The sequence below is a fragment of the Methylosinus sp. sav-2 genome (assembly GCF_004366495.1).
In the GTDB taxonomy this organism is placed as follows: domain Bacteria; phylum Pseudomonadota; class Alphaproteobacteria; order Rhizobiales; family Beijerinckiaceae; genus Methylosinus.
Window position 1 is genome coordinate 113,483 of record NZ_SOEJ01000004.1, and the last position, 57,671, is coordinate 171,153.

The 57,671-nt window shown below is 66.6% G+C and carries 41 protein-coding genes (2 of these 41 running past the window's edge); 22 read left to right on the forward strand and 19 right to left on the reverse strand.

The window, feature by feature from the left end; all coding sequences use genetic code 11:
- Nucleotides 1-2,425, reverse strand: the 5' portion of a protein-coding gene (locus EDE12_RS10420; protein WP_051465428.1) for a sensor domain-containing phosphodiesterase. It extends 416 nt beyond the left edge of the window; 2,425 of the gene's 2,841 nt are visible here — the first part of the coding sequence; its start codon is at nucleotides 2,423-2,425; the stop codon falls past the left edge of the window.
- 330 nt (nucleotides 2,426-2,755) lie between these two features.
- Between EDE12_RS10420 and ptsP the strand changes: the two genes are divergently transcribed.
- From ptsP to EDE12_RS10435, 3 genes are all read left to right on the forward strand, one after another.
- The gene (gene ptsP, locus EDE12_RS10425; protein ID WP_024880467.1) at nucleotides 2,756-5,023 is read left to right on the forward strand and encodes a phosphoenolpyruvate--protein phosphotransferase; all 2,268 of its coding nucleotides are present in this window, start codon (nucleotides 2,756-2,758) and stop codon (nucleotides 5,021-5,023) included.
- A 260-nt stretch (nucleotides 5,024-5,283) separates the two neighbouring features.
- Complete coding sequence (gene prfA / locus EDE12_RS10430; RefSeq protein WP_024880468.1) at nucleotides 5,284-6,354, forward strand: peptide chain release factor 1; 1,071 nt, start codon at nucleotides 5,284-5,286, stop codon at nucleotides 6,352-6,354.
- Nucleotides 6,355-6,452: 98 nt separating this feature from the next.
- On the forward strand, nucleotides 6,453-6,725 hold the full coding sequence (locus EDE12_RS10435) for a hypothetical protein (RefSeq protein ID WP_024880469.1): 273 nt from the start codon (nucleotides 6,453-6,455) through the stop codon (nucleotides 6,723-6,725).
- A gap of 80 nt (nucleotides 6,726-6,805) precedes the next feature.
- Here the strand turns inward: EDE12_RS10435 and EDE12_RS10440 are convergent, their stop codons facing one another.
- From EDE12_RS10440 to purH, 3 genes are all read right to left on the reverse strand, one after another.
- Nucleotides 6,806-7,927 carry a helix-turn-helix domain-containing protein gene (locus tag EDE12_RS10440; protein WP_024880470.1) on the reverse strand — a complete coding sequence of 374 codons (1,122 nt, stop codon included), beginning with the start codon at nucleotides 7,925-7,927 and terminating at the stop codon, nucleotides 6,806-6,808.
- 142 nt (nucleotides 7,928-8,069) lie between these two features.
- A complete protein-coding gene (locus EDE12_RS10445) occupies nucleotides 8,070-9,590 on the reverse strand; it encodes a hypothetical protein (RefSeq protein ID WP_051592510.1) in 1,521 nt (506 codons plus the stop codon).
- 600 nt (nucleotides 9,591-10,190) lie between these two features.
- Nucleotides 10,191-11,783, reverse strand: a complete 1,593-nt coding sequence (gene purH, locus EDE12_RS10450) for a bifunctional phosphoribosylaminoimidazolecarboxamide formyltransferase/IMP cyclohydrolase (protein ID WP_026598969.1) — start codon at nucleotides 11,781-11,783, stop codon at nucleotides 10,191-10,193.
- A 563-nt stretch (nucleotides 11,784-12,346) separates the two neighbouring features.
- Between purH and EDE12_RS10455 the strand changes: the two genes are divergently transcribed.
- Nucleotides 12,347-12,646 (forward strand): type II toxin-antitoxin system Phd/YefM family antitoxin, encoded by a 300-nt coding sequence (locus tag EDE12_RS10455; RefSeq protein ID WP_026598970.1) that lies wholly within the window; start codon nucleotides 12,347-12,349, stop codon nucleotides 12,644-12,646.
- Nucleotides 12,643-13,065 (forward strand): type II toxin-antitoxin system VapC family toxin, encoded by a 423-nt coding sequence (locus EDE12_RS10460; RefSeq protein WP_026598971.1) that lies wholly within the window; start codon nucleotides 12,643-12,645, stop codon nucleotides 13,063-13,065. The genes EDE12_RS10455 and EDE12_RS10460 overlap by 4 nt, the downstream gene beginning before the upstream one ends.
- 28 nt (nucleotides 13,066-13,093) lie before the next feature.
- Here the strand turns inward: EDE12_RS10460 and EDE12_RS10465 are convergent, their stop codons facing one another.
- The 3 genes from EDE12_RS10465 to EDE12_RS10475 form a co-directional block, all read right to left on the reverse strand.
- Complete coding sequence (locus tag EDE12_RS10465; protein WP_134188076.1) at nucleotides 13,094-13,786, reverse strand: hypothetical protein; 693 nt, start codon at nucleotides 13,784-13,786, stop codon at nucleotides 13,094-13,096.
- A 227-nt stretch (nucleotides 13,787-14,013) separates the two neighbouring features.
- The gene (locus EDE12_RS10470) at nucleotides 14,014-15,666 is read right to left on the reverse strand and encodes a heparinase II/III family protein (protein WP_245275778.1); all 1,653 of its coding nucleotides are present in this window, start codon (nucleotides 15,664-15,666) and stop codon (nucleotides 14,014-14,016) included.
- 143 nt (nucleotides 15,667-15,809) lie between these two features.
- Nucleotides 15,810-17,210, reverse strand: a complete 1,401-nt coding sequence (locus tag EDE12_RS10475; protein ID WP_026598973.1) for a transcription antitermination factor NusB — start codon at nucleotides 17,208-17,210, stop codon at nucleotides 15,810-15,812.
- Nucleotides 17,211-17,358: 148 nt separating this feature from the next.
- On the opposite strand from EDE12_RS10475, the gene EDE12_RS10480 reads away from it, so the two are divergent.
- The 7 genes from EDE12_RS10480 (at nucleotide 17,359) to EDE12_RS10510 (ending at nucleotide 30,295) form a co-directional block, all read left to right on the forward strand.
- On the forward strand, nucleotides 17,359-17,568 hold the full coding sequence (locus tag EDE12_RS10480; protein WP_024880479.1) for a DUF1674 domain-containing protein: 210 nt from the start codon (nucleotides 17,359-17,361) through the stop codon (nucleotides 17,566-17,568).
- A 78-nt stretch (nucleotides 17,569-17,646) separates the two neighbouring features.
- Nucleotides 17,647-20,343 carry an MMPL family transporter gene (locus tag EDE12_RS10485; RefSeq protein WP_026598974.1) on the forward strand — a complete coding sequence of 899 codons (2,697 nt, stop codon included), beginning with the start codon at nucleotides 17,647-17,649 and terminating at the stop codon, nucleotides 20,341-20,343.
- Nucleotides 20,340-20,792: a DUF2147 domain-containing protein gene (locus EDE12_RS10490; RefSeq protein ID WP_245267336.1), complete on the forward strand. Its 453-nt coding sequence runs from the start codon at nucleotides 20,340-20,342 to the stop codon at nucleotides 20,790-20,792. The genes EDE12_RS10485 and EDE12_RS10490 overlap by 4 nt, the downstream gene beginning before the upstream one ends.
- Nucleotides 20,793-21,042: 250 nt before the next feature.
- Entirely contained in the window at nucleotides 21,043-22,599 is a 1,557-nt protein-coding gene (locus EDE12_RS10495; RefSeq protein ID WP_024880482.1) for an efflux transporter outer membrane subunit, read from the forward strand.
- On the forward strand, nucleotides 22,596-23,897 hold the full coding sequence (locus EDE12_RS10500; protein WP_024880483.1) for an efflux RND transporter periplasmic adaptor subunit: 1,302 nt from the start codon (nucleotides 22,596-22,598) through the stop codon (nucleotides 23,895-23,897). The genes EDE12_RS10495 and EDE12_RS10500 overlap by 4 nt, the downstream gene beginning before the upstream one ends.
- Before the next feature lie 10 nt (nucleotides 23,898-23,907).
- Entirely contained in the window at nucleotides 23,908-27,051 is a 3,144-nt protein-coding gene (locus EDE12_RS10505) for an efflux RND transporter permease subunit (RefSeq protein WP_026598975.1), read from the forward strand.
- Between the two features lie 115 nt (nucleotides 27,052-27,166).
- On the forward strand, nucleotides 27,167-30,295 hold the full coding sequence (locus tag EDE12_RS10510; protein ID WP_026598976.1) for an efflux RND transporter permease subunit: 3,129 nt from the start codon (nucleotides 27,167-27,169) through the stop codon (nucleotides 30,293-30,295).
- 138 nt (nucleotides 30,296-30,433) lie between these two features.
- Here EDE12_RS10510 and EDE12_RS10515 read toward each other — a convergent pair whose 3' ends face one another.
- The 5 genes from EDE12_RS10515 to EDE12_RS10535 form a co-directional block, all read right to left on the reverse strand.
- The gene (locus EDE12_RS10515; protein WP_024880486.1) at nucleotides 30,434-30,721 is read right to left on the reverse strand and encodes a hypothetical protein; all 288 of its coding nucleotides are present in this window, start codon (nucleotides 30,719-30,721) and stop codon (nucleotides 30,434-30,436) included.
- A 191-nt stretch (nucleotides 30,722-30,912) separates the two neighbouring features.
- Entirely contained in the window at nucleotides 30,913-31,614 is a 702-nt protein-coding gene (gene bluB, locus EDE12_RS10520) for a 5,6-dimethylbenzimidazole synthase (RefSeq protein WP_026598977.1), read from the reverse strand.
- Nucleotides 31,604-32,650, reverse strand: a complete 1,047-nt coding sequence (gene cobD / locus EDE12_RS10525; RefSeq protein WP_026598978.1) for a threonine-phosphate decarboxylase CobD — start codon at nucleotides 32,648-32,650, stop codon at nucleotides 31,604-31,606. Before cobD ends, bluB begins: the two co-directional genes overlap by 11 nt.
- The gene (locus tag EDE12_RS10530; RefSeq protein ID WP_026598979.1) at nucleotides 32,647-34,104 is read right to left on the reverse strand and encodes a cobyric acid synthase; all 1,458 of its coding nucleotides are present in this window, start codon (nucleotides 34,102-34,104) and stop codon (nucleotides 32,647-32,649) included. Before EDE12_RS10530 ends, cobD begins: the two co-directional genes overlap by 4 nt.
- Nucleotides 34,105-34,908: a cobalt-precorrin-6A reductase gene (locus tag EDE12_RS10535; protein ID WP_026598980.1), complete on the reverse strand. Its 804-nt coding sequence runs from the start codon at nucleotides 34,906-34,908 to the stop codon at nucleotides 34,105-34,107.
- 48 nt (nucleotides 34,909-34,956) lie between these two features.
- Here EDE12_RS10535 and EDE12_RS10540 point away from each other — a divergent pair, with 48 nt between their 5' ends.
- The gene (locus tag EDE12_RS10540; RefSeq protein WP_024880491.1) at nucleotides 34,957-35,355 is read left to right on the forward strand and encodes a DUF2147 domain-containing protein; all 399 of its coding nucleotides are present in this window, start codon (nucleotides 34,957-34,959) and stop codon (nucleotides 35,353-35,355) included.
- A gap of 119 nt (nucleotides 35,356-35,474) precedes the next feature.
- Here the strand turns inward: EDE12_RS10540 and EDE12_RS10545 are convergent, their stop codons facing one another.
- The 3 genes from EDE12_RS10545 to EDE12_RS10555 all read right to left on the reverse strand — a co-directional run bounded on the left by EDE12_RS10545 (nucleotide 35,475) and on the right by EDE12_RS10555 (nucleotide 39,050).
- Nucleotides 35,475-37,184 carry an AMP-binding protein gene (locus tag EDE12_RS10545; protein WP_026598981.1) on the reverse strand — a complete coding sequence of 570 codons (1,710 nt, stop codon included), beginning with the start codon at nucleotides 37,182-37,184 and terminating at the stop codon, nucleotides 35,475-35,477.
- Between the two features lie 202 nt (nucleotides 37,185-37,386).
- Entirely contained in the window at nucleotides 37,387-38,409 is a 1,023-nt protein-coding gene (locus EDE12_RS10550) for a nickel/cobalt transporter (RefSeq protein ID WP_026598982.1), read from the reverse strand.
- Nucleotides 38,406-39,050 (reverse strand): DUF1007 family protein, encoded by a 645-nt coding sequence (locus EDE12_RS10555; RefSeq protein ID WP_026598983.1) that lies wholly within the window; start codon nucleotides 39,048-39,050, stop codon nucleotides 38,406-38,408. The genes EDE12_RS10550 and EDE12_RS10555 overlap by 4 nt, the downstream gene beginning before the upstream one ends.
- A 473-nt stretch (nucleotides 39,051-39,523) precedes the next feature.
- On the opposite strand from EDE12_RS10555, the gene EDE12_RS10560 reads away from it, so the two are divergent.
- The gene (locus EDE12_RS10560) at nucleotides 39,524-43,033 is read left to right on the forward strand and encodes an indolepyruvate ferredoxin oxidoreductase family protein (RefSeq protein ID WP_026598984.1); all 3,510 of its coding nucleotides are present in this window, start codon (nucleotides 39,524-39,526) and stop codon (nucleotides 43,031-43,033) included.
- Nucleotides 43,034-43,207: 174 nt separating this feature from the next.
- Here EDE12_RS10560 and EDE12_RS10565 read toward each other — a convergent pair whose 3' ends face one another.
- The 3 genes from EDE12_RS10565 to EDE12_RS10575 are packed head-to-tail and all read right to left on the reverse strand — an operon-like array spanning nucleotide 43,208 to nucleotide 46,246.
- Nucleotides 43,208-44,461: an adenosylmethionine--8-amino-7-oxononanoate transaminase gene (locus EDE12_RS10565; RefSeq protein ID WP_026598985.1), complete on the reverse strand. Its 1,254-nt coding sequence runs from the start codon at nucleotides 44,459-44,461 to the stop codon at nucleotides 43,208-43,210.
- Between the two features lie 25 nt (nucleotides 44,462-44,486).
- Nucleotides 44,487-45,119 (reverse strand): dethiobiotin synthase, encoded by a 633-nt coding sequence (gene bioD / locus EDE12_RS10570; RefSeq protein WP_026598986.1) that lies wholly within the window; start codon nucleotides 45,117-45,119, stop codon nucleotides 44,487-44,489.
- A complete protein-coding gene (locus tag EDE12_RS10575) occupies nucleotides 45,116-46,246 on the reverse strand; it encodes an 8-amino-7-oxononanoate synthase (protein ID WP_026598987.1) in 1,131 nt (376 codons plus the stop codon). The genes bioD and EDE12_RS10575 overlap by 4 nt, the downstream gene beginning before the upstream one ends.
- 195 nt (nucleotides 46,247-46,441) lie before the next feature.
- Here EDE12_RS10575 and EDE12_RS10580 point away from each other — a divergent pair, with 195 nt between their 5' ends.
- The 3 genes from EDE12_RS10580 to EDE12_RS10590 are packed head-to-tail and all read left to right on the forward strand — an operon-like array spanning nucleotide 46,442 to nucleotide 50,657.
- Complete coding sequence (locus EDE12_RS10580; protein WP_026598988.1) at nucleotides 46,442-46,927, forward strand: isoprenylcysteine carboxylmethyltransferase family protein; 486 nt, start codon at nucleotides 46,442-46,444, stop codon at nucleotides 46,925-46,927.
- Nucleotides 46,928-46,951: 24 nt separating this feature from the next.
- Nucleotides 46,952-49,780, forward strand: coding sequence for a heavy metal translocating P-type ATPase (locus tag EDE12_RS10585; RefSeq protein WP_026598989.1), 2,829 nt, complete (start codon nucleotides 46,952-46,954; stop codon nucleotides 49,778-49,780).
- A 10-nt stretch (nucleotides 49,781-49,790) separates the two neighbouring features.
- On the forward strand, nucleotides 49,791-50,657 hold the full coding sequence (locus EDE12_RS10590) for an NAD(P)-dependent oxidoreductase (RefSeq protein WP_026598990.1): 867 nt from the start codon (nucleotides 49,791-49,793) through the stop codon (nucleotides 50,655-50,657).
- Nucleotides 50,658-50,665: 8 nt separating this feature from the next.
- Here the strand turns inward: EDE12_RS10590 and EDE12_RS10595 are convergent, their stop codons facing one another.
- Nucleotides 50,666-51,514: a nickel/cobalt efflux transporter gene (locus EDE12_RS10595; RefSeq protein WP_026598991.1), complete on the reverse strand. Its 849-nt coding sequence runs from the start codon at nucleotides 51,512-51,514 to the stop codon at nucleotides 50,666-50,668.
- 207 nt (nucleotides 51,515-51,721) lie between these two features.
- Between EDE12_RS10595 and EDE12_RS10600 the strand changes: the two genes are divergently transcribed.
- The 5 genes from EDE12_RS10600 to EDE12_RS10620 all read left to right on the forward strand — a co-directional run.
- Nucleotides 51,722-53,317: a CHAD domain-containing protein gene (locus EDE12_RS10600; protein ID WP_026598992.1), complete on the forward strand. Its 1,596-nt coding sequence runs from the start codon at nucleotides 51,722-51,724 to the stop codon at nucleotides 53,315-53,317.
- Nucleotides 53,318-53,386: 69 nt separating this feature from the next.
- Entirely contained in the window at nucleotides 53,387-54,574 is a 1,188-nt protein-coding gene (locus tag EDE12_RS10605; protein WP_024880505.1) for a glycosyltransferase family 4 protein, read from the forward strand.
- Nucleotides 54,528-56,831 carry an amylo-alpha-1,6-glucosidase gene (locus tag EDE12_RS10610; protein ID WP_036291021.1) on the forward strand — a complete coding sequence of 768 codons (2,304 nt, stop codon included), beginning with the start codon at nucleotides 54,528-54,530 and terminating at the stop codon, nucleotides 56,829-56,831. Before EDE12_RS10605 ends, EDE12_RS10610 begins: the two co-directional genes overlap by 47 nt.
- Before the next feature lie 69 nt (nucleotides 56,832-56,900).
- Complete coding sequence (locus EDE12_RS10615; protein WP_024880507.1) at nucleotides 56,901-57,308, forward strand: PRC-barrel domain-containing protein; 408 nt, start codon at nucleotides 56,901-56,903, stop codon at nucleotides 57,306-57,308.
- Between the two features lie 132 nt (nucleotides 57,309-57,440).
- On the forward strand, nucleotides 57,441-57,671 hold the 5' portion of the coding sequence (locus EDE12_RS10620) for a hypothetical protein (protein ID WP_026598994.1). Its footprint extends 66 nt past the window's final position; the window shows 231 of its 297 coding nt (coding positions 1-231); the start codon lies at nucleotides 57,441-57,443; its stop codon lies off the right edge, out of view.

Below are 57,671 nucleotides of genomic sequence, written 5' to 3' on the forward strand. Positions count from 1 at the left end.
CGATGTCGTTGCGCATCAGCACGCTCTTCACATCGCGCAAGAGATCGTGCCGCAGCAATTGCCGCGAGCCGATATTGACGCAGGCGAAGATCGGCGGATCGACGGCGAGCGCGCGCTGCCAGGCGGCCAGCTCGCGGGCCGTGCGCTCCAGCGCCAAAAGGCCGAAATCGACGACGAGGCCGGTCTGCTCGGCGACCTGGCCGAACTCGCTCGGATCGAGCTGGCCGAGGCGCGGATGGTCCCAGCGCAGAAGCGCCTCGAAGCCGGCGATGGTGCGATCCTCGAGCCGCACCACGGGCTGGAAGAACACCTTGATCTCGCCGCGCTCCAGCGCGCGGCGCAGATCGGCCTCAAGGGTCAACCGATCGGAGCGTTGCGCGCGCATCGCCGGGCGGAACACCTCTATGCGATTGCCGCCGAGCTTTTTGGCGTGGCGCAGCGCGATCTCGGCGTCCTCCAGCATTTCGTGGCGGTCGGGATGCAATTCCTTGTCGAAGAGCGCCACGCCGATCGACACCGACAGCGAAATCTCGCGATCGGTGAAGCGCACCGGCGTCGCCAGCGTGCGCCGCACCGAATCGGCGAGCGTGATCACATGGTCGACGTCGGTCTCGGAGACGAGGATGATGGCGAAACGATCGCCGTCGAGCCGCGCCAGAGTGTCCTGCTGCTGCAAGAGCCGGGTCAGTCGATGGGCGATGGTGAGCAGGATCGAATCGCCGGTGGCGACGCCCACCTGCTCGTTGATCTGGCGGAAACGGTCGATATCGACGGCGAGCACGGTCGGACGCAGCCCAGCCTCAAGACCGGCGAAGACCAGCGCCACCTCCAGCCGGTCGAAAAACAGCTCGCGATTCGGCAGGCCGGTCAGATTGTCGTGGACGGCGTCATGCAGCAGCCGCTCACGGGCGTTGCGCTCGTCGGTGACGTCGATGAGCGTGCCGACGACGCGGATGACCTCGCCGTCCGGCCCGATGACCGGCCGCGCCCTCAGCCGGTAGCAGAAATAATGGCCGTCGGCGGCGCGCAGCCGGAATTCCTGATTAATGCGCCCGCGCCGCTGCTCGAGCAGCGCGTCCAGGCAGGCGCGATAGCGGTCGTGCTCGAAAGGATGCAGCAGAGCGAGCCAGGAGGAGGCCGCCCCCTCGAGCCCGCCACGGTCGAGGCCGAGCTGCTCCTCCACCTCCGGGCTCACATAGATGTAGTCGGCCGGCACGTCCCAATCGAAGACGATCTCGTTCGCGCCGGTGAGCGCCAGCGCCTTGCGTTCCGTGTCGGAGATCGCGCCATGGGCGAGGCCGCCGCTGGCGAAGGCATTTTGCATAACGGTGAAGCCGATCAGCATCACGATCAGCACCAGGCCGCCGACCAGCGCCGGCGAGACCAGATCATTGGTCAGCCAGCCGGCCACGGTAAAGCCCGCCGCGCAGACCCAGAGCAGCAGCAGAAACCATGTCGGAATCAGCATGATGGCGCGGTCGAAGCCATGCGTCGCCAAATACAGGACCAGCACGAAGCCGACGGCCGAGACGGTTGCCAGCGAGATGCGGGCGACGCCCGCCGCCACTGGCGCGTCGAAAATGGCGAGGCCGACGAGATCGGCGAGAATCAGCAGCCAGAGCGCCGCCACATGCCAGGCGCGCACATGCCAGCGGTTGAGGTTGAGATAGGCGAAGAGAAACACCACCAAGGTCGCCGACAGCACCGTCTCGGCGCCGGCGCGCCAGATGCGGTCGGCGTTGGGGTCGACGCCGAAAATCTTGGCCCAAAAGCCGAAATCGATGCAGACATAGGCCAGAACCGACCAGGCGAGCGCCGCCGCCGCCGGGAAGATCACCGCGCCTTTGACGACGAAGACGATGGTCAGGAACAGCGCCAGCAGGCCGGCGATGCCGATGACGATGCCCTTATAGAGGGTGAGGCTCGTCACCTTGTCCTTGTAGGAGTCCGGCTCCCACAGATAGAGCTGCGGCAGATTGGGCGTGCGCAGCTCGGCGACATAGGTGATCGTCGTGCCGGGATCGAGGGTCAGGCGAAAAACATCGGCGTCCCCGCTTTCCTCATGCTCCGGCGGGAACCCTTGGCTCGCGGTGATCGCCGAAATGCGCGTCGCGCCGAGATCCGGCCAGATCACTCCCGACCCCTGAAGGCGGAAATGCGGGGCAACGATCAGACGCTCCAGCTGCTCGTCCGTATCATTTGTGAGCGCAAAGACGATCCAGCTCGGGCGGGTGCCTGCTTCCTTGGCGCCCACTTCGATGCGTCGGATGATTCCATCGGAGCCGGGGGCGGTCGACACCTGCAGGCGGTCGCCCTCGGAGGAATATTTCTCGACCGCATGGGTGAGGTCGATGGCGGCGGCGTCCTGCGGCACGCGCACGGAATCGATGGCGAGCGCCCGCGACCCGCAAAGGACGAGAAACATTAGGGCGATCAGATATCTGGATAGCGGCACGAATCTCGTCTCTGGCGCGCAGGCCCAAAAAGTCCGATTGTCGCGGGGCGGACCGGTCGGCTTTCGGATTTCTTCTTGTCTGAATTTTGACTGGTACCGGCTAAGTCGTCGCTCTGCAAGCCGGTATGGTCTTTGCGTGTCGCGGGCGGCCGAGCGGCCGCGCTTGCGGAGGCCGGACGGGGCCAATATACGCTGAAACAGGAACAGGGCAGAAATTTAGAAGTTCTCTAGATTTGGGAGATGCGTCCGCGCAGAGCCCTCGTCTGGCGACTACAGCCTGTCGAAAACTAAGGAAACTGGATGCGTAGCGCTCTCGGCGGACCCCGCTTGCTGCTCCGCCGGCTTCGCGAGGTCATGGCGGAGCCGGTGAGCGCGCAGGCGCGGCTCGACAAGATCGTCGTGCTCATCGCGTCCAATATGGTGGCGGAAGTCTGCTCGGTCTATGTGCTGCGCGCCGATCAGCGGCTCGAGCTCTATGCGACCGAAGGCCTCAATCGCGAGGCGGTGCATCTCACCACAATGCACGCCGGCGAGGGCCTCGTCGGCCTCATCGCCAAAAGCGCCGAGCCTCTGAACCTCTCCGAGGCGCAAGAGCACCCCTCCTTCTCCTACAAGCCGGAGACGGGCGAGGAGATCTACCACTCCTTCCTCGGCGTGCCGATATTGCGCGGCGGCAACACGCTCGGCGTGCTCGTCGTGCAGAACCGCGTGCGGCGCATCTATTCCGAGGAGGAGATAGAGGCGCTGCAGACGACGGCGATGCTGGTCGCCGAGATGATCGCCTCGGGCGAGCTGCGCTCCATCGCCAAGACGCCGGAGAGCTTCGCGCTCGACCGCCCGGTGGCGGTGAAGGGCGCGCCCATGTGCGAGGGCGTCGGGCTCGGCTACGCCGTGCTGCACGAGCCCCGCGTCGTGGTGAAGCAGCTCATCGCCGAGGATATCGCCGCGGAGGTCCAGCGCGTCGATGCGGCGATAGAGGCGATGCGCCTCTCCATCGATGAATTGGTCGCCCATGGCGACCGCATGGGCGCCGGCGAGCATCGCGAGGTGCTGGAGGCGGTGCGCATCTTCGCCAATGACCGCGGCTGGGTGCGGCGCCTGCACGAGGCCGTGCTGAGCGGCCTGACGGCCGAGGCCGCGGTGGAGCGCGTGCAGAACGACGCCCGCGCCAAGCTGCAACGCCAGACCGACCCCTATCTGCGCGATCGGCTCCACGATCTCGACGATCTCGCCAATCGGCTGCTGCATCAGCTCACCGGGCAGAGCTATGTCGCCGAGCGCGAATCGATCCCCGAGAACGCCATTCTCATCGCCCGCAACATGGGGCCGGCCGCGCTGCTCGACTACGACCGCTCGCGGCTGCGCGGCCTCGTGCTCGAGGAAGGCGGCCCGGCGAGCCATGTCGGCATCGTCGCCCGCGCGCTCGGCATCGCCACGGTCGGCCTCGCCGCCAATGTGACCGATCTCGTCGAGGCGGGCGACGCCGTCATCGTGGACGGCGTGACCGGCGACGTCCACATCCGCCCGCCGCCGGACGTTCAGACCGCCTATGGCGAGAAGGCGCGGCTGCGCGCCCGCCGTATGGAGCAATACGCCAAGCTGCGCGACGTGCCCGCCGTCACCAAGGACGGCGTCGAGATCGCGCTGCATATGAACGCCGGCCTCATCGTCGACGTGCCGCATCTGCACGAGACCGGCGCGCGCTCCATCGGCCTGTTCCGCACCGAGCTGCAATTCATGCTGGCGCCGCGCTTCCCGCGCATGAACGAGCAGTTCCTGCTCTATAAGGCGGTATTCGACGCCGTGCAGGACCGCCCCGTGACCTTCCGCACGCTCGACATCGGCAGCGATAAAATCCTGCCCTATATGGCGACGATCGAGGAGGAGAATCCCGCGCTCGGCTGGCGCGCCATCCGCATCGGCCTCGATCGGCCGGGCCTGTTGCGGATGCAGATCCGCGCCATGCTGAAAGCGGCCGGCGGACGCGACGTGCGCATCATGTTTCCGATGATCGCCAATGTCGCGGAATTCGAGGCGGCCAAAGCGATCGCGCATCGCGAGCTCGCGCATCTCCAGCGCCACGGCCATATGCCGCCGACCGATGTGCAGCTCGGCGCCATGGTCGAGGTGCCCTCGCTGCTGTGGGAGCTGGACAGCATCGCCGCGCGCGCCGATTTTCTGTCGGTCGGCTCCAATGATCTCGTGCAATATATGTATGCGGCCGATCGCGACAACACGCGCGTCTCCAAGCGCTACGACACGCTCTCCACCCCCGTGCTGCGCGCGTTGGAGCGCATCGCCGCCGCGGGCAAGCGCGCCGGCAAGACGGTGACGCTCTGCGGCGAGATGGGCGGCCGTCCGCTGGAGGCGCTGGCGCTGCTCGCGCTCGGCTATCGCTCGCTGTCCATGTCGCCGTCGTCGATCGGACCGGTGAAGGCGATGATTCTCGCCGTCAATCTCGACGAGGCGGAGGTTTTCCTGGCCTCGCTGCTCGCCAGGGAGGACGGCGCGCCGAGCCTGCGCGAGACTTTGCGCGAATTCGCCGCCGCACGCGATATTCCGGTTTGAGCATGCGCCAAAACGCGAAAGCTGGCCGGGAGAGGCGTTTCCACCTCCCCCTCGAGGGGGGAGGTCGAGCGCCGAAGGCGATCGGGAGGGGGTGTTTCCGCCGAGTCTTTCGCGGGGAACCCCACCCCGGATGGCTTCGCCATCCGACCCTCCCGAGGGTGAACGCGTCGATTTCGGCAATCGCCGCGAAAGACCGGGGCCGCTAGCGACGCTCGCGCCTCGCTCCACGCCATCCCCTACCCTCTCGCTCGGCAAGCCCCATGTTCGCCCAAGACAAGCTCGACCTCATTCTGCGTCGTCACGAGGAGATCGCCGACAGGCTCAGCTCGGGGCCGGACGCGGCGAGCTTCGTCGCGCTGTCTCGCGAGCTCGCCATGCTCGACGATGTCGTCGCCAAGATCAAAATCTATCGCGCGACGCAGGCCGAGATCGCCGGCGCGGGCGAGATGCTCGCCGATCCGGCGATCGATCCCGATATGCGCGCCTTCGTCGAAGGCGAGCTCGATGTCGCGCAGGAAGCGCTGACCAGCGCCGAGCAAGAGCTGAAGCTCGCTTTGCTGCCGAAAGACTCCGCCGACGAGAAGGGCGTCATTCTCGAGGTGCGCGCCGGAACCGGCGGCGACGAGGCCTCGCTCTTCGCCGGCGATCTCTTCCGCGCCTATCAGCGCTACGCCGCCGTCAAGGGCTGGAGCGTCGAGATTCTCTCCGCCAGCGACGGCGCGCTCGGCGGCTATAAGGAGATCGTGGCCGAGATCGCCGGCCGCGGCGTCTATGCGAAATTGAAGTTCGAATCCGGCGTGCATCGCGTGCAGCGCGTGCCGGCGACGGAGACGCAGGGGCGCATTCACACATCCGCAGCGACGGTCGCCGTGCTGCCGCAGGCGGAGGATGTCGATATCGCCATAGACGACAAGGATCTCAACATAGAGACGATGCGCTCGGGCGGCGCCGGCGGCCAGCATGTCAACAAGACCGAATCGGCGATCCGCATCACGCATATTCCATCCGGCATCGTCGTGATGATGCAGGAGGAGCGCTCGCAGCATCGCAACAAGGCCAAGGCGATGGAGGTGCTGCGCTCGCGCCTCTATGACGCCGAGCGCCACCGCCTCGACAGCGCGCGCTCCGCCGATCGCAAGGCGCAGGTCGGCTCGGGCGATCGTTCGGAGCGCATCCGCACCTATAATTTTCCGCAAGGCCGCGTCACCGACCATCGCATCAATCTCACACTCTACAAGCTCGATCGCGTGATGGAAGGCGAGATGGACGAGATTTTCGACGCGCTGACGACGGATCATCAGGCCAAGCTGCTCGCGCAGAGCGAGGAGTGAACCGCTCGGTGCGAAGGCGCACATCCATGGCGCTCGGCGCTTCGTAAGTTCGGGACGTTCACGAGACGCGTGAACGACACCGAGCCACGGAGCGCAAGATGACCAAAAAATTCCTCACCGCCGGCCTGCTGGCCGCCACCATCGCCGCCTCGAACTTCACCGCTTCCACCGCCCAGGCGGACCCCTATTGGCATCACGGTCATCACGGCCACTACTGGGGCGGCGTCGCCGCCGCGGGCGCGCTGACCGCTCTGACGCTCGGCGCCATCGCCGCCTCCGAGGCGCCCAGCAATTGCTACATCGCCCGCCGTCCGGTGACCGATGATTGGGGCAATGTCCTCTATTTTCGCCGCATGCGCGTCTGCGAGTGAGCCAGCGCGGATGAATGAGTCCGAAAAGGCGCGGCCCTTCGATCTCGAAGCGGCTGCGCCTATCGTTCGATCGGAGAGCGCTACCGCGCCCTCTCCCCCGCCCGCTCGTTCAAGCGGCGATAGAGCGTGCTGCGATGCACGCCGAGCACGCGAGCGGCCTTGCTGAAATTGCCGTCGCAGGCGTCGAGCGCCGCGCGCATCGCCGAAAGCTCGGCGTCGCGCAGCCTATGCTCCGCGAGCCGCGCCGAGGGCGGCTCGAAGCAGATGTCCTGCAGCTCCCAGGGACAATCGGTCGGCCGCGCGCGGCAGGCGCCGGGCGTGTTGGCGAGGCCGTAATAGCGCCTTCCGTCGGTCCCGATGATCTCCCCCATTTGCGGCCCGGATCGCAGCGGCTCGAACAGCTCCTCCAATCGCGCCACATCGAGCGCGCACCAATCGCGCTGCACGAAGGAGAGGCCGCGGCGATTGGCGGCGATGAGGCGCTTGTCGTCGTCGAAGGCGAGCAGCCCTTCGCGCGGCGCGCCGACGACGGCCGGGTCGGTGTGGAAGCGCAGCAAGGTGGCCGCCGCGAAAGCGCCGCCGCCGAAGAAGCGATGCTCGATCTGCTCCACGGCGAAGCGCACGAGCCCTAGCGCATGCACGCGATGCACGGCGGCGTGAGCGGCGAGCGCCAGCGCGCCGACGACGACGCCGCGCGGATCGACGATGGGCGCCGCCGCGCCGCTCAAAATATTATGGCTCTCGTAGAAATGCTCGCCGCCATGCACGGCCGTGGCCCGCCGCTCGGCCAGCGCCGCGCCTATGGCGTTGGTGCCGGCGGCGGCCTCGCTCCAATGCGCGCCGGGCTTGAGCGCGATTTGCGCCGCATAGCCGGCGAAGCCGATATCGCCTATGGCGTCGACCACCATGCCCTGCGCATCGGCGAGAATGACGATCGCGCCCGTCTCATGCGCCTCGGCGTTCAGCGCGTCGAGCTCGGGCCGACACAAGCGACGAAGCCGCTCGTGCCGCGCGAGAAACGTCTGCAGCTCGCTCCGCTCGAGCGGCGCGACGCGCGGCGGCCGGGCGGCGTCGAGGCCGAGCTCGGCGCAGCGCAGCCAGGAGCGCAGGATCGGCTGTTTCAGCTCGACTGTCGGCAGCTCGCCGCGGCCGAAGAATTTATCACGCGCCGCCTCCGTCAGGCTGGCGGAATAGAGGGGCATTTGAGACGCCTTTTCACGGCCGCCCGAACACGCGGCGGCGGCAGCCGAACCGTCGCCGGGCCGACCGCCACCCTTTATTATGAGAGCACACTTACTTTGTGCACCGCACAAATTGTCGCAGCCAGATCCGCTATCCCTTCGATCAGAAAGAGAAAATCGTCCCGGCGACGAGCGCGTTGGTCCTCACCCCCTGCCCCAGCAGATTATGCGAGACCGAGCGCACGAACTCGCTCTGGAAGGTGACCCAATCGGTGAAGCGATATTTCACGAAGCCGATCGTCGAGGCGTTGGCGGAGACGAGCGCGCCATCGCCGAGCCGGCCCGGATAATCGGCGAGATTGGCGTCGAGATAGCTGACGCCATAGCTGCCGCCGAAAGTCAGGCGCTCGAAGATCGTATAGCCGGCCTGGGCGTAATAGCCGGAGGATTTGCGCCGCTCGCCATCATAGCCGACGCCATCGAAATAGAGCCCCGTCGTGCCGAGGCCGACGCCCTTATAGCCATAGCCGACCAGAGTCACAGGGCCGACGTCGAGCCGCCCGCCGGCGTCTATCGCCATGGACCGCACGCCCGCGCCGCGCGGCAGCAATATGGCGTCGCCGGATTCGACGCGATGCCGCTGGGTGAGGCCGGAGGTCCACAGTGTGAGCTTCATCCCCGGCGCGAGCTCGCCGATATATTTCACGCGCGCCTGAAAGCCCGGCTGGTCATGCCCGGTGATAACGCCCGAATAGGGAAGGACGCCGGCGGCCGACACATAGGAGCCGGCGTTGTCGAATTGCTGATAGGGCGAGAAGGCGCCGACCGAAACGGTGACGCCGTGGAAATCCGGCGTCGTATAGGTGAGCTGCGGAATCCAATCCGCATAGACATAGCCGAAGCCGATGCGGCCGAGGCTCGTATTGGAGGGGCTGGCGTTGGCGGCGATGGTGCCGGCGCCGAATAGCGTGAAGTCGTTGAGAATGGCGTCTGCGGCGAAGAGGCCGAGATCGCGGCCGACCTTCAGCGAGCCCAAGTCCGGCGAGCTGATTTCGCCGAACACTTGCCGCAGATCGACCCCCGGCGTGCCGAGCGCCACCGAGGCGCCGGAACTATTGCCATTGAGCAGGCCGACGCGAATATTATTGCCGCCGGCGTAGAGGCCGAGCGAGAAGGAGACCTTATAGCCCTCCTGCTCGGTCGAGAGATTGAGCGCCAAAGCGCTCGGCAGCAGGCCGGAGCGAATGGCGGAGGAGTTATTATAGAGGCTGCCGCCGCCGAGCCCGCCGGCGATGCTCGCCGTTCCCGCCTGCTTGAATTGCTCGGTCGCGAAAAAGGCGAGCTGCCCGGACAGACGCACGTCGACCGCGCCGACGCGCGCGCCGATCCCTTTGTCGAGACGCGTGATGTAGCGATCCGAAGGCGTCGCGAGCGGCTGCGCAGCGCGGCTCGCCACAGCCGCGCGGGCCGGCGCGGCGGTCTCGGCCGCGTGGCGCGCCTTGAGCTTGCGATATTCGCCCTTGGTGAGAATTCCCTTGGCCTTCAGCTGGTCGAGCAGCTGGTCGGTGGTGTCTGCGCGCGCCGGTCCGGCGAAAATAGAAATGAAGGCCAGTCCTGCCGCCACCACACTCGCCGCCTCGAGCCGCTGTGGACGCGGGGCGGCCACATCGCCGGTTCCTGTCATTGGCGTTTCCGTCTTTTTTTTTTCGAAAAGTCCCGGCCGCCCTTCGAAGAGACGGCCGGGAAAGTTAGGGAGGATTGAGTGACCGCTCGTCATCGACCCAGCGGCGCGGGCCTCTTTCCCTGGGAAGGAAAGTGAGGTGACGGCGCGACCCAGCGACGCCGCTCGTGAGAGCAGCGCGACGAGATCTGACCGAAATTGCGGGAGAGCTGCGGCATGAGCGCCATTCGAGAAGGAAAGGCGCGTCAAAATACGACAGACGGGCGATCGAAAGACTTTCGATCAGATTATTGTCGTCTCGATATCAAGCACAGCTCCCGATCTATGCTCGTCTCGAAAGAGGAGAGCGTCGTCATTGTCGGGATCATTAGGCGCCGTGCGTCGCACAATGGCAATTAGAACTGCCTGAAATCGCCTCGGAATTGTCACGCCATCGGCTGGTCGGCGGCAAAGACTGGCGCAGGCTGCGACAGTTCCCCGCGTTTCGCCGCAAAATGCGACAGCGCGACAATATGCGCAGCGCGGGGGACGCGGCACGATGTCGCGCACCCCGCGCTAAAACAACAGATTACGGAAACATATTGCGCCGCAGCGCGCGCCGGCTCAGTGCCGGAAATGGCGCACGCCGGTCAGCACCATGGCGAGGCCGGCCTCATCGGCGGCGGCGATCACATCCTTGTCATTGACCGAGCCGCCCGGCTGAATGACCGCCGTCGCGCCGGCCGAGGCCGCCGCCAGCAGCCCGTCCGGGAAGGGAAAGAACGCATCCGAGGCGACCACCGAGCCGACGGCGAAGCTCTCCCGCACGCCGGCCTCGCGCGCCGCCTCCTCCGCCTTGAAAGCCGCCGTGCGCGAAGAATCGACGCGCGACATCTGCCCCGCCCCGACGCCCACCGTCGCGAGATCGCGCGCGTAGACAATGGCGTTGGACTTCACATGCTTGGCGACGCGAAAGGCGAATTTCAAATCCGCCAGCTCCCTCGAAGTCGGCGCGCGCTTCGTCACCACGGTGAGGGTGAGATCGTCGACGACGCTATTGTCGCGCGACTGCGCCAGAAAGCCGCCCGAGACGCTGCGGAAGGTGAGCCCGCCCGCGCGCGGATCGGGCAGGCCGCCGGTGAGCAGCAGACGCAAATTCTTCTTCGCCGCAATAATGCCGATCGCCTCCTCATCCGCCTCCGGCGCGATGATGACCTCGGTGAAAATCTTCACGATCTCGCGCGCCGCCTCGGCGTCGAGCTTGCGATTGAGCGCGACGATGCCGCCAAAAGCCGAGACGGAATCGCAGCGCAGCGCCTTGCGATAGGCCTCGGCGAGGCTCGCGCCTTCGGCGACGCCGCAAGGATTGGAATGCTTGATGATCGCCACCGCCGCCGTGCGCGCGGGATCGAATTCCGCGACCAGCTCGAAGGCCGCGTCGGTGTCGTTGACATTGTTGTAGGAGAGCTGCTTGCCCTGCGCCTGCCTCGCCGTGGCGACGCCGAAGCGCTTCTCTCCCGTCAGATAGAATCCGGCGCTCTGATGCGGATTCTCGCCATAGCGCATGGGCTCGGACAAATGGCCGCCCATCGCGCGCCAGGGCGGGGTCGCCTCGCCGAGCGCGCCGGCCAGCCAATTGGAGATCGCCGCATCATAAGCCGCCGTGCGGGCATAGGCCTTTTGCGCGAGGCGCCGGCGCGTCGCCAGAGTGGCGGCGCCGCCATTGGCGGAAAGCTCGGCGAGAAACCCATCATAATCGGCCGGCTCGACCAGCACGGCGACATCATCGTGATTCTTGGCGGCGGCGCGAATCATCGCCGGCCCGCCAATGTCGATATTCTCGACGCAGGTCTCGAAAGGCGCGCCTTTGGCCAGCGTCGCCTCGAAGGGGTAGAGATTGACGACCAGCAGATCGATCTGCGGAATGTCATGGGCGAGCATGGCCGCCTCATGCTCGGGATTCTCGCGGATCGCCAGCAGGCCGCCATGCACCTTGGGATGCAGCGTCTTCAGCCGCCCGTCCATCATCTCCGGAAAGCCGGTGACATCGGCGATATCGCGCACCGAGAGGCCCGCCTCGGCCAGCGCCTTGCGCGTGCCGCCGGTGGAGATCAGCTCGACGCCATGCGCGGCGAGAGCCTTCGCCAATTCGACGAGTCCGGTCTTGTCGGAGACGGACAGCAGAGCTCTCGTGATACGGCGCAGATCGACCGGCATTCAGGTCCCTCTTTGTGGAGCGAAGACGTCGCGGGGAAAGGATGTCGCCCGGCGCTTAGCATAGATCGCCGGGGGGAGAAACCAATGCGCGCCGACCGCGCCCTCTCAGAGAAGGCGCGCGCTTTCGCGCCCGGCGCCGAAATTCGGCGCGGGAGGATGGGAGGTCCGGGACGCAGCGGCTCCGTTCGGCCGCAGCGTTGAAAAAAGTCGCGCATCGAAGCCGGAAGCATCCCGGACCACGGCCGCCTTTTCTGTTCGCCGCCTGCGGGCTCAGGGTTGTTTTCCCCTTTCGGGTAGTCTATCCCCGCGCGAGCCTCGGAAATTCGGCGCAGCTTTCGCATGTGTTCCCACATGCCTCCGCACGAAGGAGAAGCCGCGCCGGCGGCGTGGCGTCGCTCGAGACGAGAGAGGGTCTGCCCCCGCCCTTGCGAACCGCGCCCCCGCCGACGCTGCCTACCCTTCAAGGCGACGCCCCACCGGCGGAGGCAGGGAGGAAAATAGGAATTTAATCCGCTAGCGTCAAGGGGCTTTCCTTCGCGCCCCCGCGTAATAATCTAGTCAGCATGACCAGATCGGCCCGACCGACGCCACCAAAGCCCCCACGCCCGCCGAGCCATTGGGCGCTGCAGGACGCCAAGGCGCGCTTCAGCGAGCTGGTGCGGCGCGTTCGCAGCGAGGGGCCGCAGCACGTCACCATTCATGGACGCGACGAAGTGGTCGTCGTCGCCGCCGACGAGTTTCGCCGTCTCGAGGGCGAGCGAACCGGCGAGGCCCTGATCGCCGCCATGCAGTCCTCGCCCTACCGCGACATCGATATCGAGCCGAAGCGCGAGCGGGCGCCGGTGCGCGACGTCGAGCTGTGACGGGCTGGCTGCTCGACACGAATATTCTCTCGGAGCTGCGCCGCCCCAGACCCGAAGCGAAGGTCGTCGCCTTCATCGCCGCGCAGCCGCTCGATCTGCTCTATGTCAGCACCGTCACGCTCGCCGAAATTCGCTTTGGCATCGAGCTCGTCGAAGACGCGACACGACGCGCCGAGCTCGGCGACTGGCTGACGCACAGAGTGCGTCCGATGTTCGAGCGGCGCGTGCTGCCTGTGAGCGAGGATGTGATCCTCAAATGGCGGCTGCTCGTCGAGGACGGCAGCAAATCCAGACACACATTCTCGCAACCGGACCTGTTCATCGCGGCGACGGCGCTGCATCACGGCTTGACAGTGGTGACGCGCGACGCCGCCGAATTCGCGCGGGCGCGGGCGCCCGTGCTCGACCCGTGGCGGTGAGGCGGCCTTTTCTGCCGAAAGTTTTGATTTATTCACTAACAAGGTTGGCGATGACAAAACGATTGGTAAAAGTGGGATGCCAGTCATCCTTCAGTTTTAGACTAGAAAGCCTCACACGGACGCTCAGCGCTCCGACCTCATAAAGTCGGCAAAGATAGTCGTACCCCGTTCCGCCGTTGAACGACGCGGCATCGACGACAGAAGCTCCCACCCAATCCTTGCCACGCTGCGCAACGCCGAATGCAAGCCACACGTTAGGGTGTGGCCTTCCGCTCATAATCGCCTGCGAGAGCGTTTCGATCGAGGGGGCAATCGGAATGCTGGATTCGACAATCTCGCATCCAAGCCACTTAACAAAAAACAGATGTACATTCAGCATTTCATCGGATGTCGCATGGCAAAACACTCTGTTCGCCCGTATTATATCTCCTGTTTTTAGAGGCGGATGTCTATTGCGAAGCGCGCCAGATAGTCGTTTCCAAGCAAAGTCATGCGGCTGGGTTCTTGCGCTGTTGCAGCTATTGCAGATCGACGGCTCGAATTTGAGCCGCTTCGCATTGGAGCTTTGTAATTTGAGATTCCGACGCGCATCGGTATGAAAATACAATGGTCCGCTGCTGCCAAGCTGCTCCTTTATATCGGAGCGCTTGCTACGATGCTCGCTGGTCGTCGCTGGCTCTTTATTGCAAATCCAGCATAATGGCGTTTTGCCAAGCCCCACGCGGCCTCTTCCTTATTCCGTGATTTCTGCACAGTCGCCACAAGGCGAATACAACGAACCAATCGGCCTAGAGATCAACCGCCGCCAAGCATTTGGGCCGAAAAGACTGCCCGTCAGTCTATACGCTATTGCTGAAATGCCACGGGATAGTCGCGCGGGGCGAAAGTCGCATAAAGGCCGAGATGGAACCGCCCCCTCCCGCCCTCGCCGCACAGCTGCACTCCCCCTCACCCCTCCTCCACCCGCGAAAACGACCACCGCAAATGCGCGTCCTTCACGCCGCGCCCATCCACCACGATCTGCGCGCTTTTGCGCGCTGTGGCCGGGCCGGCGAGGAAGACGCTCTCCTCCACGCCCACATCGGCGTTGGCCTCGAAGACGAGATCGACGCCGAGGCTGCGCAGCAGCACCTTGCGCTTGCCGGCCGCGCTCGCCTGCACATTGGGATGCAGATGGAAGCGCAGCACGAAATTCTCGGCCCGCGCGCCATGGCGCAGCGCGACGAGCCTGTCGTCGCCGAGCAGCTGCGAGCCGTCATGCGCCAACGCCAGTCTGCGCTCGTGCAATAGGCCGAGCTCGCGCGCATAGCCGTCATGCGAAAGCTCGAGCTCATGGCTCGTGTCGGTGGAGCGGCGCGCCGCCTTCACTTGCACGGGGCCGGCGACGATGCGCTCCTCCGGCCGGCCGCGTCCCGGCCGCGCCTCTATGCGGCAGGAGGAGCGATCCTCGACGACGAGGGTGGAATGCGCCGCCGTCGAGCGCGCGACGCGGCGCAGCGCCTCCGAGCCCGCGGGCGGGGCGCCGCAATTGACGACGATGCGCTCGGCGCCGATCGAAAATTCGAAGGAGAGGCAGCCGGCATGGGCCGCGGAGGAGAAGATCGGCGGGGGCGGCGCGCCGGCGTCGACGACGACCGCGGCCGCGCCCGCCTGCAGGCGCCGATAGCCCGAATGCGGCGCGTCGAGAATGGGCGCGCCGGAGGCGTCGGCATGGGCGAGGATCGTCGCCAGCCGATCCGGCGGCGCGCGGCCCATTCCGTTGAACAAAGCCAGCGAGCCGTCGCCATGCTTCAGCACGCGCAGGAAGGAGATCATCGCGGCGATGGAGGCGGTGAGCCGTTCCGGCGGCCGGCGCCCGCGCGCGGCATAGGCTTGGCGCAGCGGCAATAGATCGAGCAGCAGATCCACCGGCGTCTCGGGATTGCGGCCGATATGGCCGCCGTCCGGCAGGATTTGGCGGAACAGCTCGGCGTCCAGCAGAGCGGTGGCGCGCATCTCGAATTTGCGGCCGGCGTCGGCGCAGACGCCGAAAGCGGCGAGCGCCACGGCGCAGAGCAGCCGGTCCGAGGCGCGCCGCTCCGAGCCCATGGCGCGCAGCAGAAAGCGAATGTTGCGCGCCAGCGCGCGCATGAAGCGCTCGTAGAAATCTTGATCGGCGCCCTCGAGCAGGATCGGCGATTGCGCCAGAAAGGACAGGGTGCGGCGCGCGACGATGCGCGGCTCATAGGCGGGATCGTCGATGAAATCGGTGCGCGTGCGCAGAAATTCGTCGACCAGCGCACGGGCGTTGGCGCGCGCGAGGGCGCGATCGGCGGCGCGCAAATGCCGCAGCCAGGAGAAGCCGGCGAGCGAGCGCCGCCAAGCGACGGATGGCGGCGCGATGGAGAAGGGCGAGCGCCCATTGGTCTCCACCACCTTGCCGTCGAAGGAGAAATAGCCGGCGTAGATTTCATCCGCGACGGTTGGATCGGCTGTGCGAATGTCCTGCGGCGCCACATAGAGCCGCTCCGGCGCGCGAACGCCCATGGCCTGCACGGCGTAATAAGGCCCGCGCACCGCGCGCGCGAAAGAGGCGACGCCACGCGCGGCGGCATTCGCCAATCGCTGTCCGGAGCCTTTGGCCGTCTCGCTCAGAGCGTCCTCCTCGCGCTCCGCGATTTGGCGCGGAGCAAAGCGAATCATGATTGGGATGACACGAATCGCAAAAGCAGGAAAGCGGCGGATGCGCGATCCTGCGCCTTCCGTCAGTCCCGCCGCACGAGCCGCGCGGCGAAGAAGCCATCGAGCCCGGCGAGGCGCGCGTCCTCATTCGGCCAATAGGATGGCAGCGTGCGCAAATCGCCGTCCGGCGTCACGAATTCCGCCGGAACGCGATCGGCGGCGGCGTCGATCGGCGCGCGGCGCATCTCGGGATGACGGCGCAGGAAGCTCGCGATTTGCGCCTCGCCCTCCTCCGGCTCCAGCGAGCAGGTGCAATAGACGAGGCGCCCGCCGGGCCGCAGCAGGGAGGCGGTGCGCTCCAATATGCGCGATTGCAGCGCGACGAGGGAATCGAGATCGCCGGGCTTCTTGATCCAGGGCACGTCGGGATGACGGCGGATCGTCCCCGTCGCCGAGCAGGGCGCATCGAGCAGAATGGCGTCGAAGGGACGCGCGGCGGAATAAGAGGCGGCGTCGCCCACCGCTATGTCGGCGTGCAGGCGGACGCGCTGCAGATTGGCGGCGAGCAGCTTCAGCCGCTCGGCGGATCGATCGAGCGCCGTCACCTGCGCGCGGGCGAGAGCGAGCTGCGCGGTCTTGCCGCCGGGCGCTGCGCACATGTCGAGCACGCGCTCGTCCGGCTCCACGGCGAGCAAGCGCGCCGGCAGAGCGGCGGCGGCGTCCTGCACCCACCATTCGCCCTCCGCATAAGCGTCGAGCTCGACGATCGGCGTGCGCGCGCGCAGCCGCACCGAGCCGGTCGGCAGAACGATTCCATCGAGACGCTGCGCCCAGCCTTCGGCGTCCGATTTCACCGTGAGGTCGATCGGCGGCTCTTGCATATGGATGGCGGCGATGGCGCGCGCCTGCGCCTCGCCATAGGATTTGATCCAGCGCTGCGCGAGCCAGGCGGGCGTGTCGAGATCGAGCGGATCGGCGCCGAGAAACTCCTCGCGGCGGCGGATGAGATTGCGCAGCACGCCATTCACCAGGCCGGCGAAGGGAGTGGTCTTCGGCTCGAGCCGGACCGCGCGCACGGCGAGATCGACGGCGGCGTGATCGGGAACGTCGAGAAAGAGGATTTGCGCCGCCGCGGCGACGAGCGGCCATTCGAGCCGCGCGGCCTGCTTGGGCAGGCCCTTCTCGAGCAGAAGCGCGAGCGCGTGGCGAATGGCGCCGAGACGGCGAACGCCGACATAGGCGATGGAGCGCGCGAGCCCGATGTCGCGCGGCTCCATTCCTGCGAGGCGGTACGGAACCGCCTGCGGAGAAAAACGTTCGTCCAGCCGGTGGCCGCCTTGCGCGACATCCGCGATCACATTGGCCGCGGCGATGCGCGCCTGCAGCCCCGGGACTTGAGCGGCCTCGGCCTCGCGCGCGGCGTCTGCCGGAAGGAAGCCGGCCCGCGCCTTGGCCTTGGCGGAGAAAGGTCTATTGTCGCGCATTCACACCTTCGACGGGGATCGAATCGTCGTTTATATCACATAAGGAGCTGACCCGAGGCGAGCGCCGATCGCGCGCCCGAGAACCAGCTCTTGTCGGGAGAGTTTCCCGGGACAATTTCCCGGGAGCGTCGCGTTCCGAGGAGGATGAATGGACGAAGCGGAGACACGCTCGGAACGAGCCGCGACCGAGCGGACCCTTCCGCCGGAAGCGCAACGCGCGCTGGCGGAAGCCGAGGAGCGCCGCGAGCGACAGAGGCGTGATCGCGTCTCGACGCAGCGCGAGCTCGGCGGCCGCGGAGGGCTCGATCCCGCTCGCTACGGCGATTGGGAGAGCAAAGGAATAGCCAGCGACTTCTGAACGCCCGGCCCGAGCCCATGCTCGAGACGGGCGCGACGAGCGCCGCCCACGGCGCTTTGAACAATTCGAGGACCCTTGATGTTGGAAAAGCTCGTGGCCTGGTGTCTGCGCCGGCCCTGGACGGTCGTCATCGTCACGCTCGCGCTCACCGTCGCCGGCGCCTATGTGACCGCCACGCGTTTCGCCATCGACACGGATACGGCGCATCTCTTCTCGCCCGAGGTTCCCTGGCGCGCCAATGAGACGCGCCTCTACAAAGCCTTTCCGCAGATCGACGACATCATCGTGGCGGTCGTCGACGCCAAGACCAGCGAGCAGGCGGAAAAAAGCGCCAATGAGCTGCGCGACGCGCTGACCGGCAAGCCGCTCATGTCCCGCGTCTGGCGCCCGGACGATAATAAATATTTTCGCGACAATGGCATTCTCTTCCTCGGCGTCGACGAGATTCGCCGCGACATGAATTCGCTCGTCGCGCAGCGCGAGTTTCTGCAGCCGCTGGCGGAAGACCCCAGCCTGCGCGGCCTGTCGGACGCTCTGCTGTTCGGCCTCAAGCAGGTGGCGACGAGCGAGCGCGGCCTCGCCTCCTTCGCCAAGGGGCTCGATAATTTCACCGACGCTTTCGACGCCGTGCTCGCCGGAAAGCCGGCCAAGGTCTCCTGGGAGAAGCTGCTGGCCGGCGGCCGCGAGCCGGAGGCGCCCTCGGTCGGCCCCAGCGCGGACCCGCGCCGCATCGTGCTCATCAAGCCGATCATCGACTATTCGGCGCTGGAGCCCGGCCATGAGGCGGTGCAGATCATTCGAGACACGGCGAAATCGCTCGGCCTCGTTCCCGACAAGGGCGTGACCGTGCGGCTGACCGGGCAAGTGCCGCTGGCGGATGAGGAATTCGCCACCGTCGCCGAGAACACCGGGCTGAATGTCTCGGCCACGCTGGCGGTGGTGACGCTCATTCTCTGGGCGGCGCTGCGCTCCAAGCGGCTCATCTTCGCCGTGCTGCTGACCATCATCGCCGGCCTCGCCATGACCTCGGGCCTCGGCATAGCGCTGATCGGCCGCTTCAACCTCATCTCGGTCGCCTTCGCGGTTCTGTTCATCGGCCTCGGCGTCGATTTCGGCATTCAGTTCGCGACGCGCTATCGCGAGGAGCGCCACAATGTCGACGATCTGCCGCAAGCTCTGCTGGCGGCGACGCGCGGCATAGGCTGGTCGCTGACGCTCGCCGCCGTCTCACTGCTCGCCGGCTTCTTCTGCTTCCTGCCGACGGAGTTTCTCGGCGTGGCCGAGCTCGGCCTCATCGCCGGCCTCGGCATGATCATCGCCTATCTGGCGACGCTCACCTTCCTGCCGGCGCTGATCCGCATTCTCGGCCCCAAGGCGGAAACGGCGCCGGTGGAGACCGCCTCGCTGGCCGCCGTCGATCATTGGATCGCAGGGCATCGCGTGCTGGTGCTCGTCGCGACGGCGATCGTCGTGCTCGCCGGCGCGCCCTTCCTGCTACATCTGCGCTTCGACTCCAATCCGATGAATCTGCGCGATCAGACTGTCGAATCGGTCGCGACCTTCCTCGACCTCTCCAAAAACCCGCAGACGGCGCCCAATAAGATCGAGGCGCTCGCGCCCTCTCTGCCCGCCGCGCGCGAGCTGGCCAAAAAAATCGCGGCGCTGCCGGAGGTCGATCATGTGACGACGATCGACCAGCTGATTCCCGCCGATCAGGACGAGAAGCTGCCGCTGCTCGAAAACGCCGCCAATCAGCTGCGCAAGATTCTCGATCCGACGGTCAAGCCCGCGCCGAGCGACGAGGAGGTGAAGAAAGCCCTCGCCCGCGCCGCCAAGACGATCCGCAAGGCCGGCTCAGCGCCCAAGGCCCCGGCTGGCCTCATCCGCTTCGCCGATTCGCTGGACGCGCTGGTCAAGGCCAGCCCGGAGATTCGCAAGGAGGCGCAGACCGCCGCCCTCTCCGATCTCGAGCGCCTCTTCGGCGAGCTGCGCAGAGCGCTCGCCGCGCAGAAGATCACGCCCGACTCGCTGCCGGAGGATCTGCGCTCGGAATGGATCTCCGCCGATGGCGAGGTGCGCGTCGAGGTGACGCCCAAGGGCGACAGCAATGATCGCGAGGTGATGACGCGCTTCGCCGAAGCGGTGCAGACGCTCGCACCGGACGCCGGCGGCCCGCCGGTGATCGTCGCCGAGGCCGGCAAGACGGTCGTCGACGCCTTTCTGCAGGCCGGCGTGCTGGCCTTCGTGGCCATATTCCTGATTCTCGTCGTCGCGCTGCGGCGGGCGAGCGATGTCGCGCTCACGCTCGGCCCGCTGGTGCTCGCGGGAATCATGAGCCTCGAGGCGGCCGATCTGCTCGGCTTATCGCTCAACTTCGCCAATATCATCGCGCTGCCGCTGATGTTCGGCGTCGGCGTCGCCTTCCACATCTATTACGTCATCGCCTGGCGCAAGGGCGTCTCGGACATGCTCGCCTCGAGCCTGACGCGCGCCATCTTCTTCAGCGCGCTCACCACGGGCACGGCCTTCGGCAGCCTGTTCCTGTCGAGCCATCCGGGCACGGCCAGCATGGGCGCGCTGCTCGCCATCTCGCTGTTCTTCACTTTGCTCGCCGCCTTCATCATCGTGCCGGCCTTCCTCGGCCCGCCGCGGATGGAGGAGGAGGCGGAGGCGATCGGCGATCCGCAGGTGGCCGCCCTCGGCGCGAGCGAAGCGACCGAGCGAACGGCTTCGCCTGTGCAGCCGCCGCGCGGCGTGTTAGGCTCGGAGCCATGATGAAGAAGGCGGCTTTTTCCCTGCTTCTCGCCCTCGTTTCCGCCGCTCCTGCGGCGGCGGCCCCCGCGGAGGCGGCGCCGGCCCCCGCCGCGCCGACCGAGCCGATCTATGGCGTATGGATGCGCGGCGGCCATCAGCAAAAGCTCGAATTCTTCGATTGCGACGGCAAGCTCTGCGCGCGCGGCGTGTTTCCGCCGCCCCCGCCCGGCCAGCAGCCCATGTTGATTCTGCGCCATGCGGCGCGGATCGAGGCCAATCGCTGGAAAGGCGATCTCTTCAATCCAGAGAACGGCAAAATCTATATCGGGATCATCACTTTGGACAGCCCGACCCAGCTCACGCTCACCGGCTGCCTGATCGCATTCTTGTGTCAGAGCGAAAGCTGGAACAAAATGCCCGGCGAGCCGACGCCTTCCCAAAAGACGCCGACGCCGCGGCGAAGAAATTAACAATCCGTAACTTGACCATAACGGCCTCGCCTCGCAGGGTCGAGCGGAGCCGCGGCGAAGGAATCGGTTTTCGGCGGCTCTTCCACGCGCCCTCGCGAGGCCATTTTTGCGGGGTCGAGTGGGATCGGCGCTCTCGATCGAGTCGCGCCGGTGGAAAATTCACGCGCCCGCTTTAACGGCGGCGCTCATTGGTCTAGGCCCTGTCACAGGGCCACGCGCCCGCCCGGGCGCAGATGCGGATAGAACGGAATTGTCCTTGTCTCCGAGACGACGACCACGGCCGCCCCTGTTCCTCGGTCGCGCCGCGGCGCTCGCCGCCGCGACGGCCCTCTCCGGCTGCGTGCTCGATTGGGAGAAGCCGGACGCCACGGTCGAGACCCCGCCCGCCTTCAAGGCCGCCAAGCCGGCCCGCTCGGCCGCGCCGATTCGCGCCGCCAAGGAATGGTCGCAGGGCTTCCGCTCGCCGGAGCTGACCCGCCTCGTCGAAAAGGCGCTCGAGCAAAATCTGGACATAGCCGCCGCGGTGGCGCGCATCCAGCAAGCCGACGCGACCGCGCGGATCAACAGCTCGCCGCTGTGGCCGTCGCTCACGATGAACGACATAGCGCGGCGCACCCAGACGCCGGCGACCATCACCAGCGCGACGAGCACCAGCGCCTCGACCAGCGCCACGACGACGACCGGCGCCGCCGGCTCGAGCGTGCTGCGCACGCGCCGCGCCAATTTCTTGCAGCTGCAGCTCGACGCCAGCTATGAGATCGACTTCTGGGGCAAGAATCAGGACGCCTCCAACGCCGCGCGGCTGCTCGCCGACGCCAGCCGCTTCGATCGCGACGTGGTCGAGATTTCCACCATCGCCTCGGTGGTGAACGCCTATTTTCAGGTGCTGACGGCGGAAGACCGGCTGCGCATCGCCCACAACAACATCAAGATCGCCGAAACCGTGCTGAAGGCCATCAAGGCCCGGCTCGACGTCGGCACCGCCACGGCGCTCGACTTTTCGCAGCAGGATTCGGTCGTCGCGCAGCAGCGCGCCTCCGTGCCGCCGCTGGAGCAGACTTTACGCCAGACGAAGAACACGCTGGCCGTGCTGCTCGGCGTCCCGCCGGAGAGCGCCGTCATCAAGGGCGGCTCGCTGACCCGGCTCAGCTTCCCGAAAGTCTCGCCCGGCCTGCCCTCCGAGCTGCTGCTGCGCCGCCCGGATATCGCAGAGGCCGAGGCCAAGCTCGAATCCGCCGAATTCTCGGTGCTGCAGGCGCGCGCCTCCTTCTTCCCGTCGATCAAGATCACCGGCTATTACGGCGTGCAGAGCATCGCGCTGCGCTCGCTGTTCCGCCCGGAGGCGATCGCCTGGCAGATCGCCGGCAATCTGACGCAGCCGGTCTTCGACGGCTATAATCTGCAGGGCCAATATCTGCTGCAGCAGGGCAAGTTCGCCGAGCTGGCGCAGGCTTACAAAAAACAAATTTTGACGGCCTTCTCGGACGTCGAGAATGCGCTCATCGCCATACAGGAGACGTCTCGCCAGCTGAAGCTGCAGGGCGAGGCGGCGGCCGCGGCGCGACGGGCCTATGAGGTGGCCGAAGCGCGGCTCCGTGAGGGAACGATCGATATCATCACCCTCTCGACCACGGAGACCACCTTGTTCCAGACCGAGGACGCGCTGGCCGTGGTTCGGCTCGCATATTTCCAGGCGGCCACCAGCCTCTATCAGGCGCTCGGCGGCGGCTGGTCCGGCGCGACGCGCGCGCTCGAGATCGCCGCCGAAGATGGCGCCTATGAGTCGGACAAGGGTCCCTGGCCGTGAAACCGCCGCTCTCCTGGCCGGCCGGCTGGCGCGCGAAGCGGCCGTCGCCGCTGGTCGCCCTGGGGGTCATCGCCGCGCTCGCGGCCGGCTATTACGTCGCCCGTCCCTGGATCTTCGGCGACGGGGCGCAAGAATCGGCCGCAGTGTCGGGCGGCAAGCGCGAGGGGCGCCGCCGCAGCCTGGATGGTCCCGTCTCCATAACGGCGACGCCGGTGCGGATCGCCGATGTGCCGGTGACAATCGACGCGGTCGGCACGGCGCAGGCGCTCAACACGGTCACTGTCCGCACGCAGGTCGATGGGCGGCTGATGAAGCTCGGCTTCGACGAGGGGCAGAGCGTCAAGAAGGGCGATATTGTCGCCCTCATCGATCCGACGCTCTATCAGGCCGCCTATGACCAGGCCGTCGCCAAAAAGGCGCAGGACGAAGCCAATCTCGCCAACGCCCGCGTCGATGTGACGCGCTATAAGAAGCTCGCGGCGAGCAATTTCGGCTCTCAGCAGCAATTTGCGACGCAGGAGTCGCTCGTCACCCAGCTCGAGGCGCAGATCCGCGCCGATCAAGGCGCGATCGACAACGCCAAGGCGACGCTGGATTACGCCACCATACGCTCGCCGATCGACGGCCGCACCGGCATAAGGCTCGTGGACGTCGGCAATATTCTGCACAGCTCGGACGCGACCGGCATCGTCGTCATCACCCAGCTGCAGCCGATCTATGTCGTCTTCACCGTGCCGCAGCAGTTTCTGCCCGCGGTGCAGAAGGCGCAGTCCCGCGCCCCGGCGCCGGCGGCCGCCCTCGGCCCGGACAATTCCAGCGTGCTGGACACGGGCGTGGTGACGGTGATCGACAATCAGATCGACCAGACCACCGGCACGGTGAAGATAAAGGCGACCTTCGAGAATAAGGGCCTCGCGCTGTGGCCGGGCCAGTTCGTCAACGTCCGGTTGACAGTCGATGTGCTACACGATGCGCGTGTGGTTCCGAGCTCGGCCATTCAACGCGGCCCCAATGGCGCCTTCGTCTATGCGCTGAACGAGGACGAGACCGTCTCGATGAAGGCGGTCTCCGTCGGACGGCAGGACGAGGTTCAGGCGGTGGTCGTCTCCGGCCTCGAGCCGGGCGAGAAGGTGGCGACGACCGGCTTCTCGCGGCTCGTCGACGGATCGCAGGTCAAGGTGATGGAGCCGACGGCCGATCGCGGCGCGGATGCTGCGAAGCGTCCGCGCAAGGAACAAAAGAGCGAGGCCGGCGGCGAGAAGCGCGGCGACGTCGGCGGCCCGCCGCAACAGAGGTGACGCTCCCGCGATGAGCGTGTCGACGCCCTTCATCGAACGGCCGGTGGCGACCTCGCTGCTGAGCTTCGCCGTGCTCTTGTTCGGCCTGCTCGGCTATGCGCGTCTGTCGATCTCGCCGCTGCCGCAGGTCGACTTCCCGACCATTCAGGTCACGACGCAATTGCCGGGCGCCAATCCCGACACGATGGCGGCGCTGGTGACGGCCTCGCTCGAGCGGCAGTTCGGGCAGATTCCGTCGCTGCAGACCATGTCGTCGCAGAGCTCCTTCGGCCTCTCGCAGATCACGCTGCAATTCGAGCTCGATCGCGACATAGACGCCGCCGCGCAGGATGTGCAATCGGCGATCAACGCCGCCGCCTCGACGCTGCCGCGCACGCTGCCCTATCCGCCCGTCTATTCGAAGGTCAATCCGGCCGACACGCCGGTGGTGACGCTCACCTTGCGCTCCAAGACCGCCAGCATGCGGCAGATGAGCGACGTCGCCGACACGCTGATCGCGCCGCGCCTCTCGGAAGTGCCGGGCGTCGGCCATGTGGCGGTGGAGGGCGGCGTGCGCCCGGCGGTGCGCATTCAGGCCGATCTCGCCCGGCTCGCCGCAAATCGCATGAGCATGGAGGATTTGCGCGCCGCCATCGCCGCCGCCAATGTCGCCGGCGCCAAGGGCTCGCTCGACGGGCTCCACCAATCCTACACGCTCGACGCCAATGACCAGCTGAAAGCGGCGCGGCAGTTCGAGACCGTCGTCGTCGCCTATCGCAATGGCGCGCCGATCATGCTGCGCGATGTGGCGACGGTGCTCGATGGGCTGGAGAACGCCAGGGTCGGCGGCTGGTATCGCGGCGAGCCGGCGATCATCCTCGACGTGCAGCGCCAGCCGGGCGCCAATATCATCAGCACAGTCGATCAGCTCCATAAGGAGCTGCCCAATGTCATGCGCGCGCTGCCCAAGGGCATGTCGCTCGAGGTGGTGAACGACCGCACCCAAACGATCCGCGCCTCGATCGAGGATGTGGAATTCACCCTGGTGCTGGCCACCGCGCTGGTGATTTTGGTGGTGCTGGTGTTTCTGCGCAGCTGGCGGGCGACGGTCATCGCCGGCGTCAGCCTGCCGCTCTCCATCATCGCCACTTTCGCGCTGATGTCGCTCGTCGGCTTCTCGCTCGACAATCTGTCGCTGATGGCGCTGACCATCGGCGCCGGCTTCGTCGTCGACGACGCCATCGTGATGATCGAGAACATCGTCCGCAACATAGAGCTCGGCAAGACGCCGCATCGCGCCGCGCTGGACGGCGCGCGGGAGATCGCCTTCACGGTGATCTCGCTCACCGTCTCGCTGATCGCCGTCTTCATCCCGCTTCTGTTCATGACCGGCCTCGTCGGCCGCATGTTCCGCGAGTTCGCGCTGACGCTCACCGCGCAGGTCGTCGTCTCGGCGATCATCTCGCTGACCTTGACGCCCATGCTCTGCGCCAAGCTGCTGAAGCCGGGCGCGGGCCACGCCTCCCATGCGCCGGAGAGCGGCTTTTCCGCCTGGCTCGACGAATTCTACGCCAAGACTCTCGCCATTGCGCTCGGCCGGCAAAAGCTGATGCTGGTCCTCACCTTCGGCACTCTGGCGCTCACCATCGCGCTCTACGCTTTCATCCCCAAGGGCTTCCTGCCGCGCCAGGACACGAGCCAGCTGAATGTCGTGCTGGAAGCCTCGCCCGATTCCTCCTTCGAGACGATGACGCGGCTGCAGGCCGAGGTCTCGAAAATCTTCGAGGCGGAGCCGGAGGCGACGGGGACCGCCTCGGTGCTCGGCGTCGGCCCGCTCAACGCCACCACCAATGTCGCCCATATGTCGGTGACGCTGCGCCCGCGCGATGTGCGCAGCGTCGGCGCGGACGAGATCGCCGAGCGGCTGAAGAAGGCGGCCGAGCGCATTCCCGGCGCGTCCGTCTACATAGAGCCGGTGCAGGACATACAGATCACGACGCGCGCCAGCCGCTCGCAATATCAATATACGCTCACCGCGCCCGATCAGGCCGAGCTGCAGGACTGGTCGCAGAAGCTGATCGACGCGATCCGCCGCGACGGCGTGTTCCGCAATGTCGCCGCCGAGACGCAGAACGGCGGGCTGCGCACCTTCCTGCACATAGACCGCGAGCTGATGGGGCGGCTCGGCGTCACCGCGCAAAATGTCGACGACACGCTGAACGACGCTTTCGGCCAGCGGCAAATCTCCACCATCTACGCCCAGTCTAACCAATATCGCGTGATATTGGAGGCGGCGCCGCAATATCAGCGCGACCCGACCGCGCTCGACAAGCTCTATGTCTCGCCCTCCAATGGCGGCCCGCAGACGCCGATCTCGACCTTCGTCTCGGTGGAGCAGACGACGGCGCCGCTCGCCGTCGCGCATCAGGAGCAGTTTCCGGCGGCGACGATCAGCTTCGACCTCGCTCCCGGCGCCGCGCTCGGCGATGCGGTGGAGGCGATCGCCCGCATAGAGCGTGAGATCGGCCTGCCCTCCTCCATCATCGGCATGTTCAGCGCCGATGCGGCGGAGTTCCGCAAATCGCTCGCCGGTCAGCCCTGGCTCATTCTGGCGGCGGCCATCGCCATCTATGTGGTGCTGGGCGTGCTCTATGAGAGCTATGCGCATCCCTTCACCGTGCTGACGACGCTGCCCTCGGCCGGCGTCGGCGCGCTGCTGGCGCTGATGGCGACCGGGCTCGACATGTCGCTGGTGGCGCTGATCGGCGTCGTGCTGCTGATGGGCATCGTCAAGAAGAACGCCATCATGATGATCGACTTCGCGCTGGAGGCGGAGAAGGCCGAGGCTCTGACGCCCTTCGACTCCATCGTGCGCGCCTGCCGGCTGCGCTTTCGGCCGATCATGATGACGACGCTGGCCGCGCTGCTCGGCGCGCTGCCGCTGGCGCTGGCGCATGGTCCGGGCAGCGAGCTGCGCATTCCGCTCGGCGTCTCGATCATCGGCGGGCTCATTCTGTCGCAGCTGCTGACGCTCTATACGACGCCGGTCATCTATCTCGCCGTCGATCGCCTGCGCGCGCGGCTGCGCGAATGGCTGCATGGATCGCCGGCGTCGCAGCCGCAGACCGCCGCCCCGACAGCGCCGCCCTCCGAGCGCAAGGAGGCGGCGGAGTGATGGGGTTTCCCAGCGATTTCGCGCGATGCGAGCCTGAAGGCTCGCGGTCCAGGGCGCGCTTCGGACCGCGAGCCTTCAGGCTCGCCCACCCACGCGCCGATCGAGCCCCGACGCCATGAACATCTCCGAGCCTTTCATCCGCCGGCCGGTGGGCGCGAGCCTGCTCGCGGCGGCGCTGTTCATGGTCGGAGCCGTCGCCTATTTCTTCCTGCCCGTCGCCAGCCTGCCGGCGATCGACTTTCCGGCGATCGGCGTCATAGCGGCGCGGCCGGGCGCCGATCCGGCGACAATGGCGGCGTCCGTCGCCGCGCCGCTGGAGCGCCGCCTCGCCGGCATCTCCGGCGTCACCGAGCTCACCTCGGTCAGCTCGCTCGGCCAGACGCAGATCGTCGCGCAATTCGACATCGGCCGGAACATCGACGCCGCCGCGCGCGACGTGCAGGCGGCGATCAACGCCGCCGCCACCGATCTGCCCTCCGATCTGCCGCTCCTGCCGGTCTTCCGCAAGGCGAGCCAGGCGACGGTGCCCTCCATCGTCCTCGCTCTGACCTCGGAGACCTTGCCGACCAGCGCCATTTTCGACGCCGCCGATACGGTCATCGCCCAGCGCATCTCGCAAGTGCCCGGCGTCGCCGAGGTCCGCATCGCCGGCGCCGAGCAGCCGGCGATCCGCGTGCAGATGGATACGGCGCGCCTCGCCGCGATGGGCCTCGGCGTCGATGCGGTGGCGAACGCCATCGTCTCCGCCAATGTGCTCTCGCCGCTCGGCGCGCTGAATGGCGAGCAGCTCGGCCGCACCATCGGCACCAGCGATCAGCTGGCGACGCCGCGCGACTTTCGCAATGTCGTCGTCTCGGCGAGCAATGGCGCCGTGGTCAAGCTCGGCGATATCGCCACTGTCGAGCGCGGCGTGCGCAATCGGCTGGCGGCCGGCTGGTTCAACGGCAAGCCCGCCGTCATCATCATCGTGACGCGGCAGCCCAACGCCAATGTGATCGCCATGGTCGATCAGGTGAAGGCGCTGCTGCCCGAGCTGCGGACATGGATTCCGAGCGGCGTCGACGTCTCCATCCTCTCCGATCGGACGCAGACGATCCGCGCCAGCGTCTCGGAAATACAGAACACGCTGCTCGTCTCCATCGCCCTCGTCATGGCGGTGGTGTTCGTCTTCCTGCGCCGGGCGACGCCGGTCTTCGCCGCGGCGGTGACAGTGCCGCTCTCCCTCGTCGGCTCCTGCGCGGCCATGTGGCTCGCCGGCTTCTCGATCAATAATCTGTCGCTGATGGCGCTCACCATCGCGGTCGGCTTCGTCATCGACGACGCCATCGTCATGATCGAGAACATAGAGACCAATGTCGAGCGCGGCATGGACCGGCTGGAGGCGGCGCTCGCCGGCGCGAAGCAGATCGGCTTCACCGTCGTCTCGATCAGCCTGTCCTTGATCGCCGTGTTCATTCCGCTGCTGCTGATGGAAGGCATCTTCGGGCGGCTGCTGCGCGAATTCGCCTTCACACTCACCTTCGCCATCGTCATCTCGACCATCGTCTCTCTGACGGTGACGCCGACGATCTGCGCGCATCTGCCCTCGCCCAAGCGAGAGACGCCGTCCCGCTTCGACCGTCTGGTCGAGGGCGCTCTGGCGCGGCTCATCGGCCTCTATGCGCGCAGCTTGCGGCCGGTCGTCGACCATCCTTGGGCGACGCTCGGCGTCATCGTGCTGACGATCGGCTGGACAGTTCACCTCTACGCCTCGGTCCCCAAGGGCAATCTGCCGCAGGACGATATCGGCCTGCTCAACGGCACGACCGAAGCCTCGGCGGATATTTCCTTCGGCGATATGGTCGCGCTGCAGAAGAAGGCCGCCGCCATCGCCGCCGCCGACCCGGACGTCGTCAATGTCGGCTCCTTTATCGGCGGCTCCAATCAGAGCATGTCCGGCAATCAGGGCCGGCTGTTTCTGGCGCTGAAGCCCGCCACCGAACGCAAGGCGTCGAGCTTCGAGGTGCTGGCGCGCCTGCGCCAGGCGTTCGGCAAGATCGCCGGCCTCTCCGTCTATATGACGCCGTCGCAGGATTTGCGCTCCGGCGGGCGCCAGAGCAAAGCGCAATATCAGTTCACCATCACCGCCTCCACGGTCGACGATTTGGAAGAATGGACCCCCAAGCTGCTCGCGCGGCTGCAAAGGCTGCCCGATCTCGCCGACGTGACCACCGATCGGCAGCAGGGCGCGCTGAAGGCCAATGTCGTCATCGACCGCACCGCCGCCTCGCGCATGGGCGTGCCTATTCAGGCGATCGACGCGGCGCTCAACAGCTCCTTCGGCCAGCGTCAGGATTCGATCATCTACACGCAGCGCAATCAATATCGCGTCATCGTCGAGGCGCCGCTGTCGCGCCAGCGCGATCCGCGCGATCTCTCCGGCCTCTATGTCTCGGCCAGCGACGGAACCCAGGTTCCGCTCACCGCTGTCGCCCGCATAGAGCGCGGGACCATGCCGCTCGTCGTCAATCATCAGGGCGTGCTGCCGGCGGCGACCATCACCTTCAACATAGCGCCTGGCCATACGCTGGACGCGGCGGCGAAAGCCATTCTCACGGCGACCGAGGAAATGCAGCTCCCCAATGGGGTGCAGGCGGAATTCGCCGGCGACGCCAAGGATTTTCGCAAGCTCTCATCGGGGATGGCGTGGCTGATCCTGGCCGCGCTGCTCGCCGTCTACATCATCCTCGGCGTGCTCTATGAGAGCCTCGCCCATCCGGTGACGATCATCTCCACCCTGCCCTCGGCCGGGCTCGGCGCGCTGCTGGCGCTCGAGGCCTTCGACACGGAATTCACGATGATCGCCTTCATCGGCATTCTGCTGCTGATCGGCATAGTGAAGAAGAACGGCATCATGCTGGTCGACTTCGCCCTGCACGCCGAGCGCGACAAGGGCTATTCCGTGCGCGATGCGGCGCTGGAGGCGGCCGTGGAGCGCTTCCGGCCGATCTTGATGACGACGCTCGCCGCCATGCTCGGCGCCCTGCCGCTCGCCTTCGCCGGCGGAATCGGCGCGGAAATGCGGCGTCCGCTCGGCGTCACCATCGTCGGCGGGCTGCTGCTCAGCCAGATGCTGACGCTCTACACGACGCCGGTGATCTATCTATTGATGAGCAAGCTGGAGAGCCGGCGGCCGCGGCGGGCGCCCGAAACGCCGAGCCGCGAGGCTGCGATCCCAGAGCCGCAGACGGCAAAAGCGTCGTGAAGCGCGGTCGTCGCTCCACCGAAACATCGGACTTGCAGCGCGGCGGCGTCTGGTGTCCGATGGATCATCGCGACGTCCCCTTCTCCCCGCATGCGGGGAGAAGGAAGACTGCGAAGGTTACGAGAAGCCCTTTTAAGATCAGTGCGTGAAGTCGCCCTGCGTCTCGAAGAACAGCCGCAGGACTGGATGCTCGCCACAATCCTCGACCGGAATGTGCCAGAATTTCGAGTCCATCTGCGGAAAGCGCGACATGGGAAGATGAATTTCCGTCAGTCGCGAATGATTGTCACGCCCCTCGATCATCGCCTCGCCGAGCAGATGCAGCAGATCTTCCAGTCGATCCGGCACTTCCGCGACAGTGAGCGTTGTCGTGTTCGAGAGAGGGCGGGCCTTATCGTAAACGAGCTCATAATCTGCTGGTTTCATAAATCCGACCCCACGATTGCCGGCCTAATGGCAAGCAAGACGCATACCGCAGGCGGAGCAGCTAGACCATGCTGCAGCGCATCCGCCCTGCGCCTTGCGCTCACTATAGACCCCTCAAGACGAAGGTCAAAAGGAGTGCGCGGCTTTCAGGGTCCAAAAAATCACAAAAGCGTGTCAATTTTGTAACCACCTCAACCCTCGGAATTATTTATGCGATTTCCCCAGCGGTCGGAGAAGATCAATTCCTCGAGCGGCAGGCGCTTGGCCCATTGCCGAATTTCGAGCTCCGGCTGCGCATAGGCCTTGGCGACGCGGCCGACGCAGAGATAGGCCACAATGGCGATTTCCGCAGGGATGTCGAAAATCGCACGTAAATCCTGCTCTCTCAATATGCTCACCCAGCCGACGCCGATTCCTTCCGCCCGCGCCGCCAGCCAGAAATTCTGCACCGCACAAGCGGTGGAGAGGAGATCGGCCTCCGGCTGCTGGGTGCGGCCGAGCCCGGTCTGGCCCTGCCGGGAGCGGTCGCAAGTGATGCAGATATTCAGCGGCGCTTTCAAAATCCCTTGCAGCTTCAAGCTTCGATATTGCGCACGGCGCTCTTGCGGCAGCAGCGCCTCCTCCGCCTCGGCGGCGCGCTCGAAAGCGGCGTGCACCGCCTCTCGCAAGCCGCGATCGCGGATGAGGAGAAAGTTCCAGGGCTGCATGAAGCCCACGGATGGCGCGTGATGCGCGGCGTCCAGCAGGCGCATCACCTCCTCGTGAGACAATTCATCGGGCAGGAATTCGTCGCGAACGTCGCGGCGCGTGTGGATGGCGCGATAGACGGCGGCGCGCTCCTCCTCCGAGAATGGCGCGCTGGCGACGAGCGACGGCTCGGGATCAAAGACCATTTCGTCCGCTCTCCAATGCGCGCTCCAGTCGTTCCCAGGCCGCGGGCGCAGCCGGCAGGCCGAAACGAAGCCGATCCGGCCGCTCGCCGAACCTACGCGTCAATATGCCGCGCCGGGCGAGATGGGCAAACCATCGATCCGCCGCCGCATGGCGAACGAGCCGAAAAAGCGACGTTCCGCCAATGATTTCGAAGCCTGCGGCGGCGAGCAGCCCGTCGAGCCGGGCGGCGTCCTGCGCGAGCGCGACGCCGCGGGCTGCGAGCCAGGGCGCATCGGCGAGCGCCGCCGCGCCGATCGCCAGCGCCGGGCCGGAGACGCTCCAAGGTCCGAGTATCGCCCGCAACGGCTCGGCGAGCGCCGCGCCGCAGAGGGCGAAGCCGAGCCGGACGCCCGGCAGCCCATAGGCCTTGCCGAAAGACCGCAAAAGCACGAGGCCATCCTCCCCCGCGAGCGGCGCGAGGCTGGCCTCGGCGGGAAGAAAATCGGCGAAAGCCTCATCGACGATGAGCAGCCCGCCCTTCGCCGCCATGGCCCGCGCCGTCTCGGCGAGACACGCGGCAGGCTCGAGGCGGCCGTCGGGATTATTGGGATTGACGACGACGCCGATCTCCGCCGCCGCGATCTCCTCCAGCGTTTCCACGCGCGCGACCTCGGCGCCGGCGGCGCGCCAGGCGGCCGCATGCTCCTCATAAGTGAGGCCGAGGACGGAGACCCGCGTCGCCGGCCTCGAGCGCGGCAGCCAATGCAAGCGTGGCAGGCTTTGAATGAAAGCCTGCGTCCCCGCCCCCGCGACGACCTGCGCCCCAGGCCCGGCGCGATAGGCGGCGGCGGCGATGCGCTCCAGCGCCGCCAGCGCAGCGACATCCGGCAAGCGGGTAAAAACCTCCGGCGAGAGCGGCGGAAACGGATAGGGATAGGGGCTGACGCCGGTCGAGAGATCGATCCAGGGCTCCGGCGCCTGCGGAAAAAGCGTCCGCGCGAGATCGAGCCGGCCGCCATGCAGGATCGACGGCAGGATCGGCGGCGAAACGCTCATCGCGCCAGCTCCAATAGCGCGTCCACGTCCAAATGGCGCTCGAAATGCTCGGCGAGACCGTCCAACGTCGCCTCGATCGACTGCTCATAGGAGAGGTCCGAGGCGCTCGCGCCATGATCGCGCAGAAAGGCGGCGCGCAGAGAATCGTCGGCGAAAAAGCCATGCACATAGACGCCGGCGCAGCGCCCATCCACTGAGGCCGCGCCGTCGCGGCGCCCATCCTCGAAGCGCAGCAGCGGACGCGCGCAATCTGGCCCATCGCTGCGGCCGGCGTGCATCTCATAGCCGTAGAAGGGGATATTTTCGGCGATGGTCGCGCCTCTCACCTGCTTCAGCACTTTCTCGGTCTCGAAGACCGTCTCCATATCGAGGAGGCCGAGCCCCTCCACCGCGCCGGGCGGCCCCTCGAGCCCTTGCGGATCGGCGATGCGACGGCCCATCATCTGATAGCCCCCGCAAATGCCGAAAACGCGCCCGCCGCGACGAATATGCGCGGCGAGGTCTATGTGCCATCCGGCCTCGCGAAAGGCGGAAAGATCGGCGATCGTCGCCTTGGAGCCCGGCAGTATCACGAGCCGCGCCTCCGCCGGCAGCGGCTCGCCCGGCCGCACCAGAATGAAGCGCACGCCCGGCTCCGCCCGCAGCGGATCGAGATCGTCGAAATTGGCGATATTGGGCAGCAGCGGCGCGGCGATCGTCAGACCGCCCTCCCCGCTCGAGGCGCCGGCGCGCAGGCCGAAAGCGTCCTCCGCCGGCAGACGCGCGGCGTCGGCGAAAAAGGGCGCGAGGCCGAGCGGCCGCCAGCCGGTGCGCTCGGCGATGAAACGCATGCCTTCGTCGAAGAGCGAAGGATCGCCACGGAATTTATTGACGATGAAGCCGCGGATCAGCGCTTCATCGTCTGGATCGAGCACGGCCTTGCAGCCGACGAGCTGCGCGATGACGCCGCCGCGGTCTATATCTCCGACCAGCACGACCGGGGCGTCGACGCGGCGCGCGAAGCCCATATTGGCGATGTCATTGGCGCGCAAATTGATCTCCGCCGCGCTGCCGGCGCCTTCGACCAGCACGATATCGCAGCTCGCGCGCAGGCGCTCATAGCTCTCCAGCACGGCGGACATGAGCCCCGCCTTCCATTGCTGATATTCACGCGCGCGCGCCGAGCCGACGATTTTTCCGCGCAGCACGACTTGCGCGCCAGCGGCGCCCTGCGGCTTCAGCAGCACGGGATTCATATCGGCGGTCGGCGCGAGACGGGCGGCGCGCGCCTGCAACGCCTGGGCGCGGCCGATCTCGGCGCCGTCCGCCGTCACCGCGGCGTTGTTCGACATATTCTGCGGCTTGAAGGGCGCGACCCGCAAGCCGCGCCGCGTCAGCGCACGCGCGAGGCCGGCGACGACGAGCGATTTGCCGACATCCGACCCCGTGCCTTGGAACATCAGAGTGACGCTCATCTAGGGCGCCTCGCAGAAGAGAAAATCGACGGCCGCCGCGACGTCATGAACAACGCGCGCCTCGCCGCCGCGCGGCGGCGTGACCATCACGACCGGCAGGCCGAGCATGCGCGCGGCTTCTATCTTCGCATTGGTCTCGCGGCCGCCGCTGTTCTTGGAGACGATGACGTCGATTGCCGAGGCGCGCATCAGGGACAATTCGCTCTCGACTGTGAAAGGACCGCGCTCCAGGATCAATTGGTAGCGTTGCGGTAGATCGTTCTCCTGCGGCTGATCGATCGTTCGGATCAGATAATAATGCTGCGGCGCACACAGAAAATCCGCGAGCCCCAGACGGCCGATGGTGAGAAAGACGCGCCGCGGCGCCTCGCCCAGCGCGGCCACGGCGCCGGCATTGTCCGCGACCTCGATCCAGCGATCCCCTTCCACGGAGCTCCAAGGCGCGCGCGTGTAGACCAGCAGCGGCAGGCTCAGCGCCGCGCAGGCCGCGCGCGCATTGGCGGAAATTCTCGCCGCAAAAGGATGGGTGGCGTCGATCACGCGCTCGATGCGCTCCTCGACGAGATAGCGCGTCAGCCCCTCGACGCCGCCGAAGCCGCCGATGCGGACCGGCAGCGGCGAGGCGAGCGGCGCGCTGGTGCGGCCCGCCAGCGAGACCACCGCGTCAAGGCGCGCGTCGCCGGCGAGACGGGCGGCGAGCGCGCGCGCCTCGCTGGTCCCGCCCAGAATGAGCGCCCGGATCGGCTCGGCCTTTTGCCGCAGCGCAGCGAGGGGCGCCGCGGCCGGCGTATTGGTCTGAGGCATGGCTTAGCCCTATACTCCCGCCCGTGATTATTCAAACGGAGGCTCGAGATGAAGCGGTCCTGGATGTGCGCGTCGATTTTTTCTGTCGTCGCGACCGCGGCGCTCGCCGATCCGATCGGCGAGTGGCGCGTCGCCGACGGCACCGCGCATATTCAGATCAGCCGCTGCGGGCAAGCGATCTGCGGCAAGATCGCCTGGCTCTCCGAGAAGGGCGTCGACGAGAACAATCCCGACCCCCGCCAGCGCAAGCGCTCGCTGCTCGGCCTGCCGATCCTGAATCTGAAGCTGACCGGCGACAATCAATGGACCGGCACAATCTACAACGCCAAGGACGGCCAGAGCTACGCCGCGAGCCTCGCGCTGCGCAGCGAGAAGGTGCTGCTCCTCGAGGGCTGCGTCAATGGCACCAATATCTGCGGCGGCGAGGAGTGGACGCGGGTGCGGTGAGCGGCTGGATTGTTTTCGAGTGACGTGGGAACCGGTTCGCGTGAAGAAAACATGACATAAATAAAGGAATCGAGCGCTTTTCCGGTTCGATCTGAACCGGAAAAGCGCTCGGCGCCGCTCTATTTGCCGCGCGCGAGATACTCCTCCTTCAGAACGCGCCGCAAAACCTTGCCGACATTGGTCTTGGGCAGGCTGTCGCGGAACTCGAAATGGCGCGGCGCCTTGTAATGCGTCAGCGTCTCGCGGCAGAAATCATGTAGCTCCTTGCCGGTGACGCTGGGATCGCGCGGCACGATGAAGGCGAGCGGCGCCTCGCCCGAATGCGGATCGGGAATGCCGATCACCGCCGCCTCGCTGACCTTGGGATGGCGCGTCAGCACATTCTCGACTTCATTGGGATAGACGTTGAAGCCGGAGACCAGGATCATCTCCTTGAGACGATCGACGATCTTCAATAGTCCGTCGGGCATCATCACAGCGACGTCGCCCGTGCGCAAGAAGCCGTCCTCCGTCGTCGCCGCGACCGTCTCTTCCGGCCTGTTCCAATAGCCGGCCATCACTTGCGGACCTTTGACGCAGAGCTCGCCGCGCTCGCCGAAAGGCGCGGGCTCGCCGGAAGGCAGGCGGATCGACACTTGCGTCGAGGGATAGGGATAGCCGATGGCGCCGGAAAATTCGACGAGATCGGGCCGGTTGCAGGTGATGACCGGCGATGTCTCCGAAAGGCCATAGCCTTCGATGATGGGATGGCCGGTGATCTCCTTCCATTTGCGCGCGACGACGTCTTGCGTCGCCATGCCGCCGGAAATGCAGAAGATGAGATTGGAGAAATCGACGCGCGGAAAATCGCGATGATTGGCGAGAGCCGCATAGAGCGTGTTGACGCCGGAGATCATGGTGAAGCGCGATTTGCGCAGCGTCTTCACGAAGCCGGGGATATCGCGCGGATTGGCGATGAGCAGGCAGGAGCCGCCGATCTTCACGATCAGCAGGCAGCAGGCGGTGAGGCCGAAGATGTGATAGAGCGGCAGCGCCGTCACCATCACCTGATCGAGCGGCGTCGGCAGATAGGGGCAGAGCCAGGCGGCCGATTGCGTGACATTGGCCGCTATGTTGCGATGCCGCAGCATCGCGCCCTTGGCGACGCCGGTCGTGCCGCCCGTATATTGCAGAAAGGCGAGATCATCCGGGCCGACGTCGGCGTCGCGCAGCGGCGCCCGGGCGCCCGCGCGCAGCACGCGCGAAAAGGGCAGGCTCTGCGGCAGGCGATAGCGCCGCACCGCGCATTTCACATAGCGCGAGACGAAATTCACGATTGGGCCGCGCAGGCCGAGAAGATCGCCCGGAGCGATGACGACGGCTTTCTCGAGGTTCATCGACGGCCATGCGGCCTCGACCGTATGAGCGAAATTCTCCAGCACGAAGATCATGCGCGCGCCGGAATCGTCGATCTGATGCGCGAGCTCCTTGGGCGTGTAGAGCGGATTGACGTTGACGACGATCGCGCCCGTGAAAAGCACGCCGAAGATCAAGGGCGGATAGGCCATCACATTGGGCGCCATGATCGCGATGCGATCGCCCTTGGCGATTCCCTGCGATTGCAGCCAAGCCGCGATCGAGCGCGCGGCGTTGCCGAATTCGGCATAGGTGAGCTTGGCGCCGAAGCTCTCGAGAGCGGTGCGGCCGGAAAATTCGACGACGCTCTGGCGGAACATGTCCACGAGGGTCGAATAGCTCGCCGGGTCGATCTCGGCGGGCACGAAAGGCGGATAGGATGCGACCCAGGGGCGGGTGGCGTAAGGGTCCGACGCGAGAGTGGCGGCAGTCATTCGTGGCCTCCGGGCATGGGCGCGATCGACCGCGGCCCAGCGGTCCGCTCATTGGATTAGCGTTTGCTCGTGATAGCGACAACTCGGGATAGCGCCAATCCGCTCACGAAAATATAGCGCGCCGCGGGCGCGAGCGCAGCCCCGGGCGCGCGACGATCGTCGTCGCAGCGCAGCATCGCCGCGACTTTCGAAATTGGAAGCCTCAGGCGCCGACGGCTCCCGCGCGCATGCCGAGCAGCAGCGTGAGACCGAAGGCGAGCACGAGGAGAGCGGCGAGCAGCTCGCCCGCGCGCAGCAGCGTCTCCGCGCGCGACGATCTGCGCGCGGCGAGACGCGCGGCGAAATCCTTGGCGAAGACGGCCGTGGCCGCCAAGGCGCCGGTGGTGATCGCCGTGCCGGCGGACATCAGCAACGTCGCCCCGGCGCCCGCTATGAAGACGCCTTGTGACAGGGTGAAGACGAGCACGAGTATGGCGCCCGAGCAGGGACGAAGCCCCGCCGCGACGACCGTCCCTAGCGCGTCGCCCCAGCGAAAGCCGGCGCCGAGGCGGGCGGCGTCGATCGCATGCATATGGCCGCAGTCCGGCCCATGAACATGGGCGGGATCGTCGTCGATCGCCTCGCAGGCGAAGGCGCCGCGGCGCGCGACGGCGAGGACAGGCGCCGGCTCCCGCAGCGCGGCGAGCAGCGCGCGCCCTTTGACATAGGCGAGGCGCGCGCCCACGGCGGCGATGGCGGCGTAGCTCGCCGTCTCGATCCATGTCGCCGCCTCGGTCATGCGCTGCGCGGTGACGCCGAAGACAATGGCCGCCACGCCGACGAGCGCTATGGCCACCACGCCCTGCAGCAACGCCGCCAGAGCGGCGAGCGTCAGACCGCGCTTCAGCGCCGTTTCATTGGCGATCATATAGGAGGCGAGCACGGCCTTGCCATGACCCGGCCCGGCGGCGTGAAAAACGCCATAGGCAAAGCTCGCGGCCGCCAGAGTGAAGAAGGCGCCGTTGTCGGTCTTCAGCGCGCGCGCAGCGTTCTGCAGCTCCATATGGAATTTGCTCTGCCAGGCGAGCAGCAGCCCGGCGAGGCCGCTCGCCGCGCCGACCGGAGCTTCCGAAGGGCCGACGGCGAAAGGATGACGCGCCGCCTGCGCCAGCGCGGCGTCCTGCGACAGCGCGAGCGCGGCCAGCGCTAGAAGAAGCAGCGCGCGATCCCGCGGAGAAACCCTCACGGGCAGGCCACCACGATGCGCGCGGCGAGCTTCATGCCGAAATCGGCGCCGGGCGACATATTGGCGAAAAAGGCTTCGCTCAGCTTTTGCGTGTCGACGGCGAGCAGCGGCTTCGGCTCCACGACGCTGGTCGAGCAGCCCGCCGGAGCGCCGGCGAGAGTCACCGGATTTTGCTTCTCGAGATCGAAGGCGACAAAGTAGGTCGGATCATAGGTCTGGAAGGAGAAAGGCTTTTGCGCAGACAGCGGCTTTTCCAGCGGCAGCGTGAAATGCATGGTGACGATGCGCTTGTCGTCGGCCTCGAGCCACACATCCTCCGGCGGGCCGAAGGCGGCCTTGGCGTTCTGATATTTCGCGAAGGTGAAATAATCGAATTCGGCGAGCGATTCGGCGTTGGTCTTGGCGAGCGGCGCGAGCTCCTCGCGGCTCGGCGGCTTGCCGTCCTTGCCGAGCCCCTGCAGCGCAAAGGCGGAATACATTTCGTCGAAGGTCCAGGCGTGGCGCACGCCCTTGATCTTACCGTCCGGCGTGAACACGATCTCGCTGCGCGTGGCGACCCAGACATGCGGATGCGCAGCGGCCGGGACGGCGGCGAGCGCCATGGCGAGGGTCAGCGAAGCGAATGTGAATCTTCTCGGCATAGGGGCTCTCGCCTCGATGGGGCCGCGGCGCTCGTCTCCGGTCCCGCGAATCGCTCCGGCTCCACGCGCGGACCCTCTAGTCGCGGAAGGCGGCGGAAACAGGGCCGGGCGCTCTGTTTCGACAGCTTTTTTGGCGCCCGCGAAGGCTCGCTTGCTGGCGTCGCGCGTCGTGACGTATAATGCCATGCCCGGCGCCGCAAGGACAAGCCGGGCGGGTCGCGCCGGGGGCGGCGGCGGCCGTCCCTCGCGGATGGGATACGGATTTTCACGGATGAGGAGGACGGGAGTCTTTCCGCCGACGCGCAAATCCGCAATATGACTCTTTCGAAAGCGCCTCGCGCGAGAGCTTTCGAGCGGCAACGCTTCATATGGGGAGCCGGCCTCACGCCGCTCTCCGAGACGATGACGTCGCGCGGCCCTGCGCGAGCGGGGCTCCCCGCGAGGGCGTCGCGCCGAGCGAGGAGAGAATACGAATGGCGGATGTAGTCGCCGGCGCCACGACAACCGGCCCCGCCTTCGGCGACGTGTCCCTCGCCGATCGTTTCGATCTTGCCAAGACGCATGTGCTCATCAACGGCACGCAGGCGATCGTGCGTCTTCTGCTGATGCAGAAGGAGATGGATCGTCGCGCCGGCCTCGCGACCGCAGGCTTCGTCTCCGGCTATCGCGGCTCGCCGCTCGGCGGCATGGACGCGCAGCTGCACAAGGCGAAGACGCTCTTCGAGCGCAACGACATTCTCTTCATGCCGGGCCTCAACGAGGATCTCGCCGCCACCGCCATATGGGGCGCGCAGCAGGCGGAGATGCGCGGCGAAGGCAAATATGACGGCGTCTTCTCCGTCTGGTACGGCAAGGGGCCGGGAGTCGATCGCTCTGGCGACGCGCTGCGCCATGTCAATCTCGCCGGCTCCTCGCGCAATGGCGGCGTGCTGGCGCTGATGGGCGACGACCACACGGCGGAATCCTCCACCACGGCGCATCAATCCGAATTCGTTTTCGTCGATATGATGATGCCGATCCTCTCGCCGGCCGGCGTGCAGGAGATTCTCGATTACGGCCTCATGGGCTTCGCGCTGTCGCGCTACGCCGGCGTCTGGGTCGGCTTGAAGCTCATCAAGGACACGGTGGAGTCCACCGCCTCCATCGACGGCTCGCTCGATCGCGTGCGCCCGATCGCGCCGCTCGATTTTCTGCTGCCGCCGGGCGGCCTCAACATACGTCCGCGCGATCCGGTGCTGACGCAGGAAGCGCGCATGCAGGAGAGCAAGCGCGACGCCATGCTCGCCTTCATCCGCGCCAATCGCCTCAATCGCATCATCACCTCCGGCGGCCCCGCCGCCAAGATCGGCGTCATCACTGTCGGCAAATCCTATCTCGACGTGCGCCAGGCGATGGACGATCTCGGCATAGACGAGGTGAAGGCCAACGACTACGGCCTGCGCCTCTATAAGATCGCCTGCCCCTGGCCGCTGGAGCCGCAAGGCCTGCGCGAGTTCGTGCGCGGGCTCGATCTCGTCATCGTCGTCGAGGAGAAGCGCTCGCTGATCGAGGTGCAGCTGCGCGAGCAGCTCTATGGCTCCTCGCATCAGCCCATCTGCATCGGCAAGAAGGACGAGGTCGGCGAATGGCTCTTCCCGGTGAAGGGCTCGCTCGACGCCAATGACATCGCCATCGCCATCGGCCGGCGCCTGCTGAATTATGTCCGCTCCGACGATCTCGAAGGGCGCGTGCGCCGGCTCGAGCAAATGCAGGAGCGGCGCAAATCGCTGACCGACGTCGGCGTGCGCGTGCCGCATTTCTGCTCCGGCTGCCCGCATTCGACATCCACCCATGTGCCGGAGGGCATGCGCGCCTATACGGGCATCGGCTGCCATTATATGGCGCAATGGATGGACCGTTCGACCGAGGGCTACACGCATATGGGCGGCGAAGGCGCCAATTGGATCGGCGAGGCGCCCTTCTCGACGCGCAAGCATGTGTTCCAAAACCTCGGCGACGGCACCTACAATCATTCCGGCTCGCTCGCCATTCGCTTCGCCGTCGCGACGAAGACGAACATAACGTTCAAGATTCTCTTCAATGGCGTCGTCGCCATGACCGGCGGACAGGCGCATGAGGGCGATCTCACCGTCGAGGCCATAGCGCATCAGGTGGCGGCCGAAGGCGTCGCCAGAATCGCGCTCGTCTCCGACGAGCCGCACAAATACGCCTCCGATATCCAGTGGCCGCCCGGTCTCGACATCTATCACCGTAACGTCATCAACAGCGTGCAGAGCGAGCTGGCCGCAACGGATGGCGTCACCGTTCTGATTTACGATCAGACCTGCGCCACGGAGAAGCGCCGCGGCCGCAAGCGCGGCGAATATCCCGACCCGGATGTGCGCGTCGTCATCAACGAGCTGGTCTGCGAAGGCTGCGGCGATTGCGGCCGCGCCTCCAATTGCGTGTCGGTGCAGCCGCTGGAGACGGAATTCGGCCGCAAGCGCCGCATCGACCAATCGAGCTGCAACAAGGATCTCTCCTGCCTCGAGGGGTTCTGCCCGAGCTTCGTCACCGTGCATGGCGCGCGCATGAAGAAAGCCGCGCCGACCAGCGAGACGCAATGTCCGCCGCCGCCGGAGCCCGCCGTTCCGCAGATCGGCGCGGCGCCTTATGGCGTGCTCGTCGCCGGCATAGGCGGGACGGGTGTGGTGACGGTGAGCGCCATTCTCGGCATGGCCGCGCATCTCGAGGGCAAGGGCGTCGGCGTCATCGATATGGCCGGCCTCGCGCAAAAGGGCGGCGCCGTCTATTGCCATGTGAAGATCGGCCGCACGCCCGACGAGGTTCACGCGATCCGCATCGCCGCGGGCGAGGCCGATCTCGTGCTCGGCTGCGATCTCGTCGTCGCCGGCGGCAAGCAGATTCTCGCGGCGATCGATCCTGCGCGCAGCCATGTCGTCGTCAACAGCGCCGAAGTGTTTCCCGGCGATATCGAGCGCGATCCCGATTTCGTGCTGCCGGCGCAGCTCATCGAGCGCGCCATACGCGAGGCCGCCGGCGAGCGCGTCGATTTCCTGAATGTGACGGAGCTGGCGCTGGCGCTGCTCGGCGATTCCATCGCCGCCAATATGTTCATGCTCGGCTACGCCTGGCAGAAGGGATTGCTGCCGCTCTCCGAGGCCGCGCTCTTGCGCGCGATCGAGCTGAATGGCGAGGCGGTGGCGATGAATCATTCCGCTTTCGCCTGGGGCCGCCGCGCCGCGCATGATCTTCCGAGCGTGACGACCGTCGTCTCCTCATTGCGCGAGCGCAATCCCGCGCGGGATGTGTCACATTCATTGGAAGAGGCGATCGATCGCCGCGTCGCCTTCCTCACCGATTATCAGAACGCCGCTTACGCCGCCCGCTATCGCGCACGCGTCGACGCCGTCGCGCGCCTCGAGAAGGAGCGCGTTCCGGGAACGAAGGAGCTGACCGAGGCGGTGGCGCGCGGGCTGTTCAAGCTGATGTCCGCCAAGGACGAATTCGAGGTGGCGCGGCTCTACACGGATGGCTCTTTCCAGCGCCAGCTCGCCGAGATCTTCGAGGGCGATCTGCGCATGGAGCTGCATCTCGCGCCCAATCTCGTCGCCTTCCAGCGCAAGAACGACATTGGCGGCTCGCGCAAGATCACCTTCGGCCCGTGGATGTTCCATGTGCTGAAATGGCTGGCGCGCTTCAAGGGCCTGCGCGGCACCATCCTCGATCCCTTCCGTCCCGACAGCGACCGCATCGCCGAGCGCAAGATGCTCGCCGATTATCAATTGCTGCTGGACGATATTCTGCCGCGCCTGTCGCCGGCCAATCACGCCACCGCTGTGGCGCTGGCCCGCATACCGGAGAAGATTCGTGGCTTTGGCCATATACGCGCCCGCAGCGTGCTGGAGGCGCGCGCCGAAATCGCGCGGCTCTATGGCGAATATTACGCGATCAAGCCCGATCTGAAGATGGCGGCGGAGTGAGGGTGAAGAGGCCGCAATGAACCCGCTCCACCCTCCCCTTCAGGGGGAGGGTCGGCCGGCGATAGCCCGGCGCTTGCGACGGGCGTTCTTCGCAGAACGCCCTATGGCCGGACCGGGTGGGGTTCAATGGCAAAGACTCGGGGTTTCACCCCCTCCCGAGCGCCTTCGGCGCTTTCAGCAGAAGCGATCTCCCGCCTCGTCGATCGCCGCATAGAGCGCGTCGAGCTCGCTCGCCTCTATGCAATAGGGCGGCAGAATATAGATCGTGTTGCCGAGCGGTCGCAGCAGCAAGCCGCGCGAGATGAAGAATTCATAGAGCGCCGGCCCGATGGTCGCGAGATAGCCGGCGTCGCGGGCGCGCAGATCGAGCGCCGCTATCGTGCCGATGCGCCGCACATTGGTAAAGCGCGCGTCATTCGCGAAGCGCAGCAGCCGCTCCTCCTGCATCGCCGCAAGACGCGCGATGCGGCCGCGCACATCCTCGCTCTCCCATATGTCGAGATTGGCCAGCGCCGCCGCGCAAGCGATGGGATTGGCGGTGAAGGAGCTCGAATGAAAGAAAGTGCGCGAGCGATCGGTGGAATAATGCGCCTCGAAAATCTCCGCCGAGCACATGGTCACGGCGAGCGGCAATGAGCCGCCGGTGATGCCCTTGGCGTAGCAGGCGATATCGGGAACGATTCCCGCCTGCTCGCAAGCGAAGAGCGTTCCGGTGCGGCCGAAGCCGGTCATCACCTCATCGGCGACGAAGAGCACGCCATGCGCGGCGCAGATGCGCCGCATCTCGCGCAGCGTATCGGCGCCATAGATGAGCATGCCGCCGGCGCCGAGCACGAGCGGCTCGACGACGAAAACGGCGGCGTCGGCGCCGCGGCAGGCCGCCTCCAGCGCGTCGAGCGTCTGCTGCTCGCATCCTGCGCTCGGAAACGGAATGCGCGTCACATCGAACAGCAGCGGCTCATAGGCCGAGTTGAAGACGGAGCGCGCGCCGGTGGACATGGCGCCGATCGTATCGCCGTGATAGCCATGCTCGAGAGCGATGACGCGATTGCGCGCGACGCCGCGATTGCGGAAATAGCCGAGCGCCATTTTGATCGCGACCTCCACCGATGTGGAGCCGCTGTCGGAATAGAACACATAATCGAGCCCCGGCGCCGTCAGCGCGACGAGGCGGCGCGCGAGCGTCTCCGCCGGCTCATGGGTGAAGCCCGCGAAGATCACCTGATCGAGCTGGTCCACCTGATTTTTGATCGCCCGCACGATCCTCGGATGGCGATGGCCATGGGTGATGACCCACCAGGAGGAGATGGCGTCGAGAATGCGGCGGCCGTCCGCGCATTCGAGCCAGGCCCCCTCCCCGCGCGCGACGAGGATCGCCTCCTTCTGCAGCGCATGCTGCGTGAATGGCCGCCAGACGGGCGATGTCATCTCGGCCATCCGCGTGAGCGCATCGTCATGGATTCGTCCCCGTGAAATCGGCGCAGCGAAAATGCGCCGCGAAAGCCGCCGCCAAATTGGCGGCCGTGAGCGGCGCGACGAAAGGCAAACGGCCGAGCGCGCGCGCGCCGGAGATTTGCGTGATGACGCCCTGCGTCTCGACATTCTCGTCGCCGATGAAAGCGACGCCGAGAATGGGAATCTCGCGACGTTGCAGCGCCTCGAGCGACAGCAGGCTGTGATTGATCGTACCGAGCGTGGTGCGCGCGCAGAGGACCACCGGAATCCGCCAGCGCGCCAGCAGATCGATCGTCAGACACGCTTCCGTCAGCGGCGTCATCAGCCCGCCGGCCGTCTCGACGACGAGCGGCGCGCGATCCGGCGGCGAGAGACGCGCCGGATCGATCTCCACCCCGTCGAGGCGCGCGGAAAGATGCGGCGAGGCCGCCGTGCGGAGGCGATAGGCCTCGGGCAGAAGCCTCTCTTCGGAAAGCCCCGAGAGCCGCGCGACAGCCATTGTATCCGTCTCGCCCTCGAGGCCCGATTGCACGGGCTTCCAATAATAGGCTCCGAGCGCGCCGGCGAGCGCGGCGGCAAACACCGTCTTGCCGACATTGGTGTCGGTTCCCGCGACGACGAGGCGCGTCATGCCGGCAAATCCGCGAGCGCATGCGCCAGATCGTCGACCATAGTGGCGATCTGCGCCTCGCTCACATGCAGAGTGAGCGAGATGCGCAGACGCGCGGTTCCTTCCGCGACGGTCGGCGGGCGGATCGCGCGAATGTCATAGCCCAGCGCCTGCATCGCCGCGGCCAGCGCCAACGCGCGCGCATTGGAGCCGACGATGACGGGCGCGATCTGCGATTGCGGCGGCGCGAACCCCGCCCCCTCCAATTTGCGCGCGGCGAGCGCGATGCGCGAGCGCAATGCGACGCGGCGGCCTTCCGCCTGCTCCACGATCGGCAGCGCGGCGCGAACGCACGCGGCGACGAGCGGCGACGGCGCCGTCGCGAAGATGAATTGCCTGCAGCGATTGATGAGGAATTCGCGCAGCGTCGCGGGCAGCAGCACGAGGGCGCCGGAGACGCCGAGCGCCTTGCCGCAAGTGTGCAGCGTGACGACGTTGTCGCGACCCTCGAGCGCGGCGGCGAGGCCGCGCCCGCCGGGGCCGTGGACGCCGGTCGCATGCGCCTCGTCGATGAGGAGGAAGCCGTCGTGACGCGCGGCGATCTTAGCGAGCGCGTCGAGCGGCGCGAAATCGCCGTCCATGCTGTAGAGGCTCTCGACGACGATCCAGGGTCGGCCCGTTCCGCCGCCACGGCGCCATGCCGCGATCTGATCCGCGAAAGCGTCGGCGTCATTATGCGCGGCGGCGACGCTCTTCGCGCGCGAGAGCCGCATGCCCTCATGCGCGCTGGCGTGCACGAGCGCGTCATGGACGATGAGATCGCCCTTTTGCGGCAAGGTCGAGAGCAGCGCCTCATTCGCCGTGAAGCCGGCGCCGAAAAACAGCGCGCTCTCCGCATGGAAGAAGGCGGCCGCCTCGCGCTCCAGCGCCTGATGCTCCTCACGGTCGCCGCGCAGCAGCCGCGAGCCGCCGGCGCCGACGGGAACCCCGCGCGCCAGCGCCGCGGCGGCGGCGGCGCGCAGCTCCTGCGACTCGGCGAGCGCGAGAAAATCATTGGAGCTGAAGTCGAGCCCACGGCGCGGCGCGAGCGCGCGCAAGCGATCCTGCGCCGAGAGGCTCGCGAGGTCCGCGGCGTAGAAGTCGAGCATTGCGCCCGCGCGATCTGTCGTCACTCGATCCTTCCCGGCTCGCCCGGATGGCCATGCGACTTTCGTCGCGCCGGGGAGGCGGTTAAATAGCCGGGCGGCGACGGGACGGCAAGAAAGCCCGGCGCCCCGCTTTTCATCCGATCGAAACTTGAAAAACCTTCCCGCCAACGCGATCTGAGCAGAAAGAGGATTCCCATGTCCATCGACGACAGCCGAGCCGAGGCCGATCCCCCGTCGCGGATCGCATGGCCGCCTTTGCTGCTCCTCGCGGCGATCGCCGGCGGGGCGCTGCTCGATCTGCTTCTGCCGCTCTCCGGGGGCGCCTGGCCGCTCGGCGCGCGCATCGCCGGCGGCCTCATTGTCGCGCTCGCGCTCGCCAATGATCTCTGGTGCGCGTCGCTGATGCGCCGGCAAGGCACCACGATCCGGCCCGATCGCGCCGTCTCCAGCCTCGTCACCGCAGGGCCTTACCAATGGTCGCGCAACCCCATCTATGTGTCGCATGTGGCGCTGATCGCAGGCCTCGGCCTCGCCCTCGGCTCGACATGGATGCTCCTGCTCACGCCCGTGGCGGCCTTTCTGCTGCAGCGGCTGGCGATAGAGCGGGAAGAGCGCCATTTGTCGCAGCGGTTCGGCGCCGAGTTCGACGCCTATGCCGCGAGAACGCGCCGCTGGTTGTAGACTGAGGCGAGAGGAGCTGATCTGATGGCCGACGCCTCGACTCGCGCAGACTCGCCCGCCGACGCGCATATCTCCTTCGGCGTGCGCGGAATGACCTGCGCCTCCTGCGTTTCTCACGTCGAGAAGGCGCTGCGCGGCGCGCCGGGCGTGGTCTCGGCCTCGGTCAATCTCGCGACAGAGCGCGCCGATGTCACGCTCACGCCGGACGCAGACCTCGCGCAGCTTGCCCGCGCGGTGGACGAGGCCGGCTATGAGCCAGCGATCGAGACGATCGAATTCGGCGTCGGCGGCATGACCTGCGCCTCCTGCGTCACCCATGTCGAAAAAGCGCTGCGCGCCGTGCCGGGGGTGATCGCGGCCGAGGTCAATCTCGCGACGGAGCGGGCGCGGGTGCGCGCGCTCGGCGGCGGCGACATGGCCCAGGCGCTGGCCAAGGCGCTGCGCCGCGCCGTGGCGGAAGCCGGATATGAGCCGCGCGAGCTCGAGACAGGCGCGAAAGCCGCCGATCGCGAGAGGTCCGCGCGCGAGCAGGAGGCCGCGTCGCTGCGCAAGCGCCTCATCGTCGCGGCGGCGCTCAGCGCGCCAGTCGTCTTCCTCGAGATGGGCGCGCATACGATTCCAGGACTGGGCGATTGGCTCATGGCCGCCATCGGCCATCAGACCATTCGCTATCTCTCCTTCATTCTCGCGACGCTGGTGCTCGTCGGGCCGGGCCGGCCCTTCTATGAGAAGGGCTTTCCCTCGCTCTGGCGCGGCCATCCGGACATGAACTCGCTCGTCGCCATCGGCACGATGAGCGCCTATCTCTATTCCGTCGTCGCCACTTTTGCGCCGAGCCTGCTGCCGCATGGCGCCGCCGATGTTTATTACGAATCCGCCGTCGTCATCATCACGCTGATCCTCTTTGGCCGCACGCTGGAGGCGCGCGCCAAGGGCCGCACGTCGGAGGCGATCCGCGCGCTCGCCGCGCTGCAGCCCAAGACCGCGCGCGTGCTGCGCGCCGCCGAGCAGATCGAGCTGCCGATCGACGACGTCGTCGTCGGCGATCTCGTCGCCGTGCGGCCGGGCGAGCGCATAGCGACGGATGGAATCGTCGTCGACGGCGCCTCTCATGTCGATGAATCGATGATTACCGGCGAGCCGGCGCCCGTCGGCAAGCGCAAAGGCTCGGAAGTGACCGGCGCCACGGTGAACACGACCGGCGCCTTCACCTTCCGCGCGACGCGCGTCGGCGCGGATACTGTGCTCGCCGGCGTCATTCGCATGGTGGAGCAAGCGCAAGGCGCCAAGCTGCCGATTCAGGCGCTGGTCGATCGCGTGACCGGCGTCTTCGTGCCCGCCGTGCTCGCCATCGCCTTCATCACCTTCATCGTCTGGCTCGCCTTCGGCCCGCAACGCGACGTCTCTTATGCTCTGGTGGCGGCGGTCGCCGTGCTCATCATCGCCTGCCCCTGCGCCATGGGCCTGGCGACGCCGGCCGCCATAATGACCGGCACGGGACGCGCGGCCGAGCTCGGCATTTTGTTTCGCAAGGGCGAGGCGTTGCAGAGCCTGCGCGATGTGACGCTGATCGCCTTCGACAAGACCGGCACGCTGACGCGCGGCAAGCCCGAGCTCACCGATCTCGAGACGGCGCAAGGCGTCTCGGCCGATGACGCGCTGCGGCTCGCCGCCAGCGTCGAGGCGCGCTCGGAACATCCGATCGCCGGCGCTCTGGTCGCCGCCGCAAAGGCGCGCGGGCTTTCCGTCGTCGAGGCGCGAGACTTTTCGGCGATGCCCGGAATGGGCGTCGAGGCGACCGCGGAAGGGCGCAAGATCGCCGTCGGCGCCGCCCGTTTCATGAGGGCGCTCGGCCTCGATATTCAAGCATTCGACACAACTGCGGCGCGGCTCTCGGCGGAAGGCAAGACGCCGCTCTATGTCGCGATCGATGGAAAGCTCGCGGCCATTCTCTGCGTCGCCGACGCGCTCGAGGAGACGAGCGTCGCCGCCGTCGCCGCTCTGCATGCGCAAGGCGTCGCCACGGCGATGATCACCGGCGACGACGAGCGCACGGCGCGCGCCATTGCGGCGAAGCTGGGCATAGACGAGGTGATCGCCGGCGTGCTGCCGGACGGCAAGGTGGCGGCGTTGCAGCGCCTGCGCGAAGGGCGGAGAATCGCCTTCGTCGGCGATGGCGTCAATGACGCGCCGGCGCTCGCCGCCGCCGATGTCGGAATCGCCATCGGCACGGGAACCGACATTGCGATCGAGGCCGCCGATGTCGTGCTGATGTCCGGCCATGTGTCGAAAGTGCCGGCCGCGCTCGCGCTCTCGCGCGCGACCATGCGCAATATCGCGCAGAATCTCTTTTGGGCCTTCGCCTATAATGTGATTCTGATTCCCGTCGCGGCGGGCGCGCTCTATCCCGTCAATGGAACGCTGCTCTCGCCCATGCTCGGCGCCGGCGCCATGGCGTTTTCCAGCGTCTTCGTGCTGACGAATGCGCTGCGGCTGCGGCGCTTCCAGCCGCCGGTGGGGGCGAGCGCGACGAGCTTTGAAACGCCGAGCGTGGAAGAGAGCGAGCCTGAAGGCGCGCGGTCCATAGCGGCGTCGGACCGCGAGCCTTCAGGCTCGCCGCTGCAAGTCAATGAGGAGGAAAACGATATGACGACGACATTCGACGTTCAGGAAATGTCTTGCGGCAAATGCGTGAAGCATGTGACCGAGGCGGTGCAGAAGGCCGAGCCGCAGGCGCAGGTGAAGATCGACCTCGCCACCGGCAAGGTGGAAGTGTCGCCCTCGCCCAAAGATCCGGAAGGCCTCGCCAAGATCATCACCGACGCCGGCTATCCGGCGCGGGTCGCGGCCTGAGCGCGCGCCCATGGCGGGATCGCTCGCAGGCAAGACTCTGCTCGTCACCGGCGCGAGCCGCGGCATAGGCCTCGCCATAGCGGAGCGCGCGGCGCGCGACGGCGCCAATGTGGCGATCGTCGCCAAAAGCGTCACGGAGCATCCCAAGCTGCCGGGGACCATCTACACCGCCGCCGCCGCGATCGAAAAAGCGGGGGGGCGGGCGCTCGCCCTGCCCTGCGACATTCGCTTCGACGCGCAGGTGGAGGAGGCCTTCGACAAGACGGCGGCGATCTTCGGCGGCGTCGATATTCTCGTCAATAATGCGAGCGCGATCGATCTGCGCGGCGTCGAAGCGATCGAGATGAAGCGCTTCGATCTGATGCATCAGATCAATGCGCGCGGGACCTTCCTCTGCGCCAAGCTCGCGCTGCCCTATCTTAAAAAATCCGCCAATCCGCACATTCTCACCCTGTCGCCGCCGCTCGATATGAGCCCGCGCTGGTTCGCGCCCAATCTCGCTTACACAATGGCGAAATATGGCATGAGCCTCGTCACTCTCGGCCTCGCGCGCGAGCTTTCCGGCAAGGTCGCGGTGAACTCGCTATGGCCGGAGACGGCGATCGCCACGGCCGCAGTGGGCAATCTGCTCGGCGGCGACGCCGTGCTGCGCCGCGCGCGCAAGCCGCAGATCGTGGCCGACGCCGCCCATGCGATATTGACGCGCGCGGCGAGCGCCTGCAGCGGCAATTTCTTCATCGATGTGAATGTGCTCGCCGAGGAAGGCGTGACGGATTTCTCGCCCTATGCGGTCGATCCGAGTCAGCCGGCGATATTGGATTTCTTCCTCGACGCGCCGATCACCGCCGGCGTGCAGAAATTCCCCTTCGGCGGCTGAGCGCGCGCTCAGCTCAGCGCTGCAAAGCCCGAATAGAGCGTGTACAGCCCCACGATGGAGATCAGCGCGCTCGAGAAATAGGGCGCCTTGCCGGCGATCTGCTCGAAGCCGGACCAGCGGTCCGAAGCATGACGCACGCCGAGCGCCGCGACGACGCCGACTGCGACCATTGTGAGCGCGAGGCCGATGCTGAAGCACAGCACCAAAGCCGCGCCCAGCGCCATCTGCCCGAGCTGAAGGCAGAGAAGGAGCACGGTGATCGAGGCCGGGCATGGGATGAGCCCGCCGGTGAGGCCGAACACGATGATCTGTCCCGTCGTCACATGGCGGGAGGCGAAGCGTCGCTTAATGTCCTCGGCATGGGCGCGCTCATGCGCATCCATCGTCTCCTCGTCGAGAAGCAGCGAAGCGCTCTCCGCGGCGGCATGGTCATGTGTGTGATGCGCATGGTCGTGATCATGCCCATGCGGATGATGATGGTCATGCGCATGATCGTGACGATGCGCGCGCGGACGGTCGCGCCAGATACGCCACGTCATCCAAGCGGCGACGCAGAGGATCAACGCGCCGGAGGCGATCTGCAGATAGGGCTCATTGGCCTCTGCGTTCCAATGCGCGCCGAGATAGAGCCCCGTGAGCGCCACGATCCACACGATCGCCGTATGCGAGAGCGTCGCCGAGAGGCCGAGCAGTATCGCCTGACCGACCGTGCCGCGCACCGCGACGATGAAGGCCGCCATCATCGTCTTGGAATGGCCGGGCTCGAGGCCGTGAAGCGCGCCGAGCGCCACCGCCGTCGGCGCGAACAGCCAAGCATTGGCTGCGCCGTCCCGAAACAGATCCGCGAGATTCGCCATGCGCCCTCTATTCTCCACCCCGTGGCATATACTGATTTTCGGTCCACTGGTTAAGTCCCCCACCGGGGCCGGCGGCGCTTTTGCCGCGGTAAGCATGAATAGCGAAAACGCCTGCCGCGCCACATCTAATCCCCGTCCCTCCCCTTGACCGGCTCACGGAGAGAGTCGAAACTCCTCGCATCGAGCCCGAAAGCCGCACGGTTTCATATGGATCGCCAACTCGCGTCGAGCGCAGCCGCCCAGGAGGCGGCGCGGCGCGCCTTGCGGAGCCGGCGCAGCGGCGGCGAAGGCCCGCGCATCCGTTTCGGAACCGATCGCGCCGGCATGACCGCCGCAGCGCGCAGCGAGAGCCTCACCATCGGCGCCGTCTCGCGGCCGACGCGACGCATTCGCTCGATTATTTTCGACACTGCCGTCAATGATCTGCGCAAGCAGAATATTCAGCTGCGCGGCTATGAGATGCACGGCGCCGCTTTCGTCGAGCTGAGCTGGTCGCGGCCTACGGCGCCGGGCGTGCGCGGCTCTATCGAGCTGCGCGTGCCGACGCTCGAGGTCGGCAAGATGCTCGGCTTCTCCGAGCCGCTGCGCCGCTCGATCGCCGATCGGCCGCTGGAGGCGCGCAGCGTCGCCGAGACGGAGCGACGCGAGCGCCTCGTCGAGCGCGCGCATACGCGCATCGCCGTCTACTTCGACGACGGCTTCGTCGAGTGCGGCGGACGCCGCGCCAATTTCCACGAGATCGAGCTGCAGCTCATCGAGGGCGCCGAGGAAGAATTCTGGAACGTCGCCGCCGAGCTCGCGCCGCGCATGAACGCGCGCTTTCTGCCGATGAGCGAGGCCGAGCTCGCGCTGGCGCGCGCGACCGGCGCCGGCGTCGCGCCGGTGAAAGCGCGGCGACCGACGCTCGCCGAGGACGCTTCGCTGGACGAAGCGATCGTCGCGGCGCTCTCCGCCTGTCTCGATCAATTCGTCGCCAATTGGCCGGCGCTGCAATTTCAGGCGCCGGAAGAAGCCATTCACCAGATGCGCGTCTCGCAGCGACGCTTGCGCGCCGGCGTCGGCATGCTGCGCCGCGGAGTCGTGAGCGAGGCGCTGGAAACCGCCGCCGCGCGCGCGAAGGAAATATCGGCGACGCTCGGCGCGGCGCGCAATCTCGATGTGCTCGTCGATATGCTGGTCTCCGGTCCGCTCGCCCAGGCCAATGGCGAGCCGAGCTTCTATGCGCTGCTCGATGCGGTCGAGCGGCGACGCATAGAGGCGCATGCCGCGGTCGCAGCGCTCGTCGCCGCGCCGCGGACGACGCAATTCGTCGTCGATCTGCGCGCCGCGCTCGCCGCCAGAAATTGGCGCCCGCAACCCGGCGACGACGGTCGCGCAGCGCTCGATACGAGCGCGCCCGGCTCGGCGAAGCAATTCGCCACGCGCTCGCTCGATCGGCTGCATCGCCGCGCGCTGAAGAAGAGCCGAGACCTCGCCGCGCTGACGCCCGAGCAACGGCACCATGCGCGCATCGCCTTCAAGAAGGCGCGCTACGCCGCCGAGTTTTTCCAGTCCCTCTTCGATTCGCAAGCAAAAGCGCGCCGCTATCTGCGGCGCACGGCCGCGCTGCAGGACGAGCTCGGCGCCTTCAATGATCTCACGGTCGCGGCCGAGCTGCTGCGCGATCTCGGCGAATCCGACGCCACTCTCGCGCCGGCCAGCGCCTTCGCCGTGGGCTGGTGCGCGCATGCGCGCGGGGGCGCCGCTGCGGACTGGAAGAAGACCGAGAAATCTTTGAAGAAGCTCGAGACCTTCTGGCGCTGACGCGCGCGCCCGCGACGCGCGAGAGCACGCGCGAGGAACCAAGACGCGCGCGAAGCGTTGAATCTCCAAATGAACACATTGCACCAGCAGTGGCGCGCGCCGATCGAATGGACGCGGCCGCCGCCTCTCAAAATCGCCCAGATCGCGCCATTGATCGAAAGCGTGCCGCCGCGTCTCTATGGCGGAACGGAGCGCATCGTCTCCTTTCTCACCGAGGAGCTCGTCGCGCAGGGCCATGAGGTCACGCTCTTTTCGAGCGGCGGCTCCGTCACTTCCGCGCGACACATCCCCTGCAGCGACCTGCCGCTGCGCCAGATGCGCGCGAGCGATCCGACGCCGAGCTATCTGCTGATGCTCGATCGCGTGCGCCGCATGGCCTCGCGATTCGACATTTTGCATTTTCATATCGATCAGCTGCATTTTCCGCTGTTTCGCGACATTGCGGCGCATACGCTGACGACGCTGCACGGACGCCAGGACCTTCCCGATCTCGAGCGCCTCTACGCCGGCTTTCCGGAAATGCCGCTCGTATCCATATCGGACTCGCAACGCGAAGCGGTTCCGCACGCCAATTTCGTCGGGACTGTGATGAACGGCCTGCCGCTCGATCTGCTCACGCCGACGCTGCGTCCTGCGGGCGATTATCTCGCCTTTCTCGGCCGCGCCTCGCCGGAGAAAGGTCTCGATCACGCAATCGCCATCGCGCGCGCCGTCGGCCTGCCGCTCGAGATCGCGGCCAAGGTCGATCTGCCGGACAAGGCCTATTTCCACGAGCGCATCGAGCCGCTGCTGTCGCTTCCGGGAATCGAGTTCGTCGGCGAGATCGACGACCGTCGCAAGAGCCGCTTTCTCGGCGAGGCGCGCGCGCTGCTGTTTCCGATCGAATGGCCCGAGCCTTTCGGCCTCGTCATGATCGAGGCCATGGCCTGCGGCACGCCAGTGCTGGCCTTTCGTCGCGGCTCCGCGCCGGAGATCATCGAGGAGGGCGTCACCGGCGCGCTGGTGGACAATGTCGAGGAGGCGATCGCGCGCCTCGGACGCGTGCTCGCGCTCGACCGCGCGCAGATCCGGCGACGCTTCGAAATGCGCTTTTCCGCCGCGCGAATGGCGGCGGAATATGTGGCCATCTACCGCCGCCTGCTGCGCGCGCCGGCGCCGGCCGAGCTGCGCGCGCATCCCATTGTGCTGCCGCCGACCTATTTCAGCAGGAATGTCGAGGAACAAATCGAACCGGACGACTCATATCCCCCGCGCTAGCGAGAGCGCGCCAGCGCGCCACGCGCAAGATTCCGGCGCGCCGCCGGACGCCGGCGCCGATGCGCCGCAGGCGCATGAGCTGCAATTCTATATTCCGGCGACCGGCCCGCCCTCGCGGCCGCGCCGCACGCTCAAGCACGACGACACATTCGCCGTATTCGACAGCCATGGCGACATTGGCGCGACGGCGGGCGGGCCGGACGGGCTCTTCGATCACGACACGCGCTATCTCTCGCATCTCGAGCTGTTGATCGAAGGCGCGCAGCCCTTGCTGCTCGACTCCGCCATACGCGACGACAATCTGAGCTTTTATGTCGATCTCACCAATCCCGACATCTTCCGCGACGAGAAGATCGCGCTGCTGAAAGACTCGGTCTATGTCTCGCGCACGCTCTACCTCAAGGACGGCTCGCTGCGCGAACGGCTCGAGGTCTCCAATCAGAGCGCCGAGGAGGTTCGGCTCAATCTGTCGATCGGCTTCGGCAATGATTTCGCCGATATTTTCGAGGTGCGCGGCGTCAGGCGCGCGCAACGCGGACGCGCCTGGGCGCAGCTTCTGGCGGCCGGCGCGGTCGCGCTCTATTATCGCGGGCTCGACGGCGTGCTGCGTGAGACGGCGCTCTCCTTCGAGCCCGATCCTTCGCTGCTCGTCGACAGCGTCGCAACCTATTCGCTGCGGCTCGCGCCGCGCCAGGCGCAAACCATCTTCCTCACCGCGGCGAGCCGCGGACGTCTGCCGAAATCGACGCAATCCTTCTTCAACGGATTGACCGGCCTGCATCGCGAATTGAAAGCCGCCGCCGGCCAGAGCGCGCATGTCGAGACCGCCGATCCGACTTTGAATCAGATTCTCTGGCGCTCGACGGCGGATGTGCGCATGCTGCTCACCAAGACGGCGGACGGCAGCTATCCTTACGCCGGCATTCCCTGGTATTCGACCACGTTCGGACGCGACGGCATCATCACCGCATTGCAGATGCTGTGGTTCGATCCCAGCATCGCCATCGGCGTGCTGAAGCGTCTCGCCGCGCATCAGGCGGAGGATTTCGACGCGCGCGCGGACAGCGAGCCCGGCAAGATTCTGCACGAGATGCGCGATGGCGAGATGGCGGCGCTCGGCGAGGTGCCCTTCGGCCTCTATTACGGCTCAGTGGATTCGACGCCGCTCTTCGTCATTCTCGCCGGCTATTATGCGCGTCGCACGGGGGATTACGCGCTGGTGCGCGAGCTGTGGCCGGCGATCGAGCGCGCGCTCGCCTGGATCGACGGACCAGGCGATCCGGACGGCGACGGCTTCGTCGAATATGCGCGCCATACCGAGCAGGGATTGCGCAATCAGGGCTGGAAGGATTCGCATGATTCCGTCTTCCACGCCGATGGACGTCTCGCGGATGGGCCGATCGCGCTGGTCGAGGCGCAGGCCTATGTCTACGCCGCGCGGCGCCTCGCAGCCCATTGCGCGCGCGAGCTCGGCCTGCATGCGCGCGCCGAGGAGCTGGCGCGCGCCGCCGAAGCGCTGCGCGTGCGTTTCGAGGAGGCCTTCTGGTGCGAGGAGATCGGCAGCTATGCGCTGGCGCTGGACGGCGAGAAAAAGCAGTGCAAGGTGCGCACCAGCAATGCGGGACATGCGCTCTATGCAGGCATTGCGCAGCCCGACCGCGCGCAGCGCGTCGCCGATGGGCTGCTCGACTCCAGGTTCTTTTCCGGCTGGGGCTTGCGCACTGTGGCGCGCGGCGAGAGCCGCTACAATCCCATGTCCTATCACAATGGCTCCATATGGCCGCACGACAATGCTCTGATCGCGCATGGGCTCGGCCGCTATGGCTTCAAGGAGGGCGTCGCGGCGATATTCGAATCGCTGACGCGCGCCGCGAGCTACATGGAAGCGCGCCGCATTCCAGAGCTCTATTGCGGCTTTCGCCGACGCCACGGGCGCGGCCCGACGCTCTATCCCGCCGCCTGCTCGCCGCAGGCCTGGGCCGCGAGCGCGCCTTTCCTCTTCATCCAGACGATGCTCGGCCTCGAATTCGACCATAAGGCGCGACAAATACGCCTGGTGAATCCGTCCGTGCCGCTCTCGGCGGGTGAGATCGTCATACGCAATCTCTCGCTCGGCGAGGCGCGCGTCGATCTGGCGCTGAAGCAGGATGCGCGCTCGGCCATTTCGCTGCATGTGCTGCGCACGATCGGCGACGTCCAAGTGTCGCTCGTCTTCGATCCCGATGTGCGCGAGCATCCGCTCACCACCAAGGGATGACGTGGCGCGGAACCTTTCCAGAGCCGCCGCGTTGCTTCGGGACGATCGCGCCCACAGGAGGAACTGCCGATGGCGAGCGCCAATCCGGACTTCAATCTCGTCTCCAGCGAGGATGTCGAAGGCACGACCGTCTTCGATCGGCTCGGCAATCAGCTTGGAGAAATCGATCATCTGATGATCGACAAAGTCTCGGGCCGCGTGCGCTACGCCGTGATGAGCTTCGGCGGCTTTCTCGGCCTCGGCCACAGCCATTATCCGCTGCCGTGGAACTCACTCTCTTATGACAATGAGCGCGAGGGCTATATCGCCGACATCATCGAGCAGCAGCTGCAGGATGCGCCGGAATTCAGCGACGACAGCTGGACCGATCGCGACTGGGAGAAGCGCGTTCACGAGCATTATCACGCGCGTCCCTATTGGGACGAGCAGCAATCGCCGCAATGGCAGAACGAGCAGCAGCCGCGTCCGCGCGGCTGAGGCGCATCGCCGAGCGCCGCCCTGCGGCTAGCTCGAGGATCGACAGGCTTCGCCGCTATGCGTTAGAAATTTCAGATCGTCGATTCGCTCTGCGCTTTTTCTCGACTCGTGTTTTCGAACGGAGATTTTCACGTGACTCTTCGACGCTTCACGGCGCGCGGCCTCATCGCCGCGCTTCTCATCGCGCCATCGGCCTCCGCTTTCGCGCAGGCCGATGGTTTTTTCGTTCCCGATCTCACCGGGCCTGTGCCGGGAGCGGTTCCGGCGCTGACGCCGGGCGTCCTCACCGCCACGCCCTATTCCTACTATTACCGCTATCCGGCGCCCTATCCTTACGTCTACGCCCGCAATGGCTGTCTCGTG

Bases quoted from the DNA above. Each gene is read 5' to 3' on its own strand.
- ptsP (WP_024880467.1), top strand. From the start codon at position 2,756: ATGCGTAGCGCTCTCGGCGGACCCCGCTTGCTGCTCCGCCGGCTTCGC.
- prfA (WP_024880468.1), top strand. From the start codon at position 5,284: ATGTTCGCCCAAGACAAGCTCGACCTCATTCTGCGTCGTCACGAGGAG.
- EDE12_RS10435 (WP_024880469.1), top strand. From the start codon at position 6,453: ATGACCAAAAAATTCCTCACCGCCGGCCTGCTGGCCGCCACCATCGCC.
- EDE12_RS10440 (WP_024880470.1), bottom strand. From the start codon at position 7,927: ATGCCCCTCTATTCCGCCAGCCTGACGGAGGCGGCGCGTGATAAATTC.
- EDE12_RS10445 (WP_051592510.1), bottom strand. From the start codon at position 9,590: ATGACAGGAACCGGCGATGTGGCCGCCCCGCGTCCACAGCGGCTCGAG.
- purH (WP_026598969.1), bottom strand. From the start codon at position 11,783: ATGCCGGTCGATCTGCGCCGTATCACGAGAGCTCTGCTGTCCGTCTCC.
- EDE12_RS10455 (WP_026598970.1), top strand. From the start codon at position 12,347: ATGACCAGATCGGCCCGACCGACGCCACCAAAGCCCCCACGCCCGCCG.
- EDE12_RS10475 (WP_026598973.1), bottom strand. From the start codon at position 17,210: ATGCGCGACAATAGACCTTTCTCCGCCAAGGCCAAGGCGCGGGCCGGC.
- EDE12_RS10480 (WP_024880479.1), top strand. From the start codon at position 17,359: ATGGACGAAGCGGAGACACGCTCGGAACGAGCCGCGACCGAGCGGACC.
- EDE12_RS10485 (WP_026598974.1), top strand. From the start codon at position 17,647: ATGTTGGAAAAGCTCGTGGCCTGGTGTCTGCGCCGGCCCTGGACGGTC.
- EDE12_RS10490 (WP_245267336.1), top strand. From the start codon at position 20,340: ATGATGAAGAAGGCGGCTTTTTCCCTGCTTCTCGCCCTCGTTTCCGCC.
- EDE12_RS10505 (WP_026598975.1), top strand. From the start codon at position 23,908: ATGAGCGTGTCGACGCCCTTCATCGAACGGCCGGTGGCGACCTCGCTG.
- EDE12_RS10510 (WP_026598976.1), top strand. From the start codon at position 27,167: ATGAACATCTCCGAGCCTTTCATCCGCCGGCCGGTGGGCGCGAGCCTG.
- EDE12_RS10515 (WP_024880486.1), bottom strand. From the start codon at position 30,721: ATGAAACCAGCAGATTATGAGCTCGTTTACGATAAGGCCCGCCCTCTC.
- bluB (WP_026598977.1), bottom strand. From the start codon at position 31,614: ATGGTCTTTGATCCCGAGCCGTCGCTCGTCGCCAGCGCGCCATTCTCG.
- cobD (WP_026598978.1), bottom strand. From the start codon at position 32,650: ATGAGCGTTTCGCCGCCGATCCTGCCGTCGATCCTGCATGGCGGCCGG.
- EDE12_RS10530 (WP_026598979.1), bottom strand. From the start codon at position 34,104: ATGAGCGTCACTCTGATGTTCCAAGGCACGGGGTCGGATGTCGGCAAA.
- EDE12_RS10535 (WP_026598980.1), bottom strand. From the start codon at position 34,908: ATGCCTCAGACCAATACGCCGGCCGCGGCGCCCCTCGCTGCGCTGCGG.
- EDE12_RS10540 (WP_024880491.1), top strand. From the start codon at position 34,957: ATGAAGCGGTCCTGGATGTGCGCGTCGATTTTTTCTGTCGTCGCGACC.
- EDE12_RS10545 (WP_026598981.1), bottom strand. From the start codon at position 37,184: ATGACTGCCGCCACTCTCGCGTCGGACCCTTACGCCACCCGCCCCTGG.
- EDE12_RS10555 (WP_026598983.1), bottom strand. From the start codon at position 39,050: ATGCCGAGAAGATTCACATTCGCTTCGCTGACCCTCGCCATGGCGCTC.
- EDE12_RS10560 (WP_026598984.1), top strand. From the start codon at position 39,524: ATGGCGGATGTAGTCGCCGGCGCCACGACAACCGGCCCCGCCTTCGGC.
- EDE12_RS10565 (WP_026598985.1), bottom strand. From the start codon at position 44,461: ATGACATCGCCCGTCTGGCGGCCATTCACGCAGCATGCGCTGCAGAAG.
- bioD (WP_026598986.1), bottom strand. From the start codon at position 45,119: ATGACGCGCCTCGTCGTCGCGGGAACCGACACCAATGTCGGCAAGACG.
- EDE12_RS10575 (WP_026598987.1), bottom strand. From the start codon at position 46,246: ATGCTCGACTTCTACGCCGCGGACCTCGCGAGCCTCTCGGCGCAGGAT.
- EDE12_RS10580 (WP_026598988.1), top strand. From the start codon at position 46,442: ATGTCCATCGACGACAGCCGAGCCGAGGCCGATCCCCCGTCGCGGATC.
- EDE12_RS10585 (WP_026598989.1), top strand. From the start codon at position 46,952: ATGGCCGACGCCTCGACTCGCGCAGACTCGCCCGCCGACGCGCATATC.
- EDE12_RS10590 (WP_026598990.1), top strand. From the start codon at position 49,791: ATGGCGGGATCGCTCGCAGGCAAGACTCTGCTCGTCACCGGCGCGAGC.
- EDE12_RS10595 (WP_026598991.1), bottom strand. From the start codon at position 51,514: ATGGCGAATCTCGCGGATCTGTTTCGGGACGGCGCAGCCAATGCTTGG.
- EDE12_RS10600 (WP_026598992.1), top strand. From the start codon at position 51,722: ATGGATCGCCAACTCGCGTCGAGCGCAGCCGCCCAGGAGGCGGCGCGG.
- EDE12_RS10605 (WP_024880505.1), top strand. From the start codon at position 53,387: ATGAACACATTGCACCAGCAGTGGCGCGCGCCGATCGAATGGACGCGG.
- EDE12_RS10610 (WP_036291021.1), top strand. From the start codon at position 54,528: ATGTCGAGGAACAAATCGAACCGGACGACTCATATCCCCCGCGCTAGC.
- EDE12_RS10615 (WP_024880507.1), top strand. From the start codon at position 56,901: ATGGCGAGCGCCAATCCGGACTTCAATCTCGTCTCCAGCGAGGATGTC.